Annotated in this window: 52 protein-coding genes, 1 tRNA gene and 2 pseudogenes (1 of these 55 only partly in view); 27 read left to right on the top strand and 28 right to left on the bottom strand. The window is 61.7% G+C overall.

The window, feature by feature from the left end; all coding sequences use genetic code 11:
* On the bottom strand, window positions 1–896 hold the 5' portion of the coding sequence (locus tag ACIPHN_RS23650; RefSeq protein ID WP_400441008.1) for an AAA family ATPase. The gene continues 103 nt to the left of window position 1, outside the view; the window shows 896 of its 999 coding nt (coding positions 1–896); its start codon is at window positions 894–896; its stop codon lies beyond the left edge, outside the window.
* A 697-nt stretch (window positions 897–1,593) separates the two neighbouring features.
* Complete coding sequence (gene glmS / locus ACIPHN_RS23645; protein WP_400441005.1) at window positions 1,594–3,411, bottom strand: glutamine--fructose-6-phosphate transaminase (isomerizing); 1,818 nt, start codon at window positions 3,409–3,411, stop codon at window positions 1,594–1,596.
* 192 nt (window positions 3,412–3,603) lie between these two features.
* Between glmS and ACIPHN_RS23640 the strand changes: the two genes are divergently transcribed.
* Both ACIPHN_RS23640 and ACIPHN_RS23635 read left to right on the top strand, forming a co-directional pair.
* Complete coding sequence (locus ACIPHN_RS23640; RefSeq protein ID WP_400441002.1) at window positions 3,604–4,083, top strand: Lrp/AsnC family transcriptional regulator; 480 nt, start codon at window positions 3,604–3,606, stop codon at window positions 4,081–4,083.
* A gap of 232 nt (window positions 4,084–4,315) precedes the next feature.
* Window positions 4,316–5,362, top strand: coding sequence for a glycosyltransferase family 4 protein (locus ACIPHN_RS23635; RefSeq protein WP_400441000.1), 1,047 nt, complete (start codon window positions 4,316–4,318; stop codon window positions 5,360–5,362).
* 62 nt (window positions 5,363–5,424) lie between these two features.
* Here ACIPHN_RS23635 and glmU read toward each other — a convergent pair whose 3' ends face one another.
* Window positions 5,425–6,783: a bifunctional UDP-N-acetylglucosamine diphosphorylase/glucosamine-1-phosphate N-acetyltransferase GlmU gene (glmU, locus tag ACIPHN_RS23630; protein ID WP_400440998.1), complete on the bottom strand. Its 1,359-nt coding sequence runs from the start codon at window positions 6,781–6,783 to the stop codon at window positions 5,425–5,427.
* A 296-nt stretch (window positions 6,784–7,079) separates the two neighbouring features.
* Here glmU and ACIPHN_RS23625 point away from each other — a divergent pair, with 296 nt between their 5' ends.
* On the top strand, window positions 7,080–8,129 hold the full coding sequence (locus tag ACIPHN_RS23625) for a glycosyltransferase family 4 protein (RefSeq protein WP_400440996.1): 1,050 nt from the start codon (window positions 7,080–7,082) through the stop codon (window positions 8,127–8,129).
* A gap of 69 nt (window positions 8,130–8,198) precedes the next feature.
* On the opposite strand, the gene rfbG (ACIPHN_RS23620) is transcribed toward ACIPHN_RS23625, so the two are convergent.
* The 3 genes from rfbG (ACIPHN_RS23620) to ACIPHN_RS23610 all read right to left on the bottom strand — a co-directional run bounded on the left by rfbG (ACIPHN_RS23620) (window position 8,199) and on the right by ACIPHN_RS23610 (window position 11,823).
* Window positions 8,199–9,275, bottom strand: a complete 1,077-nt coding sequence (gene rfbG, locus ACIPHN_RS23620; protein ID WP_400440993.1) for a CDP-glucose 4,6-dehydratase — start codon at window positions 9,273–9,275, stop codon at window positions 8,199–8,201.
* A 427-nt stretch (window positions 9,276–9,702) separates the two neighbouring features.
* A complete protein-coding gene (gene ttcA, locus ACIPHN_RS23615; protein WP_400440990.1) occupies window positions 9,703–10,668 on the bottom strand; it encodes a tRNA 2-thiocytidine(32) synthetase TtcA in 966 nt (321 codons plus the stop codon).
* 228 nt (window positions 10,669–10,896) lie between these two features.
* Window positions 10,897–11,823, bottom strand: a complete 927-nt coding sequence (locus tag ACIPHN_RS23610; RefSeq protein WP_400440987.1) for a LysR family transcriptional regulator — start codon at window positions 11,821–11,823, stop codon at window positions 10,897–10,899.
* A gap of 282 nt (window positions 11,824–12,105) precedes the next feature.
* On the opposite strand from ACIPHN_RS23610, the gene ACIPHN_RS23605 reads away from it, so the two are divergent.
* The 4 genes from ACIPHN_RS23605 to ACIPHN_RS23590 all read left to right on the top strand — a co-directional run bounded on the left by ACIPHN_RS23605 (window position 12,106) and on the right by ACIPHN_RS23590 (window position 16,840).
* Window positions 12,106–13,512 carry a M20 family metallopeptidase gene (locus ACIPHN_RS23605; RefSeq protein ID WP_400440985.1) on the top strand — a complete coding sequence of 469 codons (1,407 nt, stop codon included), beginning with the start codon at window positions 12,106–12,108 and terminating at the stop codon, window positions 13,510–13,512.
* 95 nt (window positions 13,513–13,607) lie between these two features.
* Window positions 13,608–14,924: an MFS transporter gene (locus ACIPHN_RS23600; RefSeq protein ID WP_400440982.1), complete on the top strand. Its 1,317-nt coding sequence runs from the start codon at window positions 13,608–13,610 to the stop codon at window positions 14,922–14,924.
* 100 nt (window positions 14,925–15,024) lie between these two features.
* Window positions 15,025–16,215: an aromatic amino acid transaminase gene (locus ACIPHN_RS23595; RefSeq protein ID WP_400440980.1), complete on the top strand. Its 1,191-nt coding sequence runs from the start codon at window positions 15,025–15,027 to the stop codon at window positions 16,213–16,215.
* Window positions 16,208–16,840 carry a YitT family protein gene (locus ACIPHN_RS23590; protein ID WP_400440977.1) on the top strand — a complete coding sequence of 211 codons (633 nt, stop codon included), beginning with the start codon at window positions 16,208–16,210 and terminating at the stop codon, window positions 16,838–16,840. Before ACIPHN_RS23595 ends, ACIPHN_RS23590 begins: the two co-directional genes overlap by 8 nt.
* A gap of 75 nt (window positions 16,841–16,915) precedes the next feature.
* Here the strand turns inward: ACIPHN_RS23590 and ACIPHN_RS23585 are convergent, their stop codons facing one another.
* Entirely contained in the window at window positions 16,916–17,311 is a 396-nt protein-coding gene (locus ACIPHN_RS23585; protein ID WP_400440974.1) for a dihydroneopterin aldolase, read from the bottom strand.
* Between the two features lie 17 nt (window positions 17,312–17,328).
* Complete coding sequence (locus ACIPHN_RS23580; protein ID WP_400440972.1) at window positions 17,329–18,096, bottom strand: SDR family oxidoreductase; 768 nt, start codon at window positions 18,094–18,096, stop codon at window positions 17,329–17,331.
* A gap of 28 nt (window positions 18,097–18,124) precedes the next feature.
* Here ACIPHN_RS23580 and ACIPHN_RS23575 point away from each other — a divergent pair, with 28 nt between their 5' ends.
* From ACIPHN_RS23575 to ACIPHN_RS23555, 5 genes are all read left to right on the top strand, one after another.
* Entirely contained in the window at window positions 18,125–19,285 is a 1,161-nt protein-coding gene (locus tag ACIPHN_RS23575; protein WP_400440969.1) for a class I SAM-dependent methyltransferase, read from the top strand.
* A 10-nt stretch (window positions 19,286–19,295) separates the two neighbouring features.
* Window positions 19,296–19,490: a DUF2905 domain-containing protein gene (locus tag ACIPHN_RS23570; protein WP_198984495.1), complete on the top strand. Its 195-nt coding sequence runs from the start codon at window positions 19,296–19,298 to the stop codon at window positions 19,488–19,490.
* Between the two features lie 15 nt (window positions 19,491–19,505).
* Complete coding sequence (locus tag ACIPHN_RS23565) at window positions 19,506–20,162, top strand: response regulator (protein ID WP_400440966.1); 657 nt, start codon at window positions 19,506–19,508, stop codon at window positions 20,160–20,162.
* On the top strand, window positions 20,159–21,514 hold the full coding sequence (locus tag ACIPHN_RS23560; protein WP_400440964.1) for an ATP-binding protein: 1,356 nt from the start codon (window positions 20,159–20,161) through the stop codon (window positions 21,512–21,514). The genes ACIPHN_RS23565 and ACIPHN_RS23560 overlap by 4 nt, the downstream gene beginning before the upstream one ends.
* Window positions 21,515–21,673: 159 nt before the next feature.
* Window positions 21,674–23,167 carry a DegQ family serine endoprotease gene (locus ACIPHN_RS23555; RefSeq protein WP_400440961.1) on the top strand — a complete coding sequence of 498 codons (1,494 nt, stop codon included), beginning with the start codon at window positions 21,674–21,676 and terminating at the stop codon, window positions 23,165–23,167.
* Window positions 23,168–23,330: 163 nt separating this feature from the next.
* Here ACIPHN_RS23555 and kefC read toward each other — a convergent pair whose 3' ends face one another.
* Entirely contained in the window at window positions 23,331–25,163 is a 1,833-nt protein-coding gene (gene kefC, locus ACIPHN_RS23550; protein ID WP_400440958.1) for a glutathione-regulated potassium-efflux system protein KefC, read from the bottom strand.
* A gap of 66 nt (window positions 25,164–25,229) precedes the next feature.
* Window positions 25,230–25,751 carry an NAD(P)H-dependent oxidoreductase gene (locus ACIPHN_RS23545; RefSeq protein WP_400440955.1) on the bottom strand — a complete coding sequence of 174 codons (522 nt, stop codon included), beginning with the start codon at window positions 25,749–25,751 and terminating at the stop codon, window positions 25,230–25,232.
* 315 nt (window positions 25,752–26,066) lie between these two features.
* Between ACIPHN_RS23545 and ACIPHN_RS23540 the strand changes: the two genes are divergently transcribed.
* From ACIPHN_RS23540 to ACIPHN_RS23520, 5 genes are all read left to right on the top strand, one after another.
* Window positions 26,067–27,212: a gamma-glutamyl-gamma-aminobutyrate hydrolase family protein gene (locus ACIPHN_RS23540; protein WP_400440953.1), complete on the top strand. Its 1,146-nt coding sequence runs from the start codon at window positions 26,067–26,069 to the stop codon at window positions 27,210–27,212.
* 220 nt (window positions 27,213–27,432) lie between these two features.
* Window positions 27,433–27,741: a YqjD family protein gene (locus ACIPHN_RS23535; protein WP_013236311.1), complete on the top strand. Its 309-nt coding sequence runs from the start codon at window positions 27,433–27,435 to the stop codon at window positions 27,739–27,741.
* Window positions 27,742–27,752: 11 nt separating this feature from the next.
* Complete coding sequence (locus ACIPHN_RS23530; RefSeq protein WP_400440951.1) at window positions 27,753–28,163, top strand: phage holin family protein; 411 nt, start codon at window positions 27,753–27,755, stop codon at window positions 28,161–28,163.
* A gap of 22 nt (window positions 28,164–28,185) precedes the next feature.
* A complete protein-coding gene (locus ACIPHN_RS23525) occupies window positions 28,186–28,629 on the top strand; it encodes a hypothetical protein (RefSeq protein ID WP_400440949.1) in 444 nt (147 codons plus the stop codon).
* A 155-nt stretch (window positions 28,630–28,784) separates the two neighbouring features.
* The gene (locus ACIPHN_RS23520) at window positions 28,785–29,510 is read left to right on the top strand and encodes an OmpA family protein (RefSeq protein WP_400440946.1); all 726 of its coding nucleotides are present in this window, start codon (window positions 28,785–28,787) and stop codon (window positions 29,508–29,510) included.
* Between the two features lie 85 nt (window positions 29,511–29,595).
* Here the strand turns inward: ACIPHN_RS23520 and ACIPHN_RS23515 are convergent, their stop codons facing one another.
* Window positions 29,596–30,162: a c-type cytochrome gene (locus ACIPHN_RS23515; protein WP_400440943.1), complete on the bottom strand. Its 567-nt coding sequence runs from the start codon at window positions 30,160–30,162 to the stop codon at window positions 29,596–29,598.
* A 236-nt stretch (window positions 30,163–30,398) separates the two neighbouring features.
* Here ACIPHN_RS23515 and ACIPHN_RS23510 point away from each other — a divergent pair.
* Window positions 30,399–30,474: transfer RNA gene (locus ACIPHN_RS23510), tRNA-Arg, on the top strand.
* A gap of 680 nt (window positions 30,475–31,154) precedes the next feature.
* Window positions 31,155–31,301 (top strand): annotated as a pseudogene (locus ACIPHN_RS23505) (winged helix-turn-helix transcriptional regulator); the annotation flags it as partial.
* Between the two features lie 403 nt (window positions 31,302–31,704).
* Here the strand turns inward: ACIPHN_RS23505 and ACIPHN_RS23500 are convergent.
* Window positions 31,705–31,920 carry a hypothetical protein gene (locus ACIPHN_RS23500; RefSeq protein WP_400440940.1) on the bottom strand — a complete coding sequence of 72 codons (216 nt, stop codon included), beginning with the start codon at window positions 31,918–31,920 and terminating at the stop codon, window positions 31,705–31,707.
* 65 nt (window positions 31,921–31,985) lie between these two features.
* Here ACIPHN_RS23500 and ACIPHN_RS23495 point away from each other — a divergent pair, with 65 nt between their 5' ends.
* Window positions 31,986–32,447, top strand: a complete 462-nt coding sequence (locus tag ACIPHN_RS23495) for a hypothetical protein (RefSeq protein ID WP_400440938.1) — start codon at window positions 31,986–31,988, stop codon at window positions 32,445–32,447.
* A gap of 178 nt (window positions 32,448–32,625) precedes the next feature.
* Window positions 32,626–33,957: a glycosyltransferase gene (locus tag ACIPHN_RS23490; RefSeq protein WP_400440935.1), complete on the top strand. Its 1,332-nt coding sequence runs from the start codon at window positions 32,626–32,628 to the stop codon at window positions 33,955–33,957.
* A gap of 26 nt (window positions 33,958–33,983) precedes the next feature.
* On the opposite strand, the gene ACIPHN_RS23485 is transcribed toward ACIPHN_RS23490, so the two are convergent.
* Genes ACIPHN_RS23485 through ACIPHN_RS23440 form a run of 10 tightly spaced genes read right to left on the bottom strand, consistent with a single transcriptional unit; the run spans window position 33,984 to window position 43,427 of the window.
* The gene (locus ACIPHN_RS23485; RefSeq protein WP_400440932.1) at window positions 33,984–34,739 is read right to left on the bottom strand and encodes a class I SAM-dependent methyltransferase; all 756 of its coding nucleotides are present in this window, start codon (window positions 34,737–34,739) and stop codon (window positions 33,984–33,986) included.
* Between the two features lie 35 nt (window positions 34,740–34,774).
* A complete protein-coding gene (locus tag ACIPHN_RS23480) occupies window positions 34,775–35,734 on the bottom strand; it encodes a hypothetical protein (RefSeq protein WP_400440929.1) in 960 nt (319 codons plus the stop codon).
* A 17-nt stretch (window positions 35,735–35,751) separates the two neighbouring features.
* Window positions 35,752–36,708, bottom strand: coding sequence for a hypothetical protein (locus ACIPHN_RS23475; RefSeq protein ID WP_400440926.1), 957 nt, complete (start codon window positions 36,706–36,708; stop codon window positions 35,752–35,754).
* A gap of 19 nt (window positions 36,709–36,727) precedes the next feature.
* A complete protein-coding gene (locus ACIPHN_RS23470) occupies window positions 36,728–37,417 on the bottom strand; it encodes a metallophosphoesterase family protein (protein WP_400440923.1) in 690 nt (229 codons plus the stop codon).
* Complete coding sequence (locus ACIPHN_RS23465) at window positions 37,395–38,372, bottom strand: ATP-grasp domain-containing protein (RefSeq protein ID WP_400440921.1); 978 nt, start codon at window positions 38,370–38,372, stop codon at window positions 37,395–37,397. The genes ACIPHN_RS23470 and ACIPHN_RS23465 overlap by 23 nt, the downstream gene beginning before the upstream one ends.
* Window positions 38,369–39,232, bottom strand: a complete 864-nt coding sequence (locus tag ACIPHN_RS23460) for an NAD-dependent epimerase/dehydratase family protein (protein WP_400440918.1) — start codon at window positions 39,230–39,232, stop codon at window positions 38,369–38,371. Before ACIPHN_RS23460 ends, ACIPHN_RS23465 begins: the two co-directional genes overlap by 4 nt.
* The gene (locus ACIPHN_RS23455; protein WP_400440915.1) at window positions 39,229–39,954 is read right to left on the bottom strand and encodes a class I SAM-dependent methyltransferase; all 726 of its coding nucleotides are present in this window, start codon (window positions 39,952–39,954) and stop codon (window positions 39,229–39,231) included. Before ACIPHN_RS23455 ends, ACIPHN_RS23460 begins: the two co-directional genes overlap by 4 nt.
* A gap of 22 nt (window positions 39,955–39,976) precedes the next feature.
* Window positions 39,977–40,675, bottom strand: coding sequence for a WbqC family protein (locus ACIPHN_RS23450; protein ID WP_400440912.1), 699 nt, complete (start codon window positions 40,673–40,675; stop codon window positions 39,977–39,979).
* Complete coding sequence (locus ACIPHN_RS23445) at window positions 40,672–41,802, bottom strand: DegT/DnrJ/EryC1/StrS family aminotransferase (protein WP_400440909.1); 1,131 nt, start codon at window positions 41,800–41,802, stop codon at window positions 40,672–40,674. Before ACIPHN_RS23445 ends, ACIPHN_RS23450 begins: the two co-directional genes overlap by 4 nt.
* A complete protein-coding gene (locus ACIPHN_RS23440) occupies window positions 41,799–43,427 on the bottom strand; it encodes a glycosyltransferase family 4 protein (protein ID WP_400440906.1) in 1,629 nt (542 codons plus the stop codon). Before ACIPHN_RS23440 ends, ACIPHN_RS23445 begins: the two co-directional genes overlap by 4 nt.
* Window positions 43,428–43,717: 290 nt before the next feature.
* Between ACIPHN_RS23440 and rfbF the strand changes: the two genes are divergently transcribed.
* The 4 genes from rfbF to ACIPHN_RS23420 are packed head-to-tail and all read left to right on the top strand — an operon-like array spanning window position 43,718 to window position 48,081.
* Window positions 43,718–44,494: a glucose-1-phosphate cytidylyltransferase gene (gene rfbF, locus ACIPHN_RS23435; RefSeq protein WP_400440903.1), complete on the top strand. Its 777-nt coding sequence runs from the start codon at window positions 43,718–43,720 to the stop codon at window positions 44,492–44,494.
* Between the two features lie 22 nt (window positions 44,495–44,516).
* Window positions 44,517–45,074, top strand: a complete 558-nt coding sequence (locus ACIPHN_RS23430) for a dTDP-4-dehydrorhamnose 3,5-epimerase family protein (protein WP_400440900.1) — start codon at window positions 44,517–44,519, stop codon at window positions 45,072–45,074.
* Window positions 45,071–46,294 carry a methyltransferase domain-containing protein gene (locus ACIPHN_RS23425; protein ID WP_400440897.1) on the top strand — a complete coding sequence of 408 codons (1,224 nt, stop codon included), beginning with the start codon at window positions 45,071–45,073 and terminating at the stop codon, window positions 46,292–46,294. The genes ACIPHN_RS23430 and ACIPHN_RS23425 overlap by 4 nt, the downstream gene beginning before the upstream one ends.
* A gap of 11 nt (window positions 46,295–46,305) precedes the next feature.
* Complete coding sequence (locus ACIPHN_RS23420; protein ID WP_400440894.1) at window positions 46,306–48,081, top strand: hypothetical protein; 1,776 nt, start codon at window positions 46,306–46,308, stop codon at window positions 48,079–48,081.
* 66 nt (window positions 48,082–48,147) lie between these two features.
* On the opposite strand, the gene rfbD is transcribed toward ACIPHN_RS23420, so the two are convergent.
* Genes rfbD through rfbG (ACIPHN_RS23390) form a run of 6 tightly spaced genes read right to left on the bottom strand, consistent with a single transcriptional unit; the run spans window position 48,148 to window position 53,808 of the window.
* Window positions 48,148–49,098 (bottom strand): dTDP-4-dehydrorhamnose reductase, encoded by a 951-nt coding sequence (gene rfbD / locus ACIPHN_RS23415; RefSeq protein WP_400440891.1) that lies wholly within the window; start codon window positions 49,096–49,098, stop codon window positions 48,148–48,150.
* A 28-nt stretch (window positions 49,099–49,126) separates the two neighbouring features.
* A complete protein-coding gene (rfbC, locus tag ACIPHN_RS23410; protein ID WP_400440888.1) occupies window positions 49,127–49,672 on the bottom strand; it encodes a dTDP-4-dehydrorhamnose 3,5-epimerase in 546 nt (181 codons plus the stop codon).
* Window positions 49,673–49,694: 22 nt separating this feature from the next.
* Window positions 49,695–50,597: a glucose-1-phosphate thymidylyltransferase RfbA gene (gene rfbA / locus ACIPHN_RS23405; RefSeq protein WP_400440885.1), complete on the bottom strand. Its 903-nt coding sequence runs from the start codon at window positions 50,595–50,597 to the stop codon at window positions 49,695–49,697.
* Entirely contained in the window at window positions 50,594–51,673 is a 1,080-nt protein-coding gene (gene rfbB, locus ACIPHN_RS23400) for a dTDP-glucose 4,6-dehydratase (RefSeq protein ID WP_400440883.1), read from the bottom strand. The genes rfbA and rfbB overlap by 4 nt, the downstream gene beginning before the upstream one ends.
* A 14-nt stretch (window positions 51,674–51,687) precedes the next feature.
* Entirely contained in the window at window positions 51,688–52,698 is a 1,011-nt protein-coding gene (gene galE, locus ACIPHN_RS23395; RefSeq protein WP_400440880.1) for a UDP-glucose 4-epimerase GalE, read from the bottom strand.
* Between the two features lie 33 nt (window positions 52,699–52,731).
* On the bottom strand, window positions 52,732–53,808 hold the full coding sequence (gene rfbG / locus ACIPHN_RS23390) for a CDP-glucose 4,6-dehydratase (RefSeq protein ID WP_400440877.1): 1,077 nt from the start codon (window positions 53,806–53,808) through the stop codon (window positions 52,732–52,734).
* Between the two features lie 855 nt (window positions 53,809–54,663).
* Here rfbG (ACIPHN_RS23390) and ACIPHN_RS23385 point away from each other — a divergent pair.
* Complete coding sequence (locus ACIPHN_RS23385; protein WP_198982871.1) at window positions 54,664–55,008, top strand: ATP synthase subunit I; 345 nt, start codon at window positions 54,664–54,666, stop codon at window positions 55,006–55,008.
* A pseudogene (gene atpB / locus ACIPHN_RS23380) lies at window positions 55,005–55,640 on the top strand (F0F1 ATP synthase subunit A); the annotation flags it as partial. The gene ACIPHN_RS23385 and the pseudogene atpB, both read left to right, overlap by 4 nt.
* Between the last annotated feature and the right edge of the window lie 79 nt (window positions 55,641–55,719).

Below are 55,719 nucleotides of genomic sequence, written 5' to 3'. Positions count from 1 at the left end.
AGAGCGTCGTCGTACGCGCGCTTTCCATCAGCGTAGCTGAGGCCCGCCGACAGTGAGGCAATAGAGTCCCAAGCAATGGAGCGGAATTTTTGGGGAGTGCGTCGCTGCATCAGTTCGATGAACTCATCAGCTGTGGGAAGTGCGAACTGAAGAATGTCGTCGAAGCGCCGGAATAAGGCTTCGTCCAAAATCTTGGGGTGGTTTGTCGCGGCGACGATGATGCTTTGAGAGTTGTCCTGTTCGACCATTTGGAGGAAGGCATTCAGGATACGGCGCAGTTCGCCAATGTCGTTGTTCGTCGCACGCTGCTGGCCGATCGCGTCGAACTCGTCGAAGAGATAGACGCCCTTGACTTGCTGAATGCTGTCGAAGATCAGGCGTAACTTCGCCGTTGCCTCACCCATATACCGCGTGAAGAGGCTATCCAAACGAAGTGTGAAGAGTGGAAGAGACAGCGCGCAGGCCAAGGCGGCCGCCGTCATGGTTTTGCCTGTACCTGGGGGGCCGATCAGAAGTACCTTGCGACGGGGCTCTAGGCCATGCTCGGCCAAGAGTGCGGACTGTCGTTGTTCACGAAGAAGTCGATCCAAACGGCCACGGGTGTCAGGCTCCAGGATGAGGTCATCGAGCTGTGTCTCGGGATAAGTCACATGCACCAGATCTGCCAGCTCGCCCTTGGGTTGGCGAATTGGTGTCGGCTTGCGCGATGCAGCGACGATGACTTCCGGACTACGGGCTTTGACCTGATCGACTAGGTCACGAATTTCGCCTGCCAGCTTACTGTGGCCTGCTTTGGCTTCGCGAGCAGCAATCTGCAGCGCGAGGGTCATGAATTGATCCTCGTCCGCATCTTTATAGGCGCGCAACATCGCCTTGATTTGATCGCCGTTTGCCATTTTCTTCTCCTTGGACCTCGTTCCCCCGAACGAGTTTGATCCAATTTTTCCCGGAGTTTATCGCCTAAAGAGAGATGTGACTAGATAATCATTGATATTTTAAATATCAGTGTTTGAAAGTAAAGCGAAATCGCTCGGATGTCCAATTTTTAGCCAGGTATTAACGATGATGGAGTGTTGTTAAAGCAGAATTATTGCTTTCTATTATCCATTTACATCAAAGCCACAGAATGCTCTCATTGAGTGTTGATTTGCTCGCAGAATTGACCCGGAGGGGGGCAGTTTTCAATGCAAATCAACAGCGAGATTTCCAATTTCTTGGGCTTCGCTACCCTGTGGATATTGTGGAGGGCTGGCAGCAGCAGACATTTTTTCTCAATCAATGGTTATCGGTTTGTATCTGAGACATTGCCATATGAAAAGATGTCATTGAATTAAGTTGATGCGTCGTTATTGAGCTGGTTTATCCTACAAGGTATGCACTCTGCTATCTGAGTGAGTTTGTAACAGCGAATATCTCCGCGTACACATCATCCTTATGAAAAAGCCCGCGTACGCGGGCTTTTTGCTTTTTCATAGTTATCTGATTTTTAGGTGGCTCTTGTTGTTTTAGACTCTATTCCCTTGTTCTAGACTTTATTTCCGTGTTCTAGACTTTATTCACAAGCCCCATTGTAGTCAGCCAGAGCCATCCCCCTCACTCCACCGTCACAGATTTAGCAAGGTTACGCGGCTTGTCCACATCCGTCCCCCGCGCCAGCGCCGTGTGATACGACAGCAGCTGCAGCGGCACCACGTGCAGGATAGGCGAGAGCACGCCATAGTGTTCCGGCATGCGGATCACGTGCAGGCCTTCGCTGGAGACGATCTGCGAGTCGGCATCGGCAAAGACATACAACTGGCCGCCGCGCGCGCGCACTTCCTGCATGTTCGATTTCAGCTTTTCCACCAGCGCGTCATTGGGGGCGATCGTGACCACCGGCATCTGCTCGGTCACCAGCGCCAGCGGGCCGTGCTTCAGTTCGCCGGCGGCGTAGGCTTCGGCGTGGATGTAGGTGATTTCCTTGAGCTTGAGCGCTCCCTCCAGCGCGATCGGGTAGTGCAGGCCGCGCCCCAGGAACAGCGCATTCTCGCGACGGGCAAAGGATTCGGCCCAGGCGACGATGCTGGGCTCCAGCGCCAGTACGCTTTGCAGCGCGGCCGGCAGGTGGCGCATCGCCTTGAGGTGGGCTTCTTCCTGCGCTTCACTCAACAGGCCACGGGTTTGCGCCAGTGCCAGCGTCAGCAGGAACAGGGCGGCCAGCTGCGTCGTGAAGGCCTTGGTCGAGGCCACACCCACTTCCACGCCGGCGCGCGTGATGTAGGCCAGCTCGCACTCGCGCACCATGGCGCTGGTGGCGACGTTGCAGATCGTCAGGGTGTGTTGCATGCCCAGGCTGCGCGCGTGCTTCAGGGCGGCCAGGGTGTCGGCGGTCTCGCCGCTTTGCGAGATCGTCACCACCAGCGACTTGGGGTTGGGCACGCTGTCGCGATAACGGTATTCGCTGGCGATCTCGACGTTGACCGGGATCTTGGCGATCGATTCGATCCAGTACTTGGCCGTCAGGCCTGCGTAGTAACTGGTGCCGCAGGCCAGGATCAGGATCGAGTCGATGTCCTTGAAGACCTTGTAGGCCTTGTCGCCGAACAGCTCGGGCATGATCCCGACCACGCCGTCCAGCGTGTCGGCAATGGCGCGCGGCTGCTCGAAGATCTCCTTCTGCATGTAGTGCTGGTACGGGCCCAGTTCGACCGCGCTGGTGTAGGCCTGCACGGTGCGCACTTCGCGATCGGCCGGTTTGCCTTGCGCGTCCACGATCCATACCTTCTGCAATTGCAGGTCGACCACGTCGCCTTCTTCCAGGTAGATGATCTGGTCGGTGGTGCCGGCCAGTGCCATGGCGTCCGAGGCCACGAAGTTCTGGCCTTCGCCCACGCCCACGATCAGCGGCGAACCCTGGCGCGCGGCGATCACGCGGTGCGGTTCGTCGGCGCAGAAGACGGCGATGGCATAGGCGCCGGTGAGGCGACGCACGGCTTGCTGCACAGTGTTGAAGAGGTCGCCGTCATACATGTGGTCGACCAGGTGGGCGATGACTTCGGTGTCGGTCTGGCTCTCGAAGACGTAGCCGGCTGCCTGCAGCTCGGCACGCAGTTCGTCGTGGTTCTCGATGATGCCGTTGTGGACCAGGGCGATGCGATCGCGCGAGAAGTGCGGGTGGGCGTTGTGGGTCGCCGGCGCGCCGTGCGTGGCCCAGCGGGTGTGGGCGATGCCGGTGAAGCCGGACAGGCCGCTCTGTGCCACCTGCTGCTGCAGGTCGGCTACGCGCGAGGTGCTGCGCGAACGCTGCAACTTGCCATCCACGTGCAGGGCCACGCCGCAGGAGTCGTAGCCGCGATATTCAAGTCGCTTCAGGCCTTCGAGCAGGATGGGAGTGACGTTCTGTTGCGCTACCGCGCCGACGATGCCGCACATGGAATACCTCGTTTGAGTTGATGTGCGCTCATATTAGGCGAGTGCTTATGAAATATGATTTCTAAAAAATGAGTTTAATGAACTATTATTGCCTCTAAATATAGTGGTGAAATATTAATTCACTAAATTCATTGATATGAATTTATACGTCAATACAATCTCGCAAAACATCACTTAATATTGCCTGCCATCATGAAACTGGAACTGGACGACCTCGACCGCCGCATCCTCAAGACCCTGCAGGCCGATGCCAGCCAGACCAACCAGGAGCTTGCGGCGCAGGTACATGCGTCGCCGCCGACTTGCCTGCGCCGGGTCAAGCGTCTGGTGGAGGGCGGGGTGATCGCACGTCAGGTGGCCTTGCTCGATCCCGATCAGCTCGCCTCCACCCTCACGGCCATCGTCGAGATCACGCTCGATCGGCAGGGCGAGGAGGAGCAGCAGGCCTTCGAGGCCATCGTCGCCAATGAGCCGGCGGTGCAGCAGTGTTATCGCGTTTCGCCGGGGCCGGACTTCGTGCTGATGGTGCTGGTGCGCGACATGCCGGCCTATCATGCGCTGGCACACCGGCTGTTTGCTTCGCAGCGCAATGTGCGCAATGTGCGCGCCTATTTTTCCATCCATCGCAGCAAGTTCGAGACGGCGGTACCGGTCAGCTCGCTGGAGGACTGAATGCGTGATGCTTCTCCAGGGGGAGTGAGGAGAGAAGCGTCGGCTGCAAAGTAGGGAAGTCGAGCACAATTCTCGTGCTGCTCGCGTCTTTACGATGATTTACATTGGCTATGCTGTGCTCATCCATCAATGACACGCGGCGGCATCTGATTCTTCCCGGACGCAAGGTGACAGGCAACGGGCGAGGACGATCGGCCCGACCGGGAAGCGGTGCCGCGCATGGCGCGAGCCCATGAAAATACTATTGTTGAACGACGAGTTCTATACCACCGGTGCCAGCATCGCCATGCTGCGCCTGGCCGAGCGCCTGGTCCAGCGGCATGAGGTGCTGCTCATGCCGCGACGTGACGGGCAGGGCGAGATCCGGAACCGCTTCGAGGCGCTGGGCATCCCGATTGTCCAGAATGTCGCCAGCGTGGATGTGGTGGTGGCCAATACCCTGATGGCGGGCATCCATGTGGCCGAGGCCGGGGCGAAGGTGCCGGTGGTGTGGTGGATCCACGAGGCCGAGGTCGGGCGCGACCTGATCCTGCGCTTCCCCGAGCTGGCACCGGGATTCCGGCAGGCGGCGCACATCGTCTTCCAGACCGCTTACCAGCAACGGGTCTATCAGAGCTTCCTCTACGACAGTCCGGCCACGCAACACGTGCTGCCTTTCTGGAACGACGCGATCTATCGGCAGGACGACCTGCGACCCAAGCCCAAGGCGAACAAGCGCATCGTCTGCATCGGCACTATCGAACCGCGCAAGCGCATGGAGGACACCATTCTCGCCGTGGAGGCCATGGCGCCTGCACTGCGTGAGCAGGTCGAGTGCGTCTTCATCGGCAAGTATCTGCAGCTGGGTGATGAGGCGCGCAGGCTGGCCGATGCCGCGCCGGCGCGATACCAGTTCCTGGGGGAGCTGCCCAACGAGGAGGTGCTGCGTTACCTGGCCTCGGCCGATGCCTACGTGCTGGCCAGCTACAGCGAGTCGCAGCCGCTGACCATCTGGGAAGCGTTCGAGCTGGAGGTGCCGGTCTGCCTGTCGGACCTGACGACCTACGGCCATATCGGCCTGCAACACGGCAAGAACGTGATGATGCATCCGGTGGGCGAGACGGCCTTGCTCAGTGCCAACCTGCAGACCCTGCTGAGCAGCGAAGACCTGCGCCGCAGCCTCACGCGCGCAGCCAAGAGCCTGCTGCTGCGTACCCTGAGCAGGGATTGGGCCGACGAATTCGAGGGCATCATCGCCCGCGCCCATACCGGCGGAGAAATCCGCAAGCTCGGTTACTGAACCGGGCGGGCCTGCGCCCTTCACCGTGCTGTCATCACGGTGAGGGGCTGGCGGGGACAGACTTACTTCTTGATCTTGACCGGGCGCTGCCAGTCCGCCAGCGTCAGCTGCCGGGAGCGCGAGAGGGTCAACTGGCCTGCCGGGGCATCCTTGGTCAGCGTGGTGCCGGCGCCCAGCGTGGCGCCCTTGCCCACGCGTACCGGTGCGACCAGCTGGCTGTCGCTGCCGATGAAGGCCTCGTCCTCGATGACGGTGCGGAATTTGTTGGCGCCATCGTAGTTGCAGGTGATGGTGCCGGCGCCGATGTTGACCTTGCTGCCCACGTCCGCATCGCCCACATAGGCCAGGTGGTTGGCCTTGCTGCCCACGCCGATGACGCTGTTCTTGACCTCGACGAAATTACCGATATGGACTTCCTCGGCCAGCTCGGTACCCGGACGCAACCGCGCATAGGGCCCGACCTGGGCGCCCGCGCCGACCACGGCTTCCTCGATGTGGGTGTAGGCCTTGATATTGGCGCCGGCGGCGATGCTGGCATCGCGGATCACGCAGTTGGGGCCGATGCTGGCACCTTCGCCGATGGTGACGCAGCCTTCGAAGACGCAGTTGACGTCGATGCTGACGTCACGGCCGCATTCCAGCGTGCCGCGCACGTCGATGCGCGCCGGGTCGGCCAGGGTCACGCCGGCTTCGAGCAGCTTGCGGGCGATGTTGCCCTGGTGTACGCGCTCCAGTTCGGCCAACTGCACCTTGCTGTTCACGCCCAGGGTTTCGGCCACATCATCGGGCTGGGCCGAGACCACTTCCACGCCATCGGCCACGGCGGCGGCGATCACGTCGGTCAGGTAGTACTCGCCCTGGGCATTGTCGTTGGAGAGATTGGCCAGCCACTTGCGTAACAGCGCGGTGGGCGCGGCGATGATGCCGGTGTTGATTTCCTTGATGGTGCGCTGGGCTGCGCTGGCATCCTTCTGCTCGACGATGGCGACGATCTTGCCGTCTTCGCGCACGATGCGGCCATAGCCGTTCGGGTCCTCCAGGGTCACGGTCAGCACGCCCAGCTTGTCCTGGCCGGCCGCATCCAGCAGGCGTTGCAGCGAGGCAGTGGTGGTCAGGGGAACGTCACCGTAGAGCACCAGGGTGGAGGCGCCATCCTGCAGGTGCGGCAGCGCCTGCATCACGGCGTGACCGGTGCCCAGCTGCGGTTCCTGCTTGGCGAAGGCCAGGCCCTGGTCGGCAAAGGCATTGGGGACGGCATCGCCGCCATGGCCATAGATCACGCACAACTGGCTGGGCGAGAGCGAACGGGCGGTGTCGATCACATGACCCAGGAGCGATTTCCCGGCCAGCGGGTGCAAGACCTTGGGGAGGGAGGATTGCATGCGTTTGCCCATGCCGGCGGCGAGGATGACGATGTTCATGACTTGGCGTGAAAGTTGGACTGGCGGATGAACGTATGAAAATGGACTTGCTTAAAATGCAAAGTCTAGCATGCAGCTCCCACCCGGCCGGGCAGCGATTTGCCGAAAAACAAAGCTGAAGGGAATTTGCGCATGTGCTCCGCGCTTTGTGGGACGGCATGGCAATTACCATGGCACTCTGCGGCTTTTCGTCATCCGCATTGCCGCCAGGAAATCCTGGCCATGTGCAGCGGATGGCCGGCGAGCCTCCCTCATGACAACTGGTCCGGCCCCGGCCTGACCCTCCTGGAAACTGCATGAAGATTCTTCTGTTGAACGACGAGTTCTATACCACCGGCGCCAGCACGGCGATGTTGCGGCTGGCCGAGCGCCTGGTGCAGAACCACGAGGTGTCGGTGTTGCCACGCATCGATGGCCAGGGCGAGATCCGCAAGCAGTTCGAGGCGCTGGGCATCCCCATCGTCAAGGACCTGGCCGGCAATCCGGATGTGATCGTCTCCAACTGCATCCTGTCCGGTTCGCTGGTGGGGGAGCTGGCGCCGAAGTGTCCGGTGATCTGGTGGATCCACGAGGCCGAGATCGGCCGTGACCTGCTGCTGCGTTATCCGCAGATGGCGCAGGGGTTCAAGAGCGCCACCCACATCGTGTTCCAGACCGAGTTCCAGCGCATCGTCTATGGCAGCTTCCTGTTCGACAGTCCGGCGATGGTGCATGTGCTGCCGTTCTGGAACGACGCCATCTATCGCCAGCAGGACCTGGCACCCAAGCCCAAGGACAAGAAACGCATCGTCTGCATCGGCACCATCGAGCCGCGCAAGCGCATGGAAGACACCATCATGGCGGTCAACACCATGGACACGGCCGAGCGCAACGATATCGAATGCGTGTTCATCGGCAAGTACCTGCAGCTGGGTGACGGTCCGCGCAAGCTCTCCGAGGCCCTGCCGGAGCGTTATCGCTTCCTGGGCGAGTTGCCTAATGAAGAGACGCTGCGCTACCTGGCCTCGGCCGATGCCTATGTGCTGGCCAGTTCCAGCGAGTCGCAGCCGCTGACGATCTGGGAAGCCTTCGAGCTGAACGTGCCGGTCTGCCTGTCCGACCTGGATACCTATCGCCATATCGGCTTGAAGAGTGGCGTCAACGCCATGATGCATCCGGTGGGCAACATCGAGCTGCTGGCCTCGAACCTGCGCATGGCGCTCTACAACGACGAGGTGCGTCGCCGCATCACGCGCGCCGGCAAGAGTCTGTTGCTCAAGAATCTCACCAGCGAATGGTCGGAGCAGTTCGAGCGCCTCATCCTGCGTACGCAGACGATGGCCGAGATCCGCAAGCTGGGTTACTGAGGCAGGCGCGCCATGCCGGCATCGTCGCCGGCATGGGGAATGCAGATGCTGAAGCGGGGCCTGCCCGGGTCAGCTCAGGTTCTGGTAGAAGGCGATCTGGTTCTCGGAGAGGGTGCGCAGGTCTTCGTTGTTGAAGTAGCCGGCATACCATTGTGCCGTCAGTTCCAGGGCCGTATAGAGTTCCATCTTGGGGATCCAGTCCAGGCGCTGGCGCACCTTGGAAATATCCAGCCGCAATAAGGCCGCCTCATGCGGCGCATTGGCCTGCGGTTGCAGCTGCACCTCCAGCGGCGTCACATCGTTCTTCTGCAGCGAGTGGTTGAAGGTGGCGCACAGCTGGCTCACGGTCTGCAGGTCGGTATCGGCCGGCCCGAAATTCCATCCCTCGGCATACTTGCCACCCTGTTCAAAGAGCAGGCGACCGATCTGCAGGTAGCCCGACAGCGGCTCCAGCACGAACTGCCAGGGACGTACGGCATGGGGGTTGCGGATGCTGACCGGTTCGTCGCGTTCCCAGGCCCGGATGAAATCGGGGATCAGGCGATCCGGTGCGAAATCACCACCACCGATCACGTTGCCGGCGCGCACGCTGGCGATGCCGGTCTGGTTGTCGGGATTGCTGGCAAAGAAGGAGCGGCGATAAGCCGAGGTCACCAGTTCGGCGGCACCCTTGCTGCTGCTGTAGGGGTCGTGGCCGCCCATGGGGTCGTCCTCGCGGTAGCCCCACAGCCATTCACGATTCTCATAACACTTGTCGCTGGTGACGACCACTACCGAACGCACGCTGGGCGTGTTGCGTACCGCTTCGAGCAGGTGCACGGTGCCCATCACGTTGGTGGCATAGGTGTCGACCGGCGTCTGGTAGGAATCCCGCACCAGCGGCTGCGCTGCCAGGTGGAACACCACATCGGGCTGGACGGCGGCCACGGTTTCGGCCAGGTGTTTGGGATCGCGCACGTCACCCGTGGTGGTCTGCACGCAATTGTGCAGGCGCGCCAGGTGGAACAGGCTGGGATTGGTCGGTGCGGGCAGGGAATAGCCGCTGACCTTGGCGCCCATCATGTGCAGCCACAGCGTCAGCCAGCTCCCCTTGAAGCCGGTATGACCGGTGATGAAAACGCGCTTGTCGCGCCAAAAGTTAGCCATCAGGCAGCCTCTTACACGTATTGCTGAGAGTCGTTCGGGTGCAGAGGCGTGAAGTCGATGTTCCACGCGGATGGCGGGCGTCGGTGACGCCGTCAGCCTCCCTGTATTTTCCGTGTCGGGATCACGTTTCCCTGCGAAACCACGACTGCATGGTGATAATTGTTTTTCCCCGGGCAGTGATGCCTCGCGGCATCGGACTGCGATGGAGAGATTAAAACACGCGTGTTTTTGCCTTCAAGCGACGAAGAGGAGGGTATTTGTCGCCCAATCCGGGACTATAGCCGTATGACAACAAATATTTACTTTTGAGGCGAGACGATCAGGCTTGCCAGGAAGGCGAAAGCCGCCCTGAGAGCGGCTTTCGGAGCGGCGGGATGAAACGGGGTGTCTCGTCAGTCTAAGACTGCGCTTCCCCGGTCTGCGCAGGTCAGAGCAGGTTGATCACCGATTGCGACTGGTCGAGCTTGTCGTCGCGGTCAAACAGGGTGTCACCGCTGGCTTCCTTGCCCTGGCCCGGCTTGAACTGGGCGAAGTCGAACAGCGAGCGGTCCAGCATGTGAGAAGGCGTGATGTTGGCCATGGCCGTGAACATGCTCTTGATCCACAGGGGATGGTGCTTTTCCCACTCATTCAACATCTCGCGCATGGCCTGGCGCTGCAGGTTGGGTTGAGAGCCGCACAGGTTGCAGGGAATGATGGGGAATTCCATGGCCGCCGCGTACTTCTTGATATCGGCTTCGCGCACATAGGCCAGCGGACGGATCACCACGTTCTCGCCATCGTCGGCGATCAGCTTGGGCGGCATGGTCTTGATCTTGCCACCGTAGAACATGTTGAGCATGAAGGTATGCAGGATATCGTCGCGGTGGTGGCCCAGGGCGATCTTGGTCACGCCCATTTCCTTGGCCACCCGGTACAGGATGCCGCGACGCAGGCGCGAGCACAGCGAGCAGGTGGTCTTGCCGGGGGCGATCTTTTCCTTGACGATGCTGTAGGTATCTTCCTCGACGATGCGGTAGGGGATGCCGATGCGCTCGAAGTACTGCGGCAGCACGTGCTCGGGGAAGCCCGGTTGCTTCTGGTCCAGGTTGACGGCGATGATCTCGAACTTCACCGGGGCCACCGTCTGCAGGTAGCGCAGGGTGTCGAGCATGGTGTAGCTGTCGGCGCCGCCGGACATGCAGGCCATGATGACGTCGCCGTCCTTGATCATGTCGAAGTCGGCGATGGCGCGGCCGGTCAGGCGGCGGATGCTCTTTTCCAGCAGTTCGAAGCGACGCGAGCCGCGCACGGTCACTTCGTTGTGGCCGGGCTGGCCGGACGGGTCTTGCTGGTCCTGCGCATCAAGGCCAGCGAGGTCGGACAGCTGCACTGCGGCCGCAATGTCGTTCATGGAGCAATTCCTTCAATCGGTAGGGTGCGACGTTAGGACATCGCGATGCTGTTGCTGCCGGACGTGCAATGTTTCCACCAATCAATGGATTGGTCATCGGGCGACGTGCGGACGGAGGACCGGCATTTTCTCATGCAGCGCCGTTTTGTGCCATTTCCGTGCCATTTTCCTGTCACTTTCGCGGCTGTTGCCGGCAGCAGACGTCGCGCAATCGCCTCATAGCCCGCCTCATAGCCCGCCCCCGAGCTCGTGCCGGGTCCGTACCTGGCGGATCGCCGCGATCAGGAAATCGACGAAGGCCGCCACCGCCGGCGGCAGCTTGCGCCCGGCCATGGTCTGTACTTGCAGGGTACGCTGGTGCAGCTCACTCTCGGCCATGGCGACCAGCGCCATGCCATCTTCGTCGGCGCGTTCCTGCACCGTCAGGAAGCCGCCCAGTGCCACCGTATCGGGCGAGCGCGCGGTAAAGCGGTATACCGCGCCCAGCGAATGGCTGGTAAACACCGGTGCGAACAGCAGGCCGCGCATGCCGCAGGCGATGTCGAAGAGCTGTCGCACCGTGGAGCCTTCCTCGGGCAGCGCCAGCGGGTAGGGCGAGAGGTCGTTCAAGGCCAGCAGCTTGCGCGTGGCCAGCGGGTGGTCCTGTTTCATGAGGGCAAAGATCGGCCCCGATTCGCGATAGGCAATGGCCAGACCTTCCACCGGGCCCAGGCTGTAGGTGACCGAGATATCGGCCTCGCCATCGATGACCATCTGCGACGCCTTGGCCGCGCCCACCACATTGAGCTTGAACTGCATGCCTGGATATTGCTCGCGGAACTGCGCCATCACATTGGGCAGCAAGTCCCAGGCAAAGCCTTCCGAGCAGGCCAGCGTGACCACGCTCTGGCCGACCGCATTCAAGCCCTTGACCTCGGCCAGCACCTGTTCGACTTCCAGCAGGTTGCGCCGGGCGAAGGCCATGAGCACCTCGCCGGCCGGCGTCAAGACCATGCCGCGCGAGCGCCGTTCGAACAGCGGCACGCCGGTTTCTTCTTCCATCTTGGCGATCTGCCGGCTCACCGCCGAGACCGCCACATGCAGCCGTTCGGCCGCAGCGGTCAGCGAGCCGGTGCGGCCGACCTGGTAGAAATAGCGCAGCGAGGTACTTTGCATGGCCTGGTCCGGGAAGAGGGCGAATATTGATTTCTGTTTTAGGCAATCATAATCGTTCCTCATTGCAAAACAGGTCAAGGCCATCATGGTGCGAAGCAGCACAAACGCACGAAAATACGCGGATCAATAGTTGAACATGCACGATTATTGGGCTGGGAGTGGCTGGTGAACACAATAAAATGGTTTGCCAAAAATAGAATAAATCGTTTTAAAAATTGACATTGTTGGAAATGTCGCCGGCTCCTAGAATGGATTCCAATCGAGATCCAAGGAGCCTCTTCCATGACCCGCAGCACCGCCCTCGGCCTGGCCGCCGACTACTTCGATTCTGGCCGTTTCCTGCAGGACCTGCAGCGGCGAATCGCCATGCCGACCGAAAGCCAGAATGCCGACCGCGCCCCCGAGCTGGCGCGCTACCTGCAGGATGAAATCGCCCCGGCCCTGGCGGCGCTGGGCTTCGAGACGCGCCAGGTGGACAATCCCATCGCCGGTGCGCCGCCCCTGTTGCTGGCGCGTCGGATCGAGTCCGAGCAGGCCGTGACCGTGCTCATGTATGGCCATGGCGACGTGGTCAACGGCCAGGAAGGCCGCTGGCAGCAACAGCGCTCGCCGTGGGTGCTGGAGCAGGACGGCGAGCGCTGGTACGGACGTGGCGCAGCCGACAACAAGGGCCAGCACAGCATCAACCTGGGCGCCCTGGCGGCGGCCATCCAGGCCGCCGATGGCAAGCTGGGCTGCAATGTGAAAATCATTTTCGAGATGGGCGAGGAAGTCGGCTCCCCCGGTCTCTACGAGGCCTGCCGCGAACACGCCGACTACTTGGCGGCCGACCTGTTCCTGGCCTCGGACGGCCCGCGCCTGGCGGCATCCAGCCCGACGCTGTTCCTCGGTTCGCGCGGCGCGCTGCAATTCAAGCTGGTGCTGGACACCGGCAATGGCGCCCATCACGCCGGCAACTGGGGCGGCGTATTGCGTAATCCCGCCACGGTGCTGGCCAATGCGGCGGCCTCGCTGGTGGATGCGCGTGGCGTGATCCGCGTGCCGGGCTTGCGTCCGCGCCAGGTCAGCGAACGGGTGCGCGCGCTGGTGCGCGACTTCGCCGTGGGCAGCGACCCGGGAGATCCGGTACTCGACGCCAACTGGGGCGAGCCGGGCCTGAGCGCCGGCGAGCGCCTGTTTGCCTGGAATACGCTGGAGCTGATTGCCTTCGAGGCCGGCAACGCGCAACGCCCGGTCGGGGCCATCCCGGCACGCGCGCAGGCGGTGTTCCAGTTGCGCTTCGTGGTGGGCACGGTAGAGGACGAGGTGCAGTCCAGCCTGCGCCGGCATCTGGATGAACACGGGTTTGCCGACATCCAGATCGAGATCCAGGCGCAAGCCCCGGCCACCCGCCTGGACCCGGACGATGCCTGGGTCCGTCTGGCCACGGCCTCGATGCAGGAGAGCGCCGGCAAGCCGGTGACGATCCTGCCCAACCTGGGTGGCACCATTCCCAATCACTGCTTCTCGGAAGCCTTGAATCTGCCGACCCTGTGGGTGCCGCATTCCTATCCATCGTGCTCGCAGCATGCGCCGGACGAACATTTGCTCGGCCCGGTGGCACGCGAGGGTTTGCAACTGATGGCCGGGTTGCTGTGGGACATCGGCCGCCAGGGCAGGCAGGTGGCCGATCAGCGGGCGGCCCTCTAGTACGGCCTGGTCCGGCAAGGGTGCCGGGCCAGCGTTAATCTTGTCAGGATCGCATTCCTGGCGCGCATGCCACACCTTCCAACAGGAACAAGAACATGAACGCAGCGTCCCCATCGGCAGCACAGGAAGTTTCTTCGGCATCGCACAGCGAACCGGCCCCCATGTCGGCGGCCCGCATGCGCCGGCTGATCATCGCCTCCTCCATCGGCAATGCGCTGGAGTGGTTCGACTTCGTGGCCTACGGCTTCTTCGCCGTGACCATTTCCAAACTGTTCTTCCCGACCGGGGATGACACGGTGTCCCTGCTGGTGACCTTCGCCACCTTCGGCCTGTCCTACCTGTTCCGCCCGCTGGGCGCGATTCTGCTGGGCTGGTATGGCGACAAGGTGGGGCGCAAGCCGGCGCTGCTGATGTCGCTCTCGATGACGGTGGTCGGTACCCTGATCTGTACCGTGATCCCCACCTATGCCTCCATCGGGGTGGCCGCGCCCATCGGCATCCTGGTGGCGCGCATCCTGCTGGCGCTGTCGGCCGGTGGCGAGTTCGGCTCGGCCACCGCCTTGCTGACCGAGACCGGTTCCAAGCGCCGCGCCTTCATGGCCAGCTGGCAATTCTCCAGCCAGGGCGCTGCCGCCCTGATGGCCGCGCTGGCCGGCTTCCTGCTCAACCTGTGGCTCACGCCCGAGCAGATCGCTTCCTGGGGCTGGCGCCTGCCGTTCGCCTTCGGCTTGCTGATCGCGCCGGTGGGCCTGTATATCCGCCGGCATATCGATGAAGTGCCGATGGCGAAGAAGGCACAGGCCATCGGTGTGGATGAGGCCTCCTGGGGGCTGCAGGTCACCCGCGTGCTGGTGGCCATGGGCATCCTGTCGGTCTCCACGGCCGCGACCTACCTGATGCTGCTGTACATGCCGACCTTTGCCATCAAGCAATTGCACCTGCCGCAATCGACCGCCTTTGCCGCCGCCGCCGTGACCGGTGCCATCCTGATGGTGGGCGCGCCCTTCATGGGCATGCTGGCCGACCGTTATGGCCGCACCCGCATCATGGTGATCTCCACCGTCCTGACGCTGGCCACCATCTACTACTCCTTCGTCTGGGTCATCGGCTCGCCCAGCGTGTGGGTGATGATGGCCATCATGATCTGGGCCGGCATCCTCAAGGCGGTCTACTTCGGTTCGCTGGGCGTGGTGCTGTCCTCGATCTTCCCGCCGGCCACCCGGGTGCGCGGCATGGGCATCAGCTACAGCCTGGGCGCCACCGTCTTCGGCGGCTTCACGCCCTTCATGGTGACCTGGCTGGTGGGCAAGACCGGCAACCCGGTCTCGCCCAGCTTCTACCTGATGGCCTGTGCGGCGATCAGCCTGGTGTGCGTGGCGATCTACCACTTCCGGCTGAAAAAATACCTGTAAGGCGCAGGTGGCGCGGGAATTTTTTCCCGTGCCGCGCTAACATGGCGGTCTGGCCGCTGAATTCACCGGCAACCGCTTTACTCCAATCGACGAGGTCCTCATGTTTTCGCATCTCCCGCCGTATGCAGGCGACCCCATCCTGAGCCTGATGGAACAGTTCCAGCGCGATGAGCGCGCCAACAAGGTCAACCTGAGCATCGGCATCTATACCGATGGCCGTGGCGCCGTACCGGTGCTGCCCTCGGTGCGTACCGCATCGGCCGCCGTGGCCGAGGCTGGCGCGCCCTACGTCTACCTGCCCATGGAAGGCCATGGTGCCTATCGCAAGGCGGTGGCGAAGCTGCTCTTCGGCGCCGACCTGCCCTCCGACGATCACCTGGCCATCGTCCAGACCCTGGGTGGCTCGGGCGCGCTGAAGGTGGGCGCGGACCTGATCGCCCGTTTCTTCCCGCAACCGACCATCTGGCTGCCGGACCCAACCTGGGACAACCACATCGGCATCTTCGAAGGCGCCGGCTTCAAGACCGAGCGTTATCCCTACTACGATGCCAAGACCAAGGGCCTGGACTTCGAAGGCATGCTGGCCAAGATCGACTCGCTGCCCAAGGGCGCGGTGGTGCTGCTGCACCCGTGCTGCCACAACCCGACCGGTGTCGATCCGACCCGCGCGCAGTGGGAGCAGATCGTCGACGTGATCGAGAAGCGCGGCCTGCTGCCCTTCTTCGACCTGGCCTACCAGGGCTTCGCCGAGAGCCTGGATGCGGATATCTGGCCGGTGCGCGAGTCGGTGCGTCGGCAGATTCCCTTCTTCCTCTCCAACTCCTTCTCCAAGATCTTCTCGCTCTACAGCGAGCGCATCGGTGCGCTGTCGGTGTTCTGCCCGCAAGCCGGCCAGGCCGCCAACGTGCTGGGCCAGCTGAAGCTGACCGTGCGTCGCAACTATTCCAGCCCGGCCCGCAACGGCGCGCTGCTGGTGGCGCATGTGCTGGGCGATGACAAGCTGGCCACGCAATGGCGTGCCGAAGTCGAGGAGATGCGTGTGCGCGTGCGCGACATGCGCGAGAAGCTGGCATCGCAATTGAAGAGCGCCGTGCCCGACCAGGACTTCTCCTTCCTGCTGCGCCAGAACGGCATGTTCGGCTATACCGGCCTGACCTCGGCCCAGGTGGATCGCCTGCGCGATGAGTTCGGCGTCTACGCCGTGGGCACCGGCCGCATCTGCGTGGCAGGCCTGAACGATGGCAACGTCGCACGGGTGGCCGAGACCATGGCCGAGGTGTTGCGTGGCTGAAGTGGCAAGCAAGGCCGTGCTTGCCACGGCCGACCTGCGCCACAAGGGCTATGAGGATGTGCTGGCCCTGATGGCCGGCACCCTCTTTGTCTCGCTGGGCGTGAACATGTATACCCATGTGGGCTTGCTCACCGGCAGCACCGCCGGCCTGGCCTTCCTGGCGCATTACCTCACGGGGCTGCCGTTTGGTGTGGTGTTCTTCACCATCAACATCCCGTTCTACTACTTTGCCTTCCGCCGCATGGGCCTGCGCTTCACCGGCAAGACCTTTTGCGCGGTGGCGCTGGTGTCGGGCTTTTCGCTGATGCATCCGCACTTCATCAGCTACGGCAAGCTCGATGTCTTCTACAGCGCCATCCTGGGTGGCCTGCTCATGGGCGTGGGCTTCGTGGTGCTGTTCCGCCATGGCGCCAGCCTGGGCGGCATCAATGTGGTGACGCTGTTCCTGCAGGACCGTTACGGCCTGCGCGCGGGCAAGCTGCAGATGGGCGTGGACGTGGTGATCGTGCTGTGCTCGCTGTTCGTGGTGACGCCCAAGATCCTGCTGGCCTCCATCATGGGGGCGGTGACGGCCAATCTCATCATCGCCCTTAATCACCGGGCGGGGCGGTACATGGGCATGTAAGTGCTGTCGTACTTTTTCCGCAAAAAAAACAGGCGTCACCTTATCGGGACGCCTGTTTTTTTATGCGGGGACGATTCAGCCTGCGGGCTTGATACGGAACGTCTCCACCCCCACCGATTCGCAATCCGGATAGACATCCGGCTTCTCGGTCGACACGCGTACCGCGCGCACCTTGGGATGGGCCAGCATGGCCGTCATCACGTCATCGCACAGGGTTTCCTGCAGGTGGATATGGCCGTGTGCCATGCGTGCGGCGATGGTGGAGCGGATGAAGTCGTAGTCCACCACTTCGTCGAGGTGGTCGGCGGTGGGCGTGGTCTCGGCCAGGGGCACGTAGATGTCGACGTTGATGAGGATGCGCTGCTCCCCCTTCTTTTCGAACTCGTGCACGCCGATGTTGATGAACACCTCGTAGTTGCGCAGGAACAGGCGGCGGCAATCTTGCAGGGAAGGATGGGACTGGAAGAGCATGATCAGATCAGTAAAGGTTATTTCGCCACGAACATGACGTCGCGCGAAAGGGGAAGCAAATGCTGGCCGCCATCGACCAGCAGGGTAGTGCCTGTCACGGCGCGGGCGGTGGCCACGTAGCAGACGGCGGCGGCGATGTCTTCGGGCGTGCTGCCACGGCCCAGCGGGGTCACCTGGTGCGCCTTTCCGAACTGTTCCTCGGTCTGCTCGCCCGACACCATGGTTAGTCCCGGCGCCACGCCCACCACCCGTACGCGCGGTGCCAGTGCCTGCGCCAGCAGCGTGGTGGCGCTGTGCAGTGCCGCCTTGGACAGCGTATAGGACAGGAAGTCGGGATTGGGATTGTACAGTTTCTGGTCCAGCAGGTTGACCACAACTGACTGTTCATCTTCCGGCGTGGCCTCGAAGAGGGCCTGCGCCAGCAACACCGGCGCACCGACATTGGCGCTCATGTGGCGCAGCAGGCGCTCGTTGCCGAAGCTGGCAGCGTCGTCGAAATCGAACAGCGAAGCATTGTTGACCACGCAGGAAACCCGCCCCAGCGGCGCCGCCTGGGCCAGCAGGCCACGCACCTGGGCCTCGTCGCCCAGCTCGGCGCTGACCGCCAGGGCGCGTCGGCCCAGGGCCTCGATCTCGCGCACCAGCGTCTGGGCTTCCTCGCGGGAGCGGTGATAGTGGACGGCCACGTCCCAGCCGGCCTGTGCCAGGGCCAGGGCGATGTGACGACCGATACGGCGGGCCGCGCCGGTGACCAGCGCGACGCCTGCAGAAGAGGGAGATGCCATGTCCTTGGTTTCCAATACAATACGGCCCATGCAACTGCAACTACCCGAACCAGGCGCCGACGCACAGCTGGCGTCACATACCCTCCAGCAACTGATTGCCGGCGAGATCGCTGCCGCCGGCGGCTGGATCACTTTCGAACGTTACATGGAACTGGCGCTGTATGCGCCGCAAGTCGGCTACTACAGCGGTGGTTCGGCCAAACTGGGCAAAGATGGGGATTTTACAACCGCCCCGGAAATTTCGCCCCTGTTCGGCGCCACGCTGGCCCACCTGGCCGCCGAGGTGATCGCCGCCAGCCCGGCGGTGGAGAACGTCCTGCTGGAGTTCGGCGCCGGCACCGGCAAGCTCGCGCGCGACATCCTCACCGAATTGCAGGCAGGCGGCCAGTTGCCGGTTCGATATTTCATTGTGGAAATCTCCGCCCAGTTGCGCGCAAGGCAACAGGAGACGCTGGCTGCCTTCGGTGATCTGGTCGAGTGGCTCGATACCCTGCCGGAGCGCTTCTCGGGCGTGGTGGTCGGCAACGAGGTGCTGGATGCCATGCCGGTGCGGCTGGCCGTGAAGGGCGCCGAGGGCTGGCTGGAGCGTGGCGTGATCTGCGACGCCAGCGGCCGCCTGCAGTTCGGGGACCGTGCCGTGGCCGACTTGCCGGTCGGGCAGATTCCCGATGCCGATACCTTGCCGCAAGGCTACCTGACCGAAGTGGCGCCGGTGGCCATCGCCTTCATGCGCACGCTGGCGCGCATGGTGGCCGCCGGGTCGGGCGCGGCGGTGATCCTTCCAGACTACGGATTCCCCGCGGCAGAATATTATTTGCAGGATCGCGACCAGGGTACGCTGATGTGCCACTACCGCCATCACGCCCACACTGATCCGTTCTACTGGCCGGGTTTGCAGGACCTGACCGCCCACGTCGATTTCACCGCCATGGCGGTGGCCGCCGTGGAAGAGGGCGCCGAAGTGCTGGCCTATACCAGCCAGGGCGCCTTCCTGCTCAATGCCGGCATCGGCGAGCTGCTGCTGCGCACCTCACCCGAGGATAGTGTGCGTTACCTGCCGTTGGCCAATGGCATGCAGAAGCTGATTTCGCCGGCCGAGATGGGTGAGCTGTTCAAGGTGCTGGCCATCGGCAAGAATGTCGAATGGCCGCAGCGCATGCTGCGCCACGACCGTACCCACAGGCTATGAGGAGCATCGCGTGATACGCTGGATCGTCGTCATCTTCCTGGCCGTGATCGTCTTTTCCACGCTCTTGCCCTGGCTGGAGAAACTGGGCATCGGCCGCCTGCCGGGCGACTTGCGCTTCCGCCTGTTCGGCCGCATCTATTCCCTGCCGTTCGCCTCGACCATCCTGATTTCGGTGGTGGTCTTCCTGCTGGCGAAGATACTCTGAGAAGGACCAAGCGAGATGCGCGTATTGCTGGTGGAAGATGATCCCATGGTCGGCGAGGCGGTGCGCAAGGGTTTGCGCCAGGACGGCTTCGCCATCGACTGGGTACAGGACGGCAAGTCGGCCGACGTGGCCTTGCGCACCGAAGACTATGCCATGATGCTGCTGGACCTTGGCCTGCCGCACAAGGATGGGCTGGCGGTCCTGCGCACGCTGCGCGAGCGCGGCAACAGCATTCCGGTGCTGATCACCACGGCGCGCGATGCCGTGGCCGACCGCGTGGCCGGGCTCGATGCGGGGGCGGACGACTATCTCATCAAGCCCTTTGACCTGGAAGAACTGTCGGCGCGCATGCGTGCCCTGTCGCGCCGCCAGGCCGGCCGCGCCGAGAGCCTGGTGCAGGTGCGCGAGGTGGTGTTGAATCCCGCCACCCACGAGGTCACCGTGGGCGGCAAGCCGGTCAACCTGTCGGCGCGCGAATTCGCGCTGCTGCACGCCTTCATGGACCGGCCCGGTGTGGTGCTCTCGCGCGCCCAGCTGGAAGAAAAGCTCTACGGTTGGGACGACAGCATCGAAAGCAATGCCGTCGAAGTGCATATCCATGCCCTGCGCAAGAAGGTCGGCAGCGACTTCATCAAGAACGTGCGCGGCGTGGGCTACCTGGTGCCGGCATGAATTCGGTCCGTAACAAGCTGCTGCTGTGGCTGGGCCTGGGGCTGTTCTCCATCATCCTGCTGGCCGGGGTGGCGCTGTACTTCCAGGCGCGCGGCGAGGCCAACCAGATCTTCGACTACCAGATGCGCCAGATCGCGGCGTCGCTGCCGCGCCAGGCTTTCTCGCCGATCTCGCCGGGGCAGCAGTTCCCCGAGCTGGAAGACGAGATCATGATGCAGATCTGGGACAGTCGCGGTACCGTCATCTATCACTCCCACGCACGTGGCGCCATGCCGCGCCAGGCCGAGCTGGGCTTTGCCAATGTGCGCGGACCCAATGGCATGTGGCGCGTCTACAGCGCCCAGATCGGCAATACCGTGGTGCAGGTGGCGCAGCCGCAAAGCGCGCGCGACGAGATCGCGGCGCAGATGGCGGTCAAGACGGTGGGACCCTTGCTGCTGCTGTTCCCGCTCATCGGCGTACTGGCCTGGGTGGCGGTCAGCCGGGGACTGGCGCCGGTGCGCCGGGCCGCCGCCGAGGTGGCCGCGCGCGACATGAATTCGCTGCAGCCGCTGGCCGATGTGGGCATGCCGCAAGAGATCCAGCCGCTGACCCATGCCATGAACGACTTGCTTGCACGCTTGAAGCATTCCACCGAAACCCAGCGCGCCTTCGTCGCCGATGCGGCCCATGAGTTGCGTACTCCGCTGACGGCGCTGCGCCTGCAGGCGCAGCTGGCCGAGCGCGCGGTTGAGGAGGACGAGCGTCGCGCCGCCTTCGCCGATCTCAAGAATGGCCTGGAGCGCGCGACACACCTGGTGCATCAGCTGCTGACACTGGCGCGCCAGGAACCCGACGCGCTGAGCTTCACCGCCGTCGACCTGCGCGCCCTCCTGGGGAGTGTGGTGGGAGACCTGCTGTCGGTGGCCGAGCATGGTGGCATCGACCTGGGCCTGTCGGAGGCACAGGGCGAGGAGCACAGCAATGAAGGACCGTTGTGGGTACAGGGCAATCCGGATGCCCTGCGCATCCTCTTCAACAACCTGGTGGACAATGCGCTGCGCTATACGCCCGCAGGCGGCGTGGTCGATGTGGGATTTGATTTATCCACAGCCGGATCTTGCACGGTGGTGATCCAGGACAGCGGACCGGGCATCGCCGAGAGCGAATTGCCGCGCGTGTTCGACCGTTTCTATCGCGGCCAGCGCGCCCACGAGCCGCAGGCTGGCCGGGGGGGATTCGGCAGCGGCCTGGGCCTGGCCATCGTGCGCCAGATCGCCGATCTGCACCGGGTGCCGGTGCAATTGCGCAATACCGGCCGGGGCCTGGAGGCGCGCGTCAGTTTCCCCCTGAGTACCAACCCGGCCGGATGACTTGTGTTATCCACAGAGGTTTTTCATCTTCTTTCCTACCTTAAGTTTGTCTTAATTTTCACTGCTTAATCTTCACTCCAACGGTTGAGACCAGCGAGGCGCGCAGAGGCGCGTCGGCGGTCCCGACCATCGGTATCCAGTTCGATCAAGGAGAAGAAGATGAGCCGTCGCATTGTATTTGTTCGTAACACTTTGGCCGTCATGATTGCCGCAGTGGTCGGCGGCAGCTATGTCTATTTTCGCGGTGCCGACTTGCCGTCGGCGCAGGCGGCCGCGATCAACACCCCGCTGGTGGCCTCCAACTCCGCGCCCGCAGCCCCGGCCGGACCGGTGGTGGCGGCGGCGACCGACTTCTCGGGCATCGTCGAGCGCGCCGGTCCGGCCGTGGTCAACATCAGTGTCACCGGCAAGGTGCGCAAGGTGGCCGATGACGACGGTGGCAACGGCAACGGACTCGATCCCAACGATCCCTTCTACGAATTCTTCAAGCACTTCGGCCCGCAATTGCAGATGCCGCAGCAGCCGCGTGTGATGCATGGCCTGGGTTCGGGCTTCATCATCTCGCAGGATGGCCTGATCCTGACCAACGCCCACGTGGTCGATGGCGCACAGGAAGTGGTGGTCAAGCTGACCGACCGTCGCGAGTTCAAGGCCAAGGTGCTGGGTATCGACAAGCAGAGCGACATTGCCGTCATCCGCATCGATGCCAAGAACCTGCCAACGGTGCAGATCGGTGACCCCACCCGTGTGAAGGTCGGTGAGCCGGTGCTGGCCATCGGTTCGCCCTACGGTTTCGATAACACCGCCACCGCCGGCATCATCAGCGCCAAGTCGCGCAGCCTGCCGGATGACAACTACGTGCCGTTCATCCAGACCGATGTGGCCGTCAATCCGGGCAACTCCGGTGGCCCGCTGTTCAACCTGCGTGGCGAGGTGATCGGCATCAATTCGCAGATCTACAGCCAGACTGGCGGCTTCCAGGGCTTGTCGTTCTCCATCCCCATCGACGTGGCCATGAAGGTGGAGCAGCAACTGGTCCAGCATGGCAAGGTGACCCGGGGTCGCCTGGGTGTGTCGGTGCAGGATCTGAACCAGGCGCTGTCGGATTCCTTCGGCCTGAAGAAGGCGCAGGGCGCGCTGGTGAGTTCGGTGGAGAAGGGCAGTCCGGCCGACAAGGCGGGCGTGCAGCCGGGCGATGTGATCCTGAGCTTCAATGGTCATGAGATCGATCATTCGGTGGACCTGCCCACGCTGGTGGCCGATACCGCACCCGGCAGCAACAAGCCGCTGGAGGTAATGCGTGCCGGCAAGGTGCGTACCCTCAACGTGACGGTGGGCGAGATGAAGCAGGCCAGCAACGAGGCGCCGGCCAGCAAGGCCGAGAAGCAGGGCCGTCTGGGCCTGGCGGTGCGTCCGCTGGAGAAGGATGAACAGAAGCAGCTGGGTGGCCAGAACGGCTTGCTGGTGGAAGACGCCAGCGGCCCGGCAGCAGTGGCCGGCATCCAGAGTGGCGACGTCATCCTGGCCTTGAATGGTACGCCGGTGACCAGCGTGGCCCAGTTGCGCAAGCTGGCCACCGAGGCGGGCAAGAACGTGGCCCTGCTGGTGGAGCGCGGTGACGAGAAGATCTTCGTGCCGCTGGCCCTGAATTGATCTAAATGATCTAAACGATTTAAATGGTTTGTTGTTGCAGTGGGTAGTACCGGTAGCAGTGCGTAGTGATGAGTAGTTGGAACTTGTAGTGAGTAGCCTGTAGTACGTGGTAACAAGCAGTGAGGGATTGGCCGGACATGCGCGAGCGTGTCCGGCCCTTTTTTTATTGGGCCGATGGCGGCGGTGGCGGTTCGCCACGCCACTGGTCGTGGGCATGGTCGCGTTCCATGGCGGCGCGGTCGCCGGCGAACATGGCCTGCAATTCCTCGCGCGCCTGGACGGCCATCGAGACCATCTGCGCCTGGTTCTTGTAGTGCGGGTAGAGCGTTTCCAGGGTCTTGAGGTTGTGGGCGCGGAATTTCATCGCCGCCTCGCGCGCGCGGAAGGCGCCGAAGTCCAGCTGCTCCAGCACCTGACGGCCCATGTGCAGGGCGCTCTCGAAGGTCTCGCGTTCCAGCACCGTCACGCCCCGATCCATGAGGTCGTAGTAGTGGGTGACGTTGCGTGCCCGCGCGGCGATCTGCAGGTGCGGGAATTCCTCGCGCACCTTGTCCACCATCTCCAGCGCGGCCTGGGCATCGTCGATGGCGATCACCAGTACACGCGCACGGGCAGCACCGGCGGTGCGCAGCAGGTCGATGCGGGTGGCGTCGCCGTAGAACACCTTGAAACCGAACTTGCGCAGGAAGTCGATCTGGTCCGGGTCATGATCCAGCACGGTGGCGCCGATGTCATTGGCTGCCAGCAGGCGCCCGACGATCTGGCCGAAGCGGCCGAAGCCGGCGATGATGACTTCATGGTCCTGCGGGCCGATCTTGTCTTCCGGGCGGCGGTTGCCGCCTTCCAGCCAGCGCACCAGCAGGCGGTCATGCACCAGCAGCAGCAGGGGCGTGACCAGCATCGACAGGGCCACGACCACCACCAGCAGCGACGAAGTCTCTGGCGTCAGCACCTTGGCCGTGACGGCCGCGCCGAAGACGATGAAGGCAAACTCGCCACCCTGCGAGAGCAGGAAGGCGAAGAACAATTGCTGTCCGCGCGGGATGCCGAAGCAGCGTCCGAGCAGCCACATCACAAAGGTCTTGATGGCCAGGAATCCCGCGACCAGGCCGATGATGCGCCAGGGTTGCGCGAGGAATACGCCGAAGTCCACCGACATGCCCACGGCGATGAAGAACAGGCCCAGCAGCAGGCCCTTGAAGGGCTCCAGGTCGCTCTCCAGGGCGTGGCGGTATTCGGAGTCGGCCAGCAGCACCCCGGCCAGGAAAGTGCCCAGCGCCATGGACATGCCCACCGATTGCATCAGCAGGCAGGTGGCGATCACCAGCAGCAGGGCAAAGGCGGTGAAGATCTCGCGCATGTCGGTCTTGGCGATGATGCGCAGGATGGGGCGGATCAGCACCCGGCCACCGAGGATGAGCAAGGCGATCACCAGCACCACCTGGCCCGCATGCAGCCAGCCCTGGCCACTGCCCTGGGTGGCGGCCACGCCCAGCAGCGGCACCGCGGCCATCATGGGAATGGCGGCGATATCCTGGAACAGCAGGATAGAGAAGGCCGCCGAGCCGGCCGGGGTAGCGGTGAGCTTGCGCTCGCCCAGCGTGGCCAGGGCGATGGCGGTGGAGGACAGCGACATGCCGAGCGCGGCGATGAGGCCGATGCGCCAGGGCACCCCGACCACCAGCGCGGCGGCAAACAGGGCCAGCGACACCGCGGTGACCTGGATGCTGCCCCAGCCGAAGATGGAGCGGCGCAGTGCCCACAGGCGCTTGGGATCGAGTTCCAGACCGATCAGGAACAGCAGCAGCACCACGCCGAACTCGGAGAATTCGAGGATGTGCTTGACCTCGGTGATCAGGCGCAGACCCCAGGGGCCGATGACGATACCGGCCAGCAGGTAGCCCAGCACCGCACCCAGACCCAGGCGCTTGGCGATGGGGACGGCAGCCACGGCGGCCAGCAGGTAGACCAGGGCGATGAGGAGTTGTTCATCCATGGCGATTTCCAGTGGGGAGAGGGGAGGTCATGGGGGCAATCATGGGGGAGATGCGGTGATACGGGATCATGCCTGCAGGCCTTCCAGGTAGCGTTCGACATGCTGCTGGAACTCGACCGGGGGCACGTGATGGGCGCCATGCAGGATCAGCGGATCCTGCCACTGCATGCCGCACAGGCGCGCGGTCTGCTGGTAGGGCGGCAGGAAGTCGGCGAAGGGGTGGCCATGGCGGCCGGTGCTGCTGTAGGCCGCCGCCTCGCCGCCGGTGGAGGCCACCAGCCACAGGCGCTTGCCCTGCAGGGCGTGGCCGTCGTGGCCGAAGGCCCAGCCTCGCGCCAGTACCTGTTCCAGCCAGAGTTGCTGCAGGGCCGGCATGCCGTACCAGTGGATGGGATGCTGCAGCACCACCAGCTCGGCCTCGGTCAGCAGTTGCTGCTCGCGGGCCACGTCGATGTGGAAATCCGGGTAGTGCTCGTAGAGGTCATGGATGAGCACGTCCGGCAGGCGCGCGGCGGCCTCCAGCATCAGGCGGTTGGTCCGCGAGAGCTCGGCGGCAGGATGGGCGTAGAGGATCAGGGCCTTGGGCATGAGGAGAGCACTGGGGCTGGACGGGTAGCGGCGGCTGGCAGATGAAATTGGCCGGAACATGCATGGCCTGGTTGTTGTCTGCCAGGATGAGGGAAAGGAGTTTGCCACGAAAGCAGCGCGCATGGCTTGTATGAAACTGCTTGCCGCTGCCCTGGTCGATCTCCCTGACGGCTGCCCCGTGGGTGCCCAAAGCCGGGTAATGCGCTTATACTCAGCCACTCCCCGGGTTCTCCGTCGCACCATCGCACCCGGCTCTTGCAGCCCTGGTCGGTGACGCTCGCCGTAGTACATCCATCTTGATTACAGATTGCAGCCATGTCCGACATCCAAGACTCCGAAGCCAACCTGCCCCCTGAACGCACCCCGGCGCAGCCCGCCAATCCGGTGAAGCCCGCCGCTGCCGCTACAACCGCCAGCACTCCCGCCACAGGTGCTGATGCCAGCGGCGCCACCGCTGCCACCGCCGCTGCACAGGCGCCTGCCGCCGAGCCCGTGACCGCTGCTGCGGCTGCCGGCACGACGGCAGCACCGCCCCAGCCCGGGCCGGCCGCCCAGCCTCCGGGCAGTGGCTATTCGACGCTGCCGCCGCCGCCGCACCATGCAGGCGATGCACCCTGGGCCCAGACCTGGCGCTTCCTGGCGGCACGCCTGCGACAGCTGTCGGACAAGGCCGGCCGCCGCGTCATGCAGCGCACCTTGAAAATCGGTGTTTCGGCCCGCATCTTCCACCCTGAGTCCGGTTCCAAGGGCTTGCGCAGCAAGACCCTGCAATACCTGGAAGAGTCGATCGCGCAATGGGTGATGTCGCGCGATGTGCTGGTGTTCATGATCCCGACCGTCAATACCAATGGCCTGGTCCACCCCAGCAATATCCGCCTGCGCGACTATGCCAAGCATCTGGATGGGCTGGTGCTGCAGGGTGGGGCCGACGTCTCCCCGCAGAGCTATGCGCAGGCCGCGACCCGTCCCGAATGGAGCGGCGACCGCGTGCGCGACATGTACGAGCTGGAACTGCTGCATGAGTTCATCGAGGCCGGCAAGCCGGTGCTGGGTATCTGCCGTGGCTGCCAGCTGATCAATGTGGCCTTCGGCGGCACGCTCTACCAGGACATCGCCACCGATGTGCCTACCGCGATCCCGCACGTCAACGACCAGTACGACAGCAATACCCATGCGCTGCATTTCCCGCAGGGGTCGTCGCTGGCCAGCCTGGTCAAGACCGAGAACGCGTTGGTCAACTCCATCCACCACCAGGCGGTGCGTGATCTGGGGCGTGATCTGTCGGTGGAGGCAGTGTCCGGTCCCGACCAGATCGTCGAGGCCATCCGCTATCGCAAGGCCCCCTTCGTGATGGGCTTGCAATGGCACCCGGAATTCCACCGTGCCGGTGGTTCCGAACTGCTGGATTGCACACCCATCCTGGACAGTTTCTTGCGTTCCGCGCGCGAGACCCGCTTCTAGGCGAGGCCCTGTGGCCGGGCGCAGTCCCGGAACCTACACCGGATTGCGCCATCGAACCGGTTTTGCGCTGGCGCAAGCTTGCTGCAGGCAGCTACCCGCTGCGCGGCAGGCTCTGTAGAATCAAGCGTGTCCGCAGTGCAGCACGAGCGCACCGCGGCCATGGCAGGCAGACCTCTTGGTCTTTTCGTCTTTCCCCAATCGGCTAACAAGGAGAATCCAAATGCCACAATCCCCCGCACTGAAGACCGTCCGCAATGACATGAAGACCCTGGTCAAGGATGCCCAGGCATTGTTCGCCGAGGCTGCCGCCGCCACCGGCGAGAAGGCCGATGAGCTGCGCGCGCGTGGCCTGACCCTGCTGGAAGCCGCCGCCGAAGCCGCCCAGAGCGCGCAGGCCGCCGCCATCGAGAAGGGCAAGGAAGTCGCTGCCAAGACCGACGACTACGTCCACGAGAATCCGTGGCGCGCCGTGGCCATCTCGGCCGGCCTGGGCCTGCTGGTCGGCCTGGTCATCGGTCGCAGCAAGTAAGCGTCGCGCCGATGGCGACGCACCACAAGGACGGGCCGGCAGCGTCGGCCTCCCATGCGGCCCATCCGGGTTTGACGGCGGGCCTGCTGGGCCTGGCCAAGAACCTGCTGGGCCTGATCATCAGCCGTATCGAGCTGGCCTCGCTGGAGATGTCGGAGATTGGCGCCAACCTGGTGCGATTCGCCGTCATCTTCGTGCTGGCAGCGGTGGCGCTGTGGTTTGCCATCGCCTTCTGGTCGGTGCTGATCGTGCTGCTGGCCTGGGCCACCTGGGGCTGGAAGATCCTGGCCTTGCTGGGTTTCCTGTTCAGCGCGGCCACGGTGGGTCTGGTGTGGTATGCCCGCTCGGTGCTGCGACAGGGCAAGCTGTCCCTGCCGCAGACCATGTCGGAGCTGCGCCGGGACCGTGACGCGCTGCTGTGAGCGCTTTTTTGCGAGGATAGGCATGCAGACAGACCAAGACCAGGGCATGACCCACGAGGAGCGCAAGCGCAAGGTATTGGCGCAAGGCGCGCTGTACCGGCTGGGCGTGATGGAAGCGCGCGAGGTGGTGCGCGAGAGCCTGAGCGCGGAGTCGCTGGCCAAAGGAGCGCTGAGCCGTGTTGGTCACTTTGCCGCCTCGCTGGTGGGGGGCGGCAAGACGATGCAATCGATCAAGTCGATCGCCTCAGGCGGCCTGGGCGGCGTCAACCTGCAGTCGGTGACGCCGTTGCTGGTGACCGGTGCCTCGCTGCTGTCGCGTCGCTGGTTGCGCAAGCCCCTGCTGATGGGGGGCGTCATTGCCGCCGTCGGTGGCCTGGCGTATTACTTCAGCCAACGCGGCGCACCGGCCCAGGAGGATACTGATGCCTTGCAGGGGCCGCAGCAACCCGGATCGGGCGAGCACTGACGCATCCCCGCTCCCGGCAAGGGCATCCGGCAAGCCGGATGCCCTTGTCATTTTGGGGAAGCGCAACAGGAACATAATGGCCGCGATCAGCTCTGATCATCACCGGCCTCGGCAGGCCTGGACAACAACACTGAGAAGGCAAGAAAGGACGTGACATGAAGACTTTATCGATCGCAGCCATGGCCGGCGTACTGGCCATCACCGGCTGTGCCGACATGAGCCCGACCCAGCGTGGCACTGCCACCGGCGCGGGCATTGGCGCCGGCATCGGCGGTATCCTGGGCGCAGCCACCGGCGGTGGTGGTGGCGGCCGTGCGCTGGGAGGTGCAGCCATCGGTGGCGCCATCGGCGCGGTGGCCGGCAACATCTGGTCCAACCGCATGGAAAACCAGAAGCGCGCCATGGAGCAGGCCACCCAGGGCACCGGTGTGCAAGTCACGCAGACCGCCGACAACCGCCTCAAGCTGGAGATCCCCAGCGATATTTCCTTCGATACGGGGCGTGCCGACATCAAGCCAGAGATGCGTCCGGTACTGGACCGCTTTGCCGCCACGCTGGTCGAGAATCCGGGCACCACCGTCACCATCATCGGCCATACCGACAATACCGGCAGCGATGCCATCAACGATCCGCTGTCGATGCAGCGCGCGGCACGTACCCGCGACTACCTGAGCACGCGGGGCGTAGCGGCCAACCGCTTCAGCATCCAGGGACGTGGATCGCATGAACCGCTGCTGCCCAATACGTCGGACGCCAATCGCGCCAAGAACCGCCGCGTAGAAATCTTCGTTGCGGAGCAACAGACCAGTGCGCCCGCGCAGGCACCTGCTGGCTACAATCCGGCCGGTTACCCGCCGCCACCTCCGCCGCAGCGCTATTGATCGGCTGGTTGTCGTTGGTGTAAAAAGAAAAAGCCCCGAATCACATTCGGGGCTTTTTCATGTCGGAAGCGGCTGTGCCGGCAGCTTACTTGGCGGCGGCGTCGGCGGCTGGAGCGGCGGCGCCATCGGCGGCAGCGGTCGGGGCCTTCACTTCAGGTTCCTTGAACTTGGCGCCAGACTGGTTGGCCATGTAGACCACGGTGCGCTGGATTTCCACGTCGTCCAGGTCAGGATTGCCTCCCTTGGCCGGCATGGCGCGCAGGCCGTTGATGGCATGCGAGACCAGGGTGTCGTAGCCTTCGGCGATACGGGCTTGCCAGGCGGCGGCGTCGCCGACCTTGGGGGCACCTGCGACACCGGCGCTATGGCAGGCCGAGCAGGTGGTCTTGAAGACTTCTTCGCCCGAGAGCAGTTGCTTGGGGCCATTGGCATCACGGAAGGTGAAACCATCGTCGGAGACCGGCTTGATGCGGGCCGCGATGGCCTCGGGTGCCTGGCTGTCGGAGCCAGCCCCGGTTTTTTGGCCGTTGGTCACATACTGGACCAGCAGCACGATACAGATGATAGGGACCAGAAAACCTGCGACTACTGCTGCGATCAATTGCTTGGGAGTCTTGATGGCAGACTCGTGTTCATGCTGAGCAGAGCTCATTGGCGTCCCTCCGTAATGGTTCCTCGAAATTGGGGCGGAAAACGTCGCTTCCCTTTGTATCGCCTGGGCATTGCGTGGAACTAGGATCAGGCAGGGCTTTCATTGCGCTCTCTCGCCGAACTCTTGATTATAGTCACAATGCTTTCCGTTTGACACGGAAAAACCGCCAGCGCCATGGACGTCCTGTCGGAAAGGCGGTATCCTTCAGGCCTTTCCGGGGTTCGCCCCGATTCAGCGCGGCTGTAGCTCAGTGGATAGAGTATTGGCCTCCGAAGCCAAGGGTCGTGGGTTCGATCCCCGCCAGCCGCGCCACCTTCCTTTCACCGCCCCTCGCTTGTGAGAAGGGAACCATAAGTTTGCCGTTTGGCAGCCCTATGCTTCCAAACTACTCTGGCAAAAATATGCTTCCACCTCTGCCGAGGTGCTGCGACCGCATAACTTAATCCTGTTCACAGACAAAGCAAGTCAACGCAATTAACTAAATTGCAACGCATTCCGTTGGGAAAGATTATGCTGTTATTTCAATTAATATGCCTTGCGCAATATCAATTGGGGCATCGGACTTGTTTCTATAGTCACAAATGAAAAACGGTCCATCGAGTGGGCTGTTTCCATATTTCGTTTGTCTTGTGGGGGGGGACCTTTACCCAAAGGATTGGCTCGCTTGTTCTCAAGCGCGATGAAGAGTCGATGATTCAGCGGGCGGATTTGACGAATTCCAGAATTGCGGTCACTGCATATTGCAGCGCTAGCTAAGTCATGAGGTGCAGCAGGCGATGATGCCGGTGAAGTCGGCCAGGCCGATTTGATCGATATCCTTCTGCAATTCGGCCATACGCGCGGTGCTATAGCTTGCCGTTGACGTACAGCGCAACGCCACAGGAATCGTAGCCGCGGTATCCGAGGCGCTTTCCGCCTTCGAACAGGATGGACCGTAAAATTATATTTCTTATCGGGTTTCTAAGCTTGCAGAGCTCAATGCTGAATATCTGATGAAACTTGAACCCGACGACCTGGATCGCCGCATCCTGAATGTGCTGTAAACAGATGCCAGCCAGACCAACCACCAGTTGTCGGAGTCGGTGCATGCCTTGCCGCCGACTTGCTTGCGCCAGGTCAAGCGTCTGACCGAAGCGGGGTGATTGCGCGCCACGTGGCCCAGCAGGGATTTGCCAGCTAACGGATGCAGCACCTTGGGCAGTGCCGATTGCATGCGTTTTCCCATGCCGGTGACGAGGATGACAATGTTCATGTAAGAGCGTGTAGGGAGCGAAACGAAAGCAGAAAATCTAGCATGCAGACGGCCATTGGCCTCGCCCTTGTCCAAATGCAAAGGTGAAGGTCATTTCCGCGTGTGCTTGGTCTTTTGCGTGGCCGGGCGGCACTTATGATGACAGTCTGTACGGAATGGGCCTGATGTATCGGGCGCCGCGCACAGATTGCAAATTGGCATCATTTTGATGGATCGGTGGCCATGGTAGCAGGCAACGAGAACGGATTCCGGCCGGGCCGGAGCATCCATGGAAGCAGTGAATGAAAATTCTATTGTTGAATGACGAGTTTTACACCACCGGCGCCAGCGCCGCGATGCTGCGGCTGGCCGAGCGGCTGGTACGGAATCACGAGGTGTACGTCATGCCGCGCATCGAGGGCGAAGGTGAGATCAAGAAGAAGTTCGAAGCGCTGGGCATTCCTATGGTCAAGAACATCGGCAGCGCCGATGTGGTGGTGGCCAATACTCTGACGGCCGGCGCGCATGTGGCCCAAGCCAGACTGGATACCAGCGCATTGTCTGCATTGGCACGATCGAGTCGCGCAAGCGCATGGAATACACCATCCTGGCGGTCAATGCCGTGGACGCCGACCTGCGCAACGTCATCGAATGCGTCTTCATCGGTAAATACCTGCAGTTCTCGGACGGTGCGCGCCAGTTGGCCGAAGCGATGCCGGATCGCTACCGTTTCTTGGGCAAGCAGCCCAATGAGGAGGCGCTGCGCTACCTGGCATCGGTCGATGCCTACGTGTTGGCCAGCTACAGCGAACCGCAGTCGCTCACGCTCTGGAAGTCCTTTGAGCTGGATCTTCCGGTCTGCTTGTCCTACCTGGAAACTTATCGGCACATCGGCTTGCGCCATGCACAGAATGTCATGATGCATCCGATGGGCAATCTTGAAATTCTGTCTTCCAACCTGCGTATGATGTTGACCAGTGGCGATATGCGGCGCAGCGTTACGCGCGGGCAAGAGATTGTTGCTCAATCATCTGGCCAGCGACTGGGCCGATGAATTCGAGCGCATCATTTAGCGGGCGCAGATGCAGGCTGAGATCAAGAAATCGGGCTATTGATTGTGGTTATGAAATGGCCGGAAGCTGTTTCGCCGTTGCGACGAACTAGGCTGGGCTCATATAGAGTTTTTAATTGCAAAATAAGCTAATTGTGGGAAAGAGGGACGGTAAAAGAATATGAATCCAATTTACTTGCATTTGGGTTGTGGAACGAAAAAATTTCCAGGGTTTGTCAATATCGACCTGGACACACCCGGCGCGGATATGCACCTTGACCTGACCAAGCCGCTGCCCTGGGATCAAAGCAGTGTGACAGGCATCTATAGCGAACACTTTATCGAGCACATCACCCAGGCCCAAGGTATCCGCCTGCTCATGGAATGCCGGCGCGTATTGAAACCGGGAGGCGTGGTGCGGATCGCGACGCCGGACTTGACCGAGATCGTCGATCACTATAAAGATGACTACGTGCATCCGGACTGGATCAATTTCGACATGGATTGGACTGCCAACCGCTGCGAGCGCATGAACATCGCCTTGCGCTGGTGGGGGCACCAATGGGTCTATGACGAAGAAGAACTTATGCGCATCGGCAAACTGGTCGGATTGAACGTGAAGGGGCGCTACAAGTTCGGAGAAAGTTCGGATCCGATGCTCAGCAATCGCGAGTACCGCGCTTCATCGACTCTGATCATTGAGTTCGAGAAACCCCAGCGTCAGGTTGGAGTTGACGAGAATCCGCTGGTAAGCATCGTGATTCCAGCCTACAAACCGCGCTTTTTCAGGGCGGCGCTGGAAAGCGCTGTCAACCAGACCTACCGCAACCTGGACATCTTGATCTGTGACGATTCCGAGGCGAACCACATCGAAGACATCTCGCAGGAGTTTGCCAGCAAGGATGCGCGGGTGCGCTATATGCGCAACCCATTGCGCGGATTGGAGACGGGGCGGGAAAACCACCGGCTATGCGTACGCGAGGCGAAAGCGGATTTCATCAAGTTCCTCAATGACGACGATTTGCTGGCACCGCATTGCGTGGAGCGCTTGCTTAATTGTTTCATCCAGAACCCGGATATCACGCTGGCCACCTCCAAGCGCCAGCGTATTGATGCCAACGGCACTTACCTGGCGGATATTTCGGCCACCCAGGCACCGGTGACCCAGGATTGCATCATCGATGGATTGTCGTTGGGAGTAGGTTTGATTTCAACGCGGCTCAATTTTGTCGGCGAGCCGAGCACAACGATGTTCCGGAAGTCAGAACTGGTTGACGTCTTCCCGGATTTCGGTTCGATCGATCGTCGGAAGATCGACGGCATCTTCGATGTGTCGATCTGGCTCAATCTTCTGACCCACGGCAACGCGGTTTATCTGGTCGAGCCTCTCAGCTTCTTCCGTATTCATGGTGAGCAGGCCCAGGTCGTCTATGCCGATGTCTGCAACGCGGGTTCTGAAAAAGGCTGGGCGACTATACGCTACGCTTGGCAGCGGTTAGGTTTGCTGCAGTGATTTCCGACTGTGCGAGGGGGCGAGAATTACCGTTTCCCCTTCGTGCACATCAGGAAGATGCTGGAGCAGAGGTCGGGGTAGACCTGGCCCAGCTTATAGCATCCTTCTAGATATTCGCGAGAAATGATGTCGGTGCCGAGCAGGCGATCCCACTGGAAGTTGGCCAGTGCCTTGAAGAAGATTCCCGAGCGATGTGCCACGTTGAGCCCGGCTGCAGTGGCATCGCGTTCCAGTGTATCGAGCGTGTAGGTGCAGCGATGCCCGTGCTCGGCTTCCGCTGGTGTCACTGCGGCATTGTGCGAGATCAGTCCCATCTTGACGGCGATCTGTCGTGAGGGTGCATTCGCGTTGGGGCAAGCAAGGAAGAAGCGCCCATCGTCGGAGAGCCACTCGTCGTTGATCCTGCGCAGGACGGCGACAGGGTCATCCAGGTGCTCTAGTACATGGGTGAGGACGATATTGTCGTATTTCCTATCGAGGGAAACCGTTTCGAACATGTCGTGAATGAAGTGGACTTTCCCGCCCAGCGTCGCGCGGGCCTCATCGATCGCCTCGCCGGAAGCCTCGATGCAGGTGACATCATCGAAGTGAGGCAGGAAATGTCTTGTGAAATTGCCTTTGTAGCTGCCGAGCTCGAGCAGACTGCCTTCTTTGAAGAATGGTGCGAAGGAGCGCAGCATGAACGGGTGCATGACGTCGAAATCGAAGCTGTACGCATACTTTTCATGCACCGCATTCGTCTGGTCGTCCAGTTCTTTGTTGAAGTCTCTGAGGTCGGTCATATCAATCGTTTCGGTAAGGGGTGACGGGAGCGGATTCAGTCGTCCGGATCGAGTACGGCAAGACCGAATCCCGTCTTTCCAAAGTCATTGCCGTTATACATCAAATACACTTTTCCATGGCGTTGGAAGATGTAGGGATACGTTTGCATCTGAGAATCCCAGCCATCTTCGGAAACGTCGATGCCGACTTGCGCGTCGTCGCGAATCCAGGTGATGAGGTCGTCAGAATAGGCATAGCCGATACGGTACGCCTTGCTGTGGTCCGTGCGAAATCCGACGGCTTCCCGATAGCAGAAAAACATGTGATGACGGCCGTTGAAAAAGGCTACCGTCGGCAATGCCTGGCATTCATCGGCGTTGAGTTTGTCGGCGACGATCTGGCGGTTGTCCCTGGTCCATGCGATGCCGTCAGAGGATATGGCATGACCGATCTTGTAGACGCGATCTGGAGGCGTATCCGGGCCCGGTTGGATCCAGCGAATGCCGTAGATGTACCACATATGGTAGGCCTCGCCGTAACGGAGCACGAAGGCGTCCGCCACCAGAAAAGGCTCATGCAGCGATGAGGTCAGCACCGGCCCGGCGCCGTATTTCTGGAAGGTTTCCCCGCCGTCGCGGCTGATCGCCAGACCGATGGAGGCATCGGCCGACACCGAGACCTTTCGGTTCCAGCCGGTGGTGTAGGCAAGTATGCGGTCGCCGTCGCGCAGTACATTCATCGGGAAAATCCCGTGCTCATCGAAGGCGCCCAATTCACCCAGCGCAATGACCTGATCCGCGCATACCTTGCGAATGGTCTTGAGGTCGTCCTCGAAGTCGACGTAGCTGATATGGCTAAGGTATTTCTGTGTCGCATCCAGCTCGCGGGTAGAGAAGTAAACCCGGACGAAATCGTCGAATTGCAGGATCTGCGGCGATTGTGCGAACTCGCGCGCATTGTTGGGCAGCCGGTGCTGTGTCGGGTCGAAGATCTTGCCGAGTTTTTTCCACTTCATTTGGCAGCCTTGTGTCGTCAATTTTGTTCCAGTTGCGCCAGCCCGAAACCGAAGCGGCCGATCTCATTGCCTTGGTAGAGCATATGGAGCCGACCGTCGAGATCGAAGACATGGGGATAGCTGACCGATTCGGCATCCCATCCGGAGTCAGATGCGATCAGCCCAGCCGCCGCATCATCGCGCGTCCAGTTGAGCAGGTCTTGCGAATGGGCATGGCCGATGCGGTAGCCCTTGCCCTGCGCCCGGAAATCGAGCGCGTAGCGGTAGGAGAAGAACATGTGGTATCGGCCGCCATGGAAAAATACGTCCGCCCCGGCCTGGCATTCGTCTTCTTCCAGCAGGCTCTCCAATAGCGGGCGCCCGATCTTGTTCCAATGGATGCCGTCGGCCGATGTCGCCATACGAATCTTGTAGACCGGCTCGGGGCGGCCGGCGGTCTTGACCCATTTTGTACCCGCCGAGTACCAGAGATACCAGATATCGCCAAAGCGTCGAATTTTGGGACTACCCAGCACGAACGGTTCGTCTGGCGAATAAGACAGCACCGGTCCGCCGCCACCGTAGCGCCGGAAACTGTCGCCGCCGTCGGTGCTGATGGCCAGTCCGATGGCCGCATTGAATGGCACCGATTCGCAACGGGTCCAGCCGGCATAGTAAGCGCGGATCTCGTTGCCATGACGAATCGACGATACGGGATAGGTGCCGAATTCGTCGAATTCACCACGTCCGCCCAGCGGCAGGACCGGTTCGGGGGCGATGTGCAGGATGTGGAAGAGGTCGCTCTTGTCCAGGTCGATGTAGGCCATGCGGCTGACATATTGCCCGTTTTCCGGTTTTGGCCGGGAGGAAAAAAATACCCGCAGGCGATCGTCGAAAGCGACCACTGAAGGCGCCTGCGCATATTCATGCATCCAGCCGTTGCCGCCTTGCAGGAGCGGGTTGAACAGCGGGCCTAGCTTTTTCCATTTGAACATGGGTGCTTCCGTCATTTCATCATTGGTCCGGGGTGTCTGCAAGGCGCCGCAAATTGCGTGCGCCGGTCTTCAGGCCGCCGTAATAGTAGTCGTTAAACCCTGCAGCATCCATGAGCGCGAATACCTTCTCGAAATCGTAATGGACGCGGTGCAGCGTGATCTCGCCATCCTCCCATACCGCAAAGGCGGCACGCGGGTCGCCATCGCGCGGCTGGCCCACGGAGCCTGGATTGCAATAGGTCTTTTCGCCGAAGTGCTGCAAGGTCTGGATGTGAGTGTGGCCCGACACGAAGATGCTGCCTTCAATGCGGGCGAAATATTCTTGGCTGGGTTTCAGATATTCGTCGATGGGATCGGCCCAGCCGCCATGTACAAGATGCATGTTCTGCACCCGCAACTGAACCGGAAGAGTTCTCAGCCATTCCATGTTTTCCGTGCGGAACACCTTGCGCTGGTAGACCAGGCAATCGTTGACGCTACGCGAGCGGGGGCAGAAGCCGCCGCTGGCCATGTACCAGTCGTGGTTACCCATGATGGCGGGGATATTGCGTCTTCTCAGTTCTTCGCAGCATTCATTGATCTGCGTATAGTAGCCGACGATATCGCCCAGGCAATAAATCTCCTGTGCTCCCATGGCATCCAGCGCCTTGAGCACTTCGGTCAACGCTTCGTAGTTGCCGTGGATATCAGAGATTAGTCCGATCTTCATAGAAAATAAAATCCTCTGTGTATCTCACCGCCTTGCCCCGGCGGATGGTGGGCTGAACAGGAGCTTGCCCTTCTAAGAGCCAGGCCACCGCCATGTCCGATTCGTTGTAACCGAACGCGGTGCGGATCGAGGTGGAGGAAGAGATCCGCGGATTGATTTCAAGCAATTTGAGCTGGCCGGCATGAAGGCGGAACTGAAAATTCGTCGGTCCCAGCGGCTTGAAGATTGCACACAAGATCCGCAACGCCTCCTCGATGCCGGGCGGCTCCGCTACTTCGGCTTTGTCGGTGAAGCCATCCTTGGACAACTTGCGCCGCAAGGTCATGTAAGCGCGATAGCCACCCTCGCCATCGCAGAATGCGGAGGTAGTGTATTCCTGCTCGTCGTCGCCGACGATGGGTTGGGCCATCAGTATGCCACCCATATCGTTGCGCCAGGCAGCGAAAGACGCAGCATCGGCAACACGTACGATGCCTTTCGAGCCGAAGCCGCGGCGCGGCTTGAGCAGGAAGGGGCTGCCGAAGGTTCCAACAAGGCGGTCGAAATCGTTCTCCAGGGAGCTGTCGATGGTGTACTGCGGGGCCTGCGCACGCAGCACTTCATAGAATTTCCACTTGTCGCGGCACAATTGAACCAGACTGGTGCGGTTGAGCAGGATGCGGCACCCGGCGCCTTCAATTTCGGCGGCGTGCTGCTCCCATGTGTACATATCGATTTCGATACCGGGAATGATGAGATCAATCTCGTGCCTGGCGATGGTGTCCTTGAGCCAGGTCAGGTAGTCGGGCGCAGCGGTCGGCGGCGCCTGTTCGAAAACGTCGCAGAAACCGGGCGCGACCGAATCGTCGTACATGGCAGTGCCGATCAGGGTCAGTTTCCGGCCGCTGCTGCGCAAGCTCTTGAGTACGCCATAACCGACAATGCCGCTGGCGCCAGACACGAGGATCTTCTTCATATCGGCAATGTCCAGGACGAGGCGATGTCAAGGATTCCTGCCTGCATCGAGATGCCGGGCTGGAATTGCAGTTTCTCGTACAGATCCGAACCCGGAGCAGAACGGCCCGCTGGGATCACATCGTCCGCAATATTTGGCTTGTCTGGGAGGAAACGTATGCGCCTTGGTTGGCCGAAGGCATCAAACGCCAGCGCAGCGATTTCCGAACACGAGACCGGAGTCGCTGGAAGGCAATCATACCTTCCAGCGATGCGATGCCGGACGACCAGCGCAATGATTTGCGCGATGTCGTTGATATGCAGGAACCAGCGGCGCGCGTCGTTGCTGCCGTAAATGGAAATTTCTTCACCCCGCTGGGCTTGCTCGAGCAATCGGTAGAGGAAGGGCTGATGACGGCGAAATCCTTCCCCCTTGCCATACAGGCGTGCCGGTCGCAAGACGGTCAGCGCCAAGTTGCCTGTGGCACAACTAAGTTCGGCCAATTCGTCGGCATGTCGCTTGGATAGGGAGTAGGGGCCGAAAAACGGAGAGTCCGCCTGCAGATCGGCAAACATGCTGGAAATTTGCACGATATGGCCAACGCCCGCTTCAATGGCAGCCTGGCATAGCCGTAGCGTACCGATGGCGTTGGTCGAGGCGGCTGCCAGGATATCGGCCTGGGTGTTGCCGCCGAAATGCGCAGCGGTATTGATGACGACATCGGTGCCGGCGGGAATGGCGATCGATTCGGCGCGCTGTTCGAGATCCAGGTGGACATCGGCACCGCTGCGGCCTGCGGTCGTCACTTCACCCATGCTTTCCAGCAGGGGAATCAGGGTGTGGGCGACCGAGGAGGTGGCGCCGACGATGAGCATTTTCATGTGCAAGCCCGGATCTGCGACAGGATGCCGCAGCTCAGTTCGGGATAGTCGATACCGATCTGGCACATAGCATCCAGCACGCCTTTCTCCAGATGCAGCGATTGCAATTGCTGGCTGGTGAGCGGCTTGAGGAAGATCCCTTCCATGTTTTCCACCGCATAGCCAGCGGCGGCCACATCGTTGCGCAGCGAATCGACAGTGTAGTAGCGTTTGTGCCCGAGCAGGAGATCGTAGTCGGACAGTTTGGCGATGTCCGGCAGCATACCCATTGCTTGCCCGAAGCGGCGGTTGAGCACTTCGGCGTTGGGGACGGCGATGAACATCTGGCCGCCAGGTTTCAGGAATTTTCCGAAGCGCTTCATGATGTCGACCGGGTCGTCTACGTGCTCGAGGATGAAGCCCATGACGATCAGGTCGAAGCGTTCTTCGGTGTCGAAAGTCTCGAAATAGGTTTCCACTAGCTCTGCCTTGCATGCGGGATAGAGTTTGCGGAAATTGTCGATGACTGCGCTCGATCCCTCCAGGACCACATGGCGTTCGAAGTTTTGTGAAAACAGGTTAGTGCTGAAACCGTGGCCCAGCCCCAGCTCAAGGATCGTGCCTCGGTTACCGGCTAGGGAAACAATGCGCTGGGGATACCAATTGAGCAGAATCTCGTTGTCGAAATCGAAAGGGCTTTTCCTTTCATAGGCCGCAACGTAGTTGTCCAGAAGATTTGTCATGATGTCTTACTCGTCTCTGTAGTCAGATAAGATCATATTCCCGATTCAGGTGCTGCTTGATGCTCTCGGCGCCGTTGAACATGAGGGCATCAATGATGGACAGCGAAGGGACGAAGTTCCCACCGAATTGTTGGTATTGCAAAGGGTGCGGCCGGAGGAATTCCAGCTTGAGCCCGTGCGCGGCAAAGGTGGTTTTGTCGTACAGATCGATGCCGCCCATAGGATTGATATAGGCGTCGGCGTCGGCCGCGCGGCAATAGGCGATGACCTTGTCCTGCCCCTTCAAGCCGGGTGCGATCTCCAGCGTGGACGATACGACAATGGGTGTAGCGATGCCCAGGCAGGCGCACACCGCTTTGACAGAGTGGTGGATGAAGCCGAACAGGTTGCTTTCGTCGCTGGCCATGATTTCCTCGAGCAGGGCCGAGCCCTGGTCGAAAAAAGGCGCCTTGCGGTAAGCCTCGCGGAACTGGTTGAGGAACTTGGCCTTGTTGAAATCCGGGGCGATGCGCCGCTCTCGAACGTCGAGATAGTCGGACGCCTGCGTCAGCGGTAGCGAGAACATCGCATCGGCGCTGTTGCGCAGGAAGCGGTTGCGGTTGATCCAGCCCTTTTTCGTGTATTCGATGTTGTCGTAGATGACAAATAGATCCGCGGCTTCGATCAACTGGAAATAACCGAAGTACGGCAGAAAATAAGGCTGCATCACCGCGATTTTCATGGTCGCCTCGATGCGCTTCTAATGATGTCCACCACGCGGTCTTGGTCCTCCTCGGTCAGGGACGGATAGATAGGCAGAGCGAGGATACGACGTGTCATCTCGGTGGCCACCGGTAGGTTGTCGCCCGGCGCGGATGGCAGGTGGCTGTAGGCTGGGAATTCGGAAATTAACGGATAGAAGTAGCGCCGTGCATAGACTTCGCTGGCGCGCATGCGCTGATAAAGCTCATCTCGGTCGATCGGGAAGCCGGGGTTGATGAGGATGGGGAAGTAGGCGTGGTTCCACTGCGTTTGTTCCGGCGGCAGCAGGCAGCTCACATGGGCCACGTCCCTCAGCAGCTCGCGATAACGCTGGTCGACCCGCTGGCGTTCGGCGAAGATGCTGTCGAGGTATTGCATTTGCAGCAATCCCATGGCGGCGTTGACCTCGCTCATCTTCGCATTGATGCCGGGTAAGGCAATGGTGGTTTCGTCGATCGAGCCGAAGTTCTTGAGCTGATCGATTTTGAGTTTGGTCGCCGCATCCCGGGAAATGATGGCGCCGCCCTCGAAGGTATTGAAAACCTTGGTTGCATGGAAGCTCAGCACCGCCAAGTCGCCATGCGCCAGCAGCCCTTGAGAGCGGTAGCGCACGCCGAAGGCGTGGGCTGCATCGTAGATCACCTTTAATCCGTGTTTGTCGGCGATCTTCTGAATTGCCTCCACTTTGCAGGGATAGCCGTAGCAATGAACGGGAAGGATGGCCTTTGTGTGTTCGGTGATGGCCGCTTCGATCTTGGCCGGGTCCAATGTGAGATGGTCGGGCTCGATGTCAACGAAAACCGGGGTGAGCCGGTTCCAATGCAACGCATGGGTGGTTGCCACGAAGGAATATGGCGTGGTGATAACTTCGCCGGCAATTTCCAGTGCCTGTAGCGCGGTAATCAGCGCCAGCGTGCCATTGGAAAACAGAGAGACGTGTTCGACGCCGAGGTATTGCGCCAGCCGTTGTTCCAGCTCCTCATGGAACGGGCCGCCGTTGGTCAGGATCTGGTTGTGCCAGATCTTTTCAAGATAATGGTTGAATTCTTCGAGTGGCGGCAAGAAGGGGCGCGTGACATAGACGGGTTTTTTATTGTCCTTGGTCATGGATGTGCTGCTCCGGATTGCGCCGCCGACGCGAGTCGGCCATAGGTCTGGTCGTACAGGAATGCCTTCGAATGCAGGTCGAAGCTTTCCTGAACTTCTTTCTGCGCGGCTTCAGCCAGTGCGCGGCGTTGCTCGGGCTGTTCGATCAGTGCGGTAATGGCATCCAGCCATTCGACCCCGGAATTGCCCAGCAACAGACCGGTGTGGCGGTGTTTTACCACTTCGTTATATACCGAAACATCGCTGAACACCGAGGCAATACCGGCAGCCGAATAATCCAGCCACTTGATATAGCTCTTGCACTGGTTGTACTCATCCGCGGCCAGCGGGATCAGGGCAATATCCCAGTTCCATTGGCGCAGTTGCGCCGCATAGTCCACATACTGGTGAACAAATGGACGGAAGGTCGCCAAGGGATGGTCGATCCAGCCCTTGGGGCATTCCCAGCCAACAAAATCGATGTGCAGGCGTTCCCCATAACGCCCCACCAGCGCGCGCAGCGCTTCGTCGACCAGCGCGAAGTTGGATGGCTGGATCGATGAGCCGAGCAGGCCGATATTGATCTTCCCATGGCCGCTCTCCTGCGGCACCGGGCGGTAGAACATATCGAAATCGATATAGTTGGGCAGCACATGCACCGCTGGATTGAGGCCGCGATACTTGCCCGCCAGGAATTCGGTCGAGACTACTACCGCTTTGGCATGTTTCACGGCGTATTCAATGCCTTCTTTCCAGCTTGCGCCTTGCTGTGCTTCCGGGTGGTCGTACGGAATGTCGTTGAGCAGGTCATCCGACTCGTAGACGACCGGCACGTTCAAGGTGAAGATGGCTTGCAGCGTCTGTAGTGACATCAACCCCGGCGTGAAGCGATGCAGCACGATTAGGTCAGCATGATCCAGTGCATCGGTTTGTAACTTGCCGTTGTTGATGCCCCAGACCAGCTCCCAGTCGTCCTGCAAGTGGGTGAACGGACGGATCAGGCGGATCTGCGGGCAAGGGCTCCAGGTCGATTCCACCGAATAGACGACTATGCGTTTCCTGCGCTTGACCGGGGCCGCCGCCGCGGTGCTGGACATGGGTTGCGCCACCGGAGTGGTTTTGAGTCCCGGCATCAACGGGGGAGCCGGCGGGGGTAGAGTGCCCCCCTCCGCCGCTGGATTAAAGCGGCGCTGACTGGCATTGATAAAGGTTTGCAATTGATCAACGAACGCCGCTTTGCCTTGCGCATAGGCGTCGTTGGCCAACGGTGTTGCCAGTAGCGGTATGCTGGCGCCAGCCAGCCCGGTGCGCCACGCCACTTGCATCTCTGCTGAAGTTTGCACGCTGGTCGGCGCTAGCAAATAGCGCACGATGTGGTTCGCGCCCAGCGGATTGTCAGTGATGCTGCCGGGATAGACGACGATGGGAGGGCGTCCGGCGCGCAGGTGGGCTTCGATGCGATCCTGCGTCAAGCGCGGTGTGAACAGCGCGCCATTGCCTTCTTCGGTAACATAGGCTTCTTCGCCCGCCAGATTGAGCGCGTGGCACAGATGGTGCAGCGCATGTGCCTCGTCCGTATTCGCGGCGTAGGCCGGGCCATGGATGTAATAAGGGAAGTTGAGGCGGGCGAACAGATCTTGTTTCATGTGCTACTCGGGTGGCCGGGTTTGCGAGGCAGTATAGCAGTGCGTTTTGGCCGTGGATTGGACGAATTGGCGGTAAAGATGGCGACAAATCGTCGGATCGGGCCGATTCCGCCGAGGCCGCAAAAAGACAAATTGGAACCGATAAACCGTGCAGACCGGCGGATATCCTGCTGGCAAAGCCGGTAACATATCTTCTTCGCCGGAGGGCATCCATTAGCTGATGGAAACGCTTTCCGCGTGGCCGCGCCAGGTAGGCAAGGCCGCTCACCATTCAGTGTTAGGGGCAGAAATTGAAAGTCGTCATTCTTGCAGGCGGCCTGGGTACGCGGCTCGGGGAAGAAACCGATGTACGTCCGAAACCCATGGTCGAAATCGGTGGCAAGCCCATCCTGTGGCACATCATGAAGGGCTATTCGCAGCACGGCTTCAATGAGTTCGTGATCCTGCTGGGCTACAAGGGTTACCTGATCAAGGAATTCTTCGCCAACTACTTCCTGCACCAGGGCGATGTCACCATCGACCTGGCCGACAACAAGGTCGAGGTGCACCGCAACAAGTCCGAGCCCTGGAAGGTCACGCTGGTCGAGACCGGCCTGCATACCCAGACCGGTGGCCGCCTGCTGGCGGCGCGCGACTATCTCAAGGACGATGATTTCATGCTGACCTATGGCGATGGCGTCTCCGATGTCGACGTCACCGCGCTGGTACAGCATCACCGCGCCCAGCAGGCCCTGGTGACCATGACCACGGTGCAGCCGGAGGCGCGCTTTGGCATGGTGCAGACCGACGAGGCCGGCCTGATCCGCGATTTCCGCGAAAAGCCGCCGGGCGACCTGGGCTGGATCAACGGTGGCTTCATGGTGTGCCGCCAGGGCGTGTTCGACTACCTCAAGGAAGGCGAGGCCACCATCTTCGAACGCGCCCCGCTGGAGCAGATCGCCGGCGACGGCAAGCTCTTGAACTGGCCGCACCATGGTTTCTGGAAGTGCATGGACACGCTGCGCGACAAGATCCAGTTGAACCAGATGTGGGACCAGGGACAGGCACGATGGAAGACCTGGGACTGATGAGCCCGGCCGGGATGCTGCCATGAACCTGCGCATTGAGCCCACCGGCATTGCCGGTGCGGTGCTGGTCTCCAGCGTGCGCCGGGGCGATGCCCGCGGCAGTTTCGCGCGCTGGTTCTGCGACGACGAACTGGCGGACGTGCTGGAGGGTAGCCGCATCGTGCAGGTCAACAATTCGGTCACCGCCGAGCTCGGCAGCGTGCGGGGCATGCACTTCCAGCATGCACCCCATGCCGAGAAGAAGCTCATCCGCTGCCTCGCCGGTCGCGTCTTCGATGTGGTGCTGGACCTGCGCGCGGGCTCGCCCACTTTCCTGCAATGGCGTGGCGTCGAACTGGCCGCCGGTGACGATCGCGCCCTGCTCATTCCCGAGGGCTGCGCCCATGGCTTCCAGGTACTGGAAGAAGACGCTGCCCTGCTGTACCTGCATACCGCCGCGTATGCGCCGCACGCCGAGGGCGGCGTGCGCCACGATGATCCGCGTGCCGCCATTGCCTGGCCGCTGCCGCCGCGCAACCTGTCGCCACGCGATCTCCAGCATCCGCTGCTGGCCCCCGATTTCGATGGAATTCCGCTATGAAATGCCGCCACTGCCAGACCGAACTGCATGACACCTTCATCGACCTGGGCTTCTCGCCGCCCTCCAACGCCTACCTGACGGAAGAGGCGCTGCGCCGGCCCGAGACCACCTATCCACTCAAGGTGATGGTGTGCCGCCAATGCTGGCTGGTGCAGACCGAGGACTACACCCACTACGACCAGCTCTTCGCCACCGACTACGCCTACTTCTCGTCGACCTCCACGACCTGGCTGCAGCACGCCGAGCGCTATGTGGACATGATCGCCGCGCGCCTGGCGCTGGGTGCGCAATCGCTGGTGGTGGAACTGGCCGCCAATGATGGCTACCTGCTGCAATACGTGCAGCGCAAGGGCATCCCGTGTCTCGGTGTGGAGCCGACCACCAGCACCGCCGATGCGGCGCGCGCCAAGGGTATTCCCATCGTCGAGGAATTCTTCGGCGTGGCCCTGGGACAGCGCCTGCGTGCCAGCCACGGTGCGGCTGACCTGATTGCCGCCAACAACGTGCTGGCCCACGTACCGGATATCAATGACTTCGTCGGTGGTATGGCCGCCTTGCTGGCGCCGGAGGGAACGGTGACCGTCGAATGCCCGCATCTGCTGAACCTGATCGCGCAATCGCAGTTCGATACCATCTATCACGAGCATTTCTCCTACCTGTCGCTGGTGGCGGTGCAGCGCGTGATGCGCGCGCAGGGCTTGCGCATCTATGACGTGGAGGAATTGCCGACCCATGGTGGCAGCCTGCGCATCTATGCCTGCCACGCGGATGCCGCGATCGTCGCCACGCCGGCCGTGGAATCCATGCTGGCGCGCGAACGTGCCTTCGGACTGGAAAGCATCGACGGCTACGCCGGCTTCCAGGCCCGCGCCGAAGAGATCAAGCTGCAATTGCTGGGCTTCCTGCTGGAGCAAAAGCGTGCCGGCAAGAAGGTGCTGGCCTATGGCGCTGCCGCCAAGGGCAATACCCTGTTGAACTACTCCGGCGTGCATCCCGACCTCTTGCCCATGGTGGCCGATGCCGCTCCTTCCAAGCAGGACAAGTACATGCCCGGCAGCCATATCCCCATCGTCTCGCCGCAACGCCTGCTCGATGAGAAGCCCGATGTGGTGCTGATCCTGCCCTGGAACATCAAGGATGAGGTGGCCCAGCAACTGGCCGAGATTCGCAACTGGGGTGGGCGCTTCGCCATCGCGGTGCCGCACCTGCAGGTCTGGTGAGGAGCATGGCGATGAATGTGACCCTGTTCCAGATCAGCGGACCGTCGAATTCGGCCGCACCCGGTTTCCAGCAACTGGTCAGCACCTTGCCTGGCCGCTGGGGTGAGTTCTCGGCGATGCGCCGCTTCTTCCGGGAGCAGCCTATTGATGATGAAAGCTGTTATGGCTTCCTGGCACCGGACTTCGTCGGCCGGACCGGACTGGATGCGGCCGCCGTGGCGGCCTTGGTCCAGTCCCAGCCACAAGCCCAGGCCTGGACCTTCTGCCCCGTGACGCTGGAGGCGTGCGGCCAGCTCAACCTGCTGCTGCAGGGCGAGCAACAGCTGCCGGGATTTGCGCAGACCGCGCAAGCCTTCCTGCACAGCCTGGGGCTGGAGCTGGATGTCGCCCATTTCGTTCCTCGCTGGGAAAACAACGTCCTCAATGGCTTTGTCATCGCCCGGCGCGCCTTCTGGCAGACCTGGTTTGACCTGGCCGAGCGCCTGCACCTGGCTAGCGAGGATCTCGGCAATGCCATGCGCCAGGCCCTTGAGACCGGGGGCGCGGCGGGAGAGCCGGCCAAGGCCTTGCTGGCCGATCGCCTGGCCTCACTGGTGCTGGCGCTGGACCAGCAATTGCAGGTCTGGCATTGCCCGGTGGAGCGCATGCCGGCAGCCCGGCCCTTGGCGCCCGCCGATATCGCCAGCCTCGAACAGTTGCGTACCGCCTATGCGGGCAGTGGCGCGGCGGCGGACCGCCAGCGTTTCGAGGCCGATGTCCGGCGGCTGCAGCAATCATTGCAATCGCAGTCCCCGACGCCGGCGACAGCCTTGCCGTCGGCAGCGGCCATTTCTCTGGACAGCCTGCGCTCCGCCTTGCAGGCAATGGCCGGGACGCCGGCGGCAACAGTTGCTGCAGCTACTCCAGCTGCTCCGGCGATGCCAGCCGCGCCCCTGCAGGCCGACAATGCCGCCGCCCAGGCCGCACGCGGCGAGCTGGTGTTCGGATGCATGACGCACGTGCCTTTGCCGATCAAGTTTCCTGATTATGTGCTGCCCATCTACCTGGGTGAGTCCCAGCATGATGGCGCGCTCAACCTGCGCGACCTGGCGCCCGAGTGGGTCCCCTACCATCCCATCGTGGCTGGCATGCTGGGCAACTTCGCCTTGCGCAGGCTGATCCTGCGCGACTATCCGAAGGTCAAGCGGGTGGGTGTCTGCCTGTATCGCAAGTTCATCTCGCGCGAGCGCATCAGCGGTGTGCCCGCCGAGGACAACTGGATGATGGACGTGGTCTCCGACAAGGAATTCGCGCGCGAAAGCCTGGAGCAGATGATGGAACCGGGCGACCAGGAGTTCCTGGTTGGCAAGACCTGCGGCTTCAATGCCGGTGGCCAGAGCGCCGGTTACCTGTCGCACTACGCGCTGGCCCATCACGCCGAGGACCTGCTGCGTTTCGCGGCCGCCGCCACCGAGCTGGGCGTGTTCGGCAAGAGCGAAGCCGAGCAGTTCTTCAACGAGAAGGTCTTCTTCATGGGGGGCGTGGAAATGGGCGTGTTCCCGGCCGAGTTCTGGCTGCGTGCGGTGGGCCAGATCGAAGCCGTGATCTGGTACTGCGTGCAGCACTACGATACCCGTCGCGAGGGCTACCAGACCCGGGCCTGGGCCTTCTGCGCCGAGCGCCTGGGCAGCTACCTGCTGCTGCGCGAACTGCGCGCGCGCTATGGTGATCCCGGCTACATGCGTTTCTTTGGTCAGTTGAACCTGATCACGCGCGGTGACCAGGTCAAGTACATCCCCAGTCACTAGGATTGCCGTCCATGAAAAAGGCGCCGCCCTCCCTTGCGGGAATAGCGGCGCCTTTTTCGTGGGGCCTCAGTCGGGCAGCAGCTGGCCCTGATCGAGCCGGTAGTGACGGATGATCTGGCGCAGGCAGGCCAGTGCATCGTCGTCCCACTGCGGCAGCGCCAGACCGAAGGTGCGTTCCAGCTTGCCGCAGTCCAGGCGTGAATTGAGCGGGCGCTCGGGCGGTGTCGGATAGGAGGAACTGGGCACCGGCGTGATGTGTTCCAGCCCCTTGAGCTTGACCGCTACCCCCTGCGCCATCAGTTCGCGCGCAATCAGCGAGGCATAGCCATGCCAGGAGGTCGCGCCGGCGGCGGTGAGGTGGTAGAGGCCGCTGGTGGCCTGCACTTTCTCGCGGCCACCGTTGGCGCCGGCCAGCATGCGACAGCAGACCGCTGCAATGGTGGAGGCCCAGGTCGGCGCACCGAACTGGTCGCCGACGATGGTATAGCTTTCCTTTTGCTGCGCCAGCCGGATCGCGGTCTTCATGAAGTTGTTGCCGGCCAGGTTGTACACCCAGCTGGTGCGCAGGATCCAGTGTGCCGCGCCGCTGGCAGCAATGGCCAGTTCACCCTCGCGCTTGGTGGCACCGTAGACGTTGAGCGGATGGGTGGGCATGTCTTCGGTGTAGGCGCCCTCATGGCGGCCATCGAACACATAGTCGGTCGAGAAGTGCAGCAGCGCCGCCCCCAGCCTGGCCGCTTCCTCGGCCAGTACGGCCGGTCCCTCGGCATTGATGCGTCGTGCCAGGTCGGGTTCGGATTCGGCCTTGACCACGGCTGTATAGGCCGCCGGATGGATGATCAGGTCGGGTTTGGCTGCGCGCACGGCCTCGCGCAGCGCCAGGGGTTGCGCCACATCCAGTTGCGCACGCGTGGGCGCGATGACCTCGATGCCGCTGGGCATGGCGCGCAGGCGTCGCAGGAACTCGCCACCGACCTGGCCGCTGGCGCCGGTGAGCAGGATGCGCATGGATTTCATGGTGGCTCCTATCAGGACAGGCTCATGACTATTCGAATACCTCGGCCACCTGGAAAGGCGTGCCGCGCTTGTCCTTCTCCGACATGACCGGTTCGCCCTGCAGCTGCCAGTCGATGGCCAGCGCCGGATCGCTCCAGAGGATGGAGCGCTCGTGCTCGGGCATCCAGTAGTCGGTGGTCTTGTAGAGGAACTCGGTATCGTCTTCCAGCACCGAGAAGCCATGCGCGAAACCGGGGGGAATCCACATCTGCAGCTTGTTCTCCTCGCTCAGCACCGAGCTGAACCACTGGCCGAAGGTCGGCGAGCTACGGCGGATGTCGAGTACTACGTCAAGCACCGCGCCGCGGGTCACGCGGACCAGTTTCCCCTGGGCATGCTGGATCTGGTAATGCAGTCCGCGCAGCACGCCGCGCGCGGATTTGGAGTGGTTGTCCTGGACGAAGCGAGCCTCGACCCCGGTCTTTTCCAGGAAGGCACGCTCGTTGAAGCTCTCGTAGAAGAAGCCGCGACTGTCGCCGAACACGCGTGGTTCGATCAGCAGTACGCCGGACAATGAAGTGGTCTTGATTTGCATGGGATGTTAACTTGGTCTTGCCTTAATAGCTCATGTCGGTGAGCAACTGGAGCAGGTATTGGCCATAGGCATTCTTTTTCAGCGGTGCCGCCAGCTTCTCCAGCTGGGCGGCATCGATGTAGCCACGGCGATAGGCGATCTCTTCCGGACAGGCGACCTTCAGGCCCTGGCGCTTTTCGATGGTGGCGATGAACTGGCCTGCTTCCAGCAGCGAATCGTGGGTCCCCGTATCGAGCCAGGCGATGCCGCGTCCCATCAATTCCACCTGCAACTGGTCACGCTCCAGATAGGCCCGGTTGACGTCGGTGATTTCCAGTTCACCGCGCGCCGATGGCTTGATCGAGCGGGCGATGTCGATCACTTGGTTGTCGTAGAAATACAGGCCCGTCACCGCGAAGTTGGATCTGGGTTGCGCCGGTTTTTCCTCGATGCCGATGACGCGGCGCTGGCGGTCGAACTCGACCACGCCATAGCGTTCCGGGTCCTGGACGTGATAGGCGAAGATGGTGGCGCCGTCGGTGCGGGCATTGGCTTCGCGCATGGGAGGTTCCAGGTCGCGACCGTAGAAGATGTTGTCGCCCAGGATCAGCGCCGAGGGATCGTTGCCGATGAAATCACGACCGATCAGGAAGGCCTGCGCCAGCCCGTCCGGCGAGGGTTGCACGGCATAGCGGATGTTCAATCCCCACTGGCTGCCGTCACCCAGCAATTCGGCAAAGCGCGGTGTGTCCTGTGGCGTGGAGATCAGCAGGATGTCACGGATGCCCGCCAGCATCAGGCTAGACAGCGGGTAGTAGACCATCGGCTTGTCGTAGATCGGCATGAGCTGCTTGGATACCACGGTGGTGGCCGGATACAGCCGCGTCCCCGAACCGCCGGCCAGGATGATGCCGCGGCGCTTGCCTGCCTGTGTCGTGTCGCTCATATCAATGCTCCCGGAGGATGGTCGCCATATTGCTTTTGCAGCCAGTTCAGGTAGGCGCCGGAACGCACCTGCGCCACCCAGTCGCCATTGGCCAGGTACCACTGCACGGTCTTGCGGATGCCGCTCTGGAAGGTTTCCGCCGGCTTCCAGCCCAGTTCGCTTTCCAGTTTGCGCGCATCGATGGCATAGCGGCGGTCGTGCCCGGGGCGATCCTTGACGAAGGTGATCAGGCTGCGATAGCTGCCTTCCGCCCGGGGCGAGAGTTCGTCCAGGGTGTCGCACAGCGTATGCACCACATGCAGGTTGGCCTGCTCGTTCCAGCCGCCGATGTTGTAGGTCTGGCCAGGTGTGCCGCGTGCGAGCACCGTGCGGATCGCCGCGCAGTGGTCGGTGACATAGAGCCAGTCACGGATCTGCTGGCCATCACCGTAGATGGGCAGCGGATTGCCGGCCAGGGCATTGGAAATCACCAGCGGGATCAGCTTCTCGGGGAAGTGATAGGGACCGTAGTTGTTGGAGCAATTGGTGGTCAGCGTGGGCAGGCCGTAGGTGTGGTGGAAGGCCCGCACCAGATGATCGGAGGCAGCCTTGGAGGCCGAGTAGGGGCTGTTGGGCGCGTAGGGCGTGGTTTCCGAGAAGGGCGGGTCGGCCGGTTCCAGGCTGCCATAGACTTCGTCGGTGGAGACATGCAGGAAGCGGAAATCGGCCTGCTCGTCCTGCGGCAGCGTCTGCCAGTAGCGCAGCGCCTTGCTGAGCAGGTTGAAAGTACCGTTGACGTTGGTGCGGATGAATTCGTCCGGGCTATGGATGGAGCGGTCCACATGGCTCTCGGCGGCGAAATGCAGGATCGCGCGCGGGCGGTAGCGCGACAGCAGCGTCGCCATGGCGATCTCGTCGCAGATGTCGGCCTGCACGAAGGCATAGCGCGCATCCTCGGCTACCGAAGCCAGGTTGTAGGGGTTGCCGGCGTAGGTCAGCTTGTCGATGTTCAGTACCGGCTCGGCACGGTCATCGCCCAGCCAGTCGAGGATGAAGTTGCTGCCGATGAAGCCGGCACCGCCGGTCACGAAGATCATGGTCGAGGCCCCGCTCAGGCGTTGAAACCGTTGGGATTCATCTGTTGCCAGCGCCAGGAATCGGCGCACATGGCTTCCAGGCCCAGGCGGGCTTGCCAGCCCAGCTTGCGGCGCGCCTCGGCCGGATCGGCGTAGCACGAGGCGATGTCGCCGGGACGGCGGGCCGCGATGGTGTAGGGAACCGGCTTGCCGGAGGCCTGTTCGTAGGCCTTGACCACATCGAGCACGCTGTAGCCGATGCCGGTACCCAGGTTGACCGCGAAGCATTGTGGCTCGCCCAGCGTCTGCAAGGCAGCCAGGTGGCCGGTGGCCAGGTCCACCACGTGGATGAAGTCGCGCACGCCGGTGCCGTCCGGGGTGGGATAGTCGCCGCCCCAGATGCTGAGCTTCTCGCGACGGCCGATGGCGACCTGGGCCACGTAGGGCATGAGGTTGTTGGGAATGCCGCCCGGGTCTTCGCCGATCAGGCCGCTCTCATGCGCGCCCACCGGGTTGAAGTAGCGCAGCAGGCCGATCTTCCAGTCGGGATGGGCGCGGAAATAGTCGCGCAGCATGTCTTCCACCATGATCTTGCTGCGGCCATAGGGATTGCTGGCCGACAGCGGATGCGCTTCGGTCAGCGGCAGGTATTGCGGATCGCCATAGACCGTGGCCGAGGAGCTGAAGACGATGGTCTTCACGCCCGTCGCCTCCATCGCTTCGAGCAGGCGCACGGTACCGACCACGTTGTTGTCGTAGTACTTCAACGGTTGCTCGACCGATTCGCCGACGGCCTTCAGTCCGGCGAAGTGGATCACGGCCTCGCATTTGAATTCGCGCAGCACGCTTTCCAGTTGCTCGCGATTGCGGATGTCGCCCTTGACCAGGAACAGCGGACGACCAGCGATCTTCTGCACGCGCGCCACCGACTCCGGGCTGCTGTTGCTGAAATTGTCGAAGACGATGACTTCATGCCCTGCCTTGAGCAATTCCACGCAGGTGTGCGAGCCGATGTAGCCGGCACCGCCGGTGACGAGGATATTCATAGGGTTCCTGGTTCAGATTTTGCGACAGCGCGATTATGTCAGACTCTGGTAAAAGGCAATCTGGTTCTCGGAGAGCGCGCGCAGGTCTTCATTGTTGAGATAGCCGGCATACCACTGGGCGGTCAGTTCCAGTGCGGTCTGCAGCTCGGTACGTGGCGCCCAGCCCAGTCGCTGGCGTGCCTTGGAAATGTCCAGGCGCAGCAGCGTGGCCTCGTGCGGGGCATTGGCCTGGGGCTCCAGCACGACCTGCGCCGGCTTCACCTCATGCTGTTGCAGCGCGTGGTTGAAGTTGTTGCACAGCTGGCCGACCGATTGCGGATCGTTTTCCGCCGGGCCGAAGTTCCACGCCTCGGCATGTTTGCCCGCCTGCTCGAAGAGCAATTGGCCGATCTGGAGGTAGCCCGACAGCGGCTCCAGCACGAACTGCCAGGGGCGCACCGAGTGCGGGTTGCGGATGCGCAGCGGCGTTTCCTTTTCCAGCGCGCGGATGAAGTCGGGGATCAGGCGGTCGGCGGCAAAGTCGCCGCCACCGATCACGTTACCGGCGCGTACGCTGGCGATGCCGGTCTGGTTGTCGGGATTGCTGGCAAAGAAGGAGCGGCGATAGGCCGAGGTCACCAGTTCAGCCGCGCCCTTGCTGTTGCTATAGGGGTCGTGGCCGCCCATGGGGTCGTCTTCCCGATAACCCCACAGCCATTCGCGGTTCTCGTAGCACTTGTCGCTGGTGACCACCACCACCGAGCGCACGCTGGGCGTGTTGCGCACGGCTTCGAGCAAATGCACGGTGCCCATCACGTTAGTGGCATAGGTGTCGACCGGGGTCTGGTAGGAGTCGCGCACCAGCGCCTGGGCGGCCAGGTGGAACACTACGTCGGGCTGGACCGCGGCCATGGTGTCGGCCAGGTGCTTGGGATCGCGCACGTCGCCGGTGGTGGTCTGCACGCAATTGTGCAGCCGCGCCAGGTGGAACATGCTGGGATTGGTGGGGGCGGGCAGGGAATAACCGCTGACCTTGGCGCCCATCATGTGCAGCCATAAGGTCAGCCAGCTCCCCTTGAAGCCGGTGTGACCGGTGATGAAAACGCGCTTGTCGCGCCAAAAGTGAGCCATCGGCAGCCTCTTACACGGATTGCACGGAGTCGTCTGGCCGCATGGCGGGGTTGGTGCAACGGAGCGGCCATGTGGCGTCGCGCGTCACCCTTGCACGATCCTTGTCATCATTCCTGCCGGCAACCATGCCGCAGGGCATCTGCAGCGACGTCCAGATTAGAGCATGCCGGCCCCGCCGCACAAGCGTGGATCAGCAGGGTTTTTGTTGTTCATTCCCCGGGATGTACAGAATGGCAATAAGCGCCTGGCGCACACTGCGCGAAGATGCCGTATTTTTACTGCATGAATCCCCCTTTTGGCAGCTGCCACAGGATGATCGACTCATTTTTTACATGCCGCGCTGTGTTGCAGCATAAGCCGTCAAAAAGCGAGCTTGGTCATCAGACAACCCCGGTCTTGCTGACACGCTGTCAGCGCATGCGCAGCATGATTGCGAGCGTTTTTGCAGTTGCGGTAAATCATTGAATTTGCGGGATTTTTTTCTGGCCTCTGGCCCCCCTTCTTGAGTAAACTGCGGCTGTCACCGAAATGTCAGCGTTGCCGGCCAGAGGCATGGCAAGCCTGGGTATTTTCAGTGTGAGAATCTAAAAGATGAAGGGGAATGAGGGTAGGGGTGTTGCCGCAAAGGTAACAACCTGGTCCGGGCAAGTTGCAGGCAGCCGCACATGTTTGCTGCGTTGCAAAAAATGGAAGTGGCTGCTTATTTGCCACAACTCGCTGCGAAGTGCCTGAGATAAGCCCTTGATCTGGCTGCAAAAGGTTTGACTAACCGGAAAACCAGCCTTTATAATCGCCGGGCTTTTAAGCTGCCGTCTGCTCGTAAAGAGTGCGGCGCATGCACGAAAATGGATAGATATGCTGCGCATCATTCTCTTGCAGCTCGTCACCACGGTCGTCGCTGCTGTGGTGGCAGGCATGCTGGGGGGACTTCCAGCGCTGTGGTCCGCCTTGCTGGGCGGAATCTGCTGCGTGGTTCCCAATGCCCTGTTTGCCCTGCGACTTTACGTCAGTGCACGTAAGCCCGGTGGTACCAACCCGATGGCGTTTTTCTTCGGGGAATTTATCAAGATTGCTACGACCTTCGCGCTCATGGGCGCGATCGTTTGGTTGTACCACGGTGTCAATTGGCTCGCATTTATGCTGAGCTTCATCGTGGTGCTTAAGAGTTATTTCATTTTACTGTTTAGACACCGACCATGACCGTAGAAGCCGCTGAGCACGCGCCGACAGCCTCCGAATATATCGTCCACCACCTCGGACACCTCTCCACGCATCACCAGACCAAGATCGTCGATTTCTCGATCCTGAACATGGACACCGTTTTCTGGTCCGTGTTCTGCGGCGTGGTTGGCTGCTTCTTGATGTTCCTGGCTGCCCGCAAGGCAACCTCGGGCGTGCCGGGCCGTTTCCAGGCCTTCGTCGAGATGGTTGTTGAAATGGTCGAAGACCAGTCCAAGGCCATCGTCCACGGCGATCGCACCTTCATCGCGCCGGTCGCCCTGACGGTCTTCGTCTGGGTGGCACTGATGAACTCGCTGGACTTCCTGCCGGTCGACCTGGCCTCGGGCCTGATGCGCCTCGTCGGCCTGGGCGAAGCCCACCACCGTATCGTTCCCACCGCCGACCTGAACGGCACCCTGGGCATCGCCCTGGGCGTGCTGGCACTGATGCTGTATTACAGCGTCAAGATCAAGGGCGCTGGTGGCTTCATCCACGAACTGTTTGCAGCACCCTTCGGCATCTGGCTGGCACCTTTCAACCTGCTGCTGAACATCATCGAATTCGCCGCCAAGACCGTGTCCCTGGGCATGCGACTGTTCGGAAACTTGTATTTTTGATATATTTTGTTAGTGCTTATTGTATTGATTGTTTGTAAAGGGATGTGTTTATGTTTGTTGTGGCATTTTATTT

This window comes from Herbaspirillum sp. NPDC087042 (assembly GCF_044745245.1).
Taxonomy (GTDB): domain Bacteria; phylum Pseudomonadota; class Gammaproteobacteria; order Burkholderiales; family Burkholderiaceae_D; genus Herbaspirillum.
This window is presented reverse-complemented; position numbering and strand designations above follow the sequence as displayed.

Coding starts and splice junctions, on each gene's coding strand:
- ACIPHN_RS23530 (WP_400440951.1), top strand. CDS start 27,753: ATGGCGACGCACCACAAGGACGGGCCGGCAGCGTCGGCCTCCCATGCG.
- ACIPHN_RS23425 (WP_400440897.1), top strand. CDS start 45,071: ATGAAATGCCGCCACTGCCAGACCGAACTGCATGACACCTTCATCGAC.
- ACIPHN_RS23575 (WP_400440969.1), top strand. CDS start 18,125: ATGCAACTGCAACTACCCGAACCAGGCGCCGACGCACAGCTGGCGTCA.
- ACIPHN_RS23445 (WP_400440909.1), bottom strand. CDS start 41,802: ATGACCAAGGACAATAAAAAACCCGTCTATGTCACGCGCCCCTTCTTG.
- rfbG (WP_400440993.1), bottom strand. CDS start 9,275: ATGGCTAACTTTTGGCGCGACAAGCGCGTTTTCATCACCGGTCATACC.
- ACIPHN_RS23600 (WP_400440982.1), top strand. CDS start 13,608: ATGAACGCAGCGTCCCCATCGGCAGCACAGGAAGTTTCTTCGGCATCG.
- kefC (WP_400440958.1), bottom strand. CDS start 25,163: ATGGATGAACAACTCCTCATCGCCCTGGTCTACCTGCTGGCCGCCGTG.
- ACIPHN_RS23585 (WP_400440974.1), bottom strand. CDS start 17,311: ATGCTCTTCCAGTCCCATCCTTCCCTGCAAGATTGCCGCCGCCTGTTC.
- ACIPHN_RS23465 (WP_400440921.1), bottom strand. CDS start 38,372: ATGAAGAAGATCCTCGTGTCTGGCGCCAGCGGCATTGTCGGTTATGGC.
- ACIPHN_RS23470 (WP_400440923.1), bottom strand. CDS start 37,417: ATGAAGATCGGACTAATCTCTGATATCCACGGCAACTACGAAGCGTTG.
- ACIPHN_RS23385 (WP_198982871.1), top strand. CDS start 54,664: ATGCTGCGCATCATTCTCTTGCAGCTCGTCACCACGGTCGTCGCTGCT.
- ACIPHN_RS23635 (WP_400441000.1), top strand. CDS start 4,316: ATGAAAATACTATTGTTGAACGACGAGTTCTATACCACCGGTGCCAGC.
- rfbC (WP_400440888.1), bottom strand. CDS start 49,672: ATGCAAATCAAGACCACTTCATTGTCCGGCGTACTGCTGATCGAACCA.
- ACIPHN_RS23640 (WP_400441002.1), top strand. CDS start 3,604: ATGAAACTGGAACTGGACGACCTCGACCGCCGCATCCTCAAGACCCTG.
- glmU (WP_400440998.1), bottom strand. CDS start 6,783: ATGAACATCGTCATCCTCGCCGCCGGCATGGGCAAACGCATGCAATCC.
- ACIPHN_RS23450 (WP_400440912.1), bottom strand. CDS start 40,675: ATGAAAATCGCGGTGATGCAGCCTTATTTTCTGCCGTACTTCGGTTAT.
- ttcA (WP_400440990.1), bottom strand. CDS start 10,668: ATGAACGACATTGCGGCCGCAGTGCAGCTGTCCGACCTCGCTGGCCTT.
- rfbD (WP_400440891.1), bottom strand. CDS start 49,098: ATGAAATCCATGCGCATCCTGCTCACCGGCGCCAGCGGCCAGGTCGGT.
- ACIPHN_RS23545 (WP_400440955.1), bottom strand. CDS start 25,751: ATGCCCAAGGCCCTGATCCTCTACGCCCATCCTGCCGCCGAGCTCTCG.
- ACIPHN_RS23595 (WP_400440980.1), top strand. CDS start 15,025: ATGTTTTCGCATCTCCCGCCGTATGCAGGCGACCCCATCCTGAGCCTG.
- ACIPHN_RS23480 (WP_400440929.1), bottom strand. CDS start 35,734: ATGAAGTGGAAAAAACTCGGCAAGATCTTCGACCCGACACAGCACCGG.
- ACIPHN_RS23580 (WP_400440972.1), bottom strand. CDS start 18,096: ATGGCATCTCCCTCTTCTGCAGGCGTCGCGCTGGTCACCGGCGCGGCC.
- ACIPHN_RS23520 (WP_400440946.1), top strand. CDS start 28,785: ATGAAGACTTTATCGATCGCAGCCATGGCCGGCGTACTGGCCATCACC.
- ACIPHN_RS23535 (WP_013236311.1), top strand. CDS start 27,433: ATGCCACAATCCCCCGCACTGAAGACCGTCCGCAATGACATGAAGACC.
- ACIPHN_RS23440 (WP_400440906.1), bottom strand. CDS start 43,427: ATGAAACAAGATCTGTTCGCCCGCCTCAACTTCCCTTATTACATCCAT.
- ACIPHN_RS23540 (WP_400440953.1), top strand. CDS start 26,067: ATGTCCGACATCCAAGACTCCGAAGCCAACCTGCCCCCTGAACGCACC.
- ACIPHN_RS23555 (WP_400440961.1), top strand. CDS start 21,674: ATGAGCCGTCGCATTGTATTTGTTCGTAACACTTTGGCCGTCATGATT.
- ACIPHN_RS23610 (WP_400440987.1), bottom strand. CDS start 11,823: ATGCAAAGTACCTCGCTGCGCTATTTCTACCAGGTCGGCCGCACCGGC.
- ACIPHN_RS23625 (WP_400440996.1), top strand. CDS start 7,080: ATGAAGATTCTTCTGTTGAACGACGAGTTCTATACCACCGGCGCCAGC.
- ACIPHN_RS23485 (WP_400440932.1), bottom strand. CDS start 34,739: ATGACCGACCTCAGAGACTTCAACAAAGAACTGGACGACCAGACGAAT.
- ACIPHN_RS23475 (WP_400440926.1), bottom strand. CDS start 36,708: ATGTTCAAATGGAAAAAGCTAGGCCCGCTGTTCAACCCGCTCCTGCAA.
- ACIPHN_RS23560 (WP_400440964.1), top strand. CDS start 20,159: ATGAATTCGGTCCGTAACAAGCTGCTGCTGTGGCTGGGCCTGGGGCTG.
- rfbG (WP_400440877.1), bottom strand. CDS start 53,808: ATGGCTCACTTTTGGCGCGACAAGCGCGTTTTCATCACCGGTCACACC.
- ACIPHN_RS23515 (WP_400440943.1), bottom strand. CDS start 30,162: ATGAGCTCTGCTCAGCATGAACACGAGTCTGCCATCAAGACTCCCAAG.
- ACIPHN_RS23460 (WP_400440918.1), bottom strand. CDS start 39,232: ATGAAAATGCTCATCGTCGGCGCCACCTCCTCGGTCGCCCACACCCTG.
- ACIPHN_RS23500 (WP_400440940.1), bottom strand. CDS start 31,920: ATGCGCGCCGGCCGTCAGAGTATTGGCCACCACCACATCGGCGCTGCC.
- ACIPHN_RS23420 (WP_400440894.1), top strand. CDS start 46,306: ATGAATGTGACCCTGTTCCAGATCAGCGGACCGTCGAATTCGGCCGCA.
- ACIPHN_RS23565 (WP_400440966.1), top strand. CDS start 19,506: ATGCGCGTATTGCTGGTGGAAGATGATCCCATGGTCGGCGAGGCGGTG.
- galE (WP_400440880.1), bottom strand. CDS start 52,698: ATGAATATCCTCGTCACCGGCGGTGCCGGCTACATCGGCTCGCACACC.
- glmS (WP_400441005.1), bottom strand. CDS start 3,411: ATGTGCGGCATCGTCGGCGCGGTAGCGCAACAGAACGTCACTCCCATC.
- ACIPHN_RS23490 (WP_400440935.1), top strand. CDS start 32,626: ATGAATCCAATTTACTTGCATTTGGGTTGTGGAACGAAAAAATTTCCA.
- ACIPHN_RS23495 (WP_400440938.1), top strand. CDS start 31,986: ATGGAATACACCATCCTGGCGGTCAATGCCGTGGACGCCGACCTGCGC.
- ACIPHN_RS23455 (WP_400440915.1), bottom strand. CDS start 39,954: ATGACAAATCTTCTGGACAACTACGTTGCGGCCTATGAAAGGAAAAGC.
- ACIPHN_RS23430 (WP_400440900.1), top strand. CDS start 44,517: ATGAACCTGCGCATTGAGCCCACCGGCATTGCCGGTGCGGTGCTGGTC.
- rfbA (WP_400440885.1), bottom strand. CDS start 50,597: ATGAGCGACACGACACAGGCAGGCAAGCGCCGCGGCATCATCCTGGCC.
- rfbB (WP_400440883.1), bottom strand. CDS start 51,673: ATGATCTTCGTGACCGGCGGTGCCGGCTTCATCGGCAGCAACTTCATC.
- ACIPHN_RS23525 (WP_400440949.1), top strand. CDS start 28,186: ATGCAGACAGACCAAGACCAGGGCATGACCCACGAGGAGCGCAAGCGC.
- ACIPHN_RS23605 (WP_400440985.1), top strand. CDS start 12,106: ATGACCCGCAGCACCGCCCTCGGCCTGGCCGCCGACTACTTCGATTCT.